The 42,464-nt window shown below is 46.3% G+C and carries 36 protein-coding genes; 20 read left to right on the forward strand and 16 right to left on the reverse strand.

Annotated features, from left to right (window positions below; all coding sequences use genetic code 11):
- Window positions 1–3 precede the first annotated feature (3 nt).
- Window positions 4–687, forward strand: coding sequence for an IS6 family transposase (locus N530_RS0113800; RefSeq protein WP_026481169.1), 684 nt, complete (start codon window positions 4–6; stop codon window positions 685–687).
- Window positions 688–791: 104 nt separating this feature from the next.
- Here N530_RS0113800 and N530_RS0113805 read toward each other — a convergent pair whose 3' ends face one another.
- On the reverse strand, window positions 792–1,262 hold the full coding sequence (locus tag N530_RS0113805; protein ID WP_026481170.1) for a pyridoxamine 5'-phosphate oxidase family protein: 471 nt from the start codon (window positions 1,260–1,262) through the stop codon (window positions 792–794).
- A gap of 388 nt (window positions 1,263–1,650) precedes the next feature.
- Between N530_RS0113805 and N530_RS0113810 the strand changes: the two genes are divergently transcribed.
- The 12 genes from N530_RS0113810 (at window position 1,651) to N530_RS0113865 (ending at window position 16,357) form a co-directional block, all read left to right on the forward strand.
- Complete coding sequence (locus N530_RS0113810) at window positions 1,651–1,845, forward strand: DUF3008 family protein (RefSeq protein WP_026481171.1); 195 nt, start codon at window positions 1,651–1,653, stop codon at window positions 1,843–1,845.
- Window position 1,846: 1 nt separating this feature from the next.
- Window positions 1,847–2,677, forward strand: a complete 831-nt coding sequence (locus tag N530_RS0113815; RefSeq protein ID WP_026481172.1) for an SDR family oxidoreductase — start codon at window positions 1,847–1,849, stop codon at window positions 2,675–2,677.
- A 48-nt stretch (window positions 2,678–2,725) separates the two neighbouring features.
- Complete coding sequence (locus N530_RS18250; protein WP_035267239.1) at window positions 2,726–3,316, forward strand: exopolysaccharide biosynthesis protein; 591 nt, start codon at window positions 2,726–2,728, stop codon at window positions 3,314–3,316.
- Between the two features lie 135 nt (window positions 3,317–3,451).
- On the forward strand, window positions 3,452–3,670 hold the full coding sequence (locus N530_RS0113825) for a hypothetical protein (protein WP_026481173.1): 219 nt from the start codon (window positions 3,452–3,454) through the stop codon (window positions 3,668–3,670).
- A gap of 401 nt (window positions 3,671–4,071) precedes the next feature.
- Entirely contained in the window at window positions 4,072–4,557 is a 486-nt protein-coding gene (locus N530_RS0113830; RefSeq protein ID WP_026481174.1) for an MgtC/SapB family protein, read from the forward strand.
- A 286-nt stretch (window positions 4,558–4,843) separates the two neighbouring features.
- On the forward strand, window positions 4,844–6,502 hold the full coding sequence (locus N530_RS0113835; RefSeq protein ID WP_026481175.1) for a sensor histidine kinase: 1,659 nt from the start codon (window positions 4,844–4,846) through the stop codon (window positions 6,500–6,502).
- Window positions 6,503–6,738: 236 nt separating this feature from the next.
- Window positions 6,739–7,821, forward strand: coding sequence for an endonuclease/exonuclease/phosphatase family protein (locus N530_RS0113840; RefSeq protein WP_026481176.1), 1,083 nt, complete (start codon window positions 6,739–6,741; stop codon window positions 7,819–7,821).
- Window positions 7,822–8,044: 223 nt separating this feature from the next.
- Entirely contained in the window at window positions 8,045–10,309 is a 2,265-nt protein-coding gene (locus N530_RS18255; RefSeq protein ID WP_035267241.1) for an acyl-CoA dehydrogenase, read from the forward strand.
- Window positions 10,306–11,601 (forward strand): acetyl-CoA C-acetyltransferase, encoded by a 1,296-nt coding sequence (locus N530_RS0113850; protein ID WP_026481177.1) that lies wholly within the window; start codon window positions 10,306–10,308, stop codon window positions 11,599–11,601. Before N530_RS18255 ends, N530_RS0113850 begins: the two co-directional genes overlap by 4 nt.
- Window positions 11,601–13,673, forward strand: coding sequence for a 3-hydroxyacyl-CoA dehydrogenase NAD-binding domain-containing protein (locus tag N530_RS0113855; RefSeq protein ID WP_026481178.1), 2,073 nt, complete (start codon window positions 11,601–11,603; stop codon window positions 13,671–13,673). The genes N530_RS0113850 and N530_RS0113855 overlap by 1 nt, the downstream gene beginning before the upstream one ends.
- On the forward strand, window positions 13,666–15,510 hold the full coding sequence (locus N530_RS0113860) for an acetyl-CoA hydrolase/transferase C-terminal domain-containing protein (protein WP_026481179.1): 1,845 nt from the start codon (window positions 13,666–13,668) through the stop codon (window positions 15,508–15,510). Before N530_RS0113855 ends, N530_RS0113860 begins: the two co-directional genes overlap by 8 nt.
- 88 nt (window positions 15,511–15,598) lie before the next feature.
- A complete protein-coding gene (locus N530_RS0113865; RefSeq protein WP_026481180.1) occupies window positions 15,599–16,357 on the forward strand; it encodes a flavodoxin family protein in 759 nt (252 codons plus the stop codon).
- An 87-nt stretch (window positions 16,358–16,444) separates the two neighbouring features.
- Here the strand turns inward: N530_RS0113865 and N530_RS0113870 are convergent, their stop codons facing one another.
- From N530_RS0113870 to coxB, 9 genes are all read right to left on the reverse strand, one after another.
- Window positions 16,445–17,008, reverse strand: a complete 564-nt coding sequence (locus N530_RS0113870; RefSeq protein WP_026481181.1) for a hypothetical protein — start codon at window positions 17,006–17,008, stop codon at window positions 16,445–16,447.
- 160 nt (window positions 17,009–17,168) lie between these two features.
- Window positions 17,169–17,528 (reverse strand): PRC-barrel domain-containing protein, encoded by a 360-nt coding sequence (locus tag N530_RS0113875; RefSeq protein WP_026481182.1) that lies wholly within the window; start codon window positions 17,526–17,528, stop codon window positions 17,169–17,171.
- A 463-nt stretch (window positions 17,529–17,991) separates the two neighbouring features.
- Complete coding sequence (locus tag N530_RS0113880) at window positions 17,992–18,276, reverse strand: BON domain-containing protein (RefSeq protein ID WP_026481183.1); 285 nt, start codon at window positions 18,274–18,276, stop codon at window positions 17,992–17,994.
- 194 nt (window positions 18,277–18,470) lie between these two features.
- Window positions 18,471–18,989, reverse strand: a complete 519-nt coding sequence (locus tag N530_RS0113885; protein WP_026481184.1) for a DUF421 domain-containing protein — start codon at window positions 18,987–18,989, stop codon at window positions 18,471–18,473.
- Window positions 18,990–19,359: 370 nt separating this feature from the next.
- On the reverse strand, window positions 19,360–19,836 hold the full coding sequence (locus tag N530_RS0113890; RefSeq protein ID WP_026481185.1) for a ferritin-like domain-containing protein: 477 nt from the start codon (window positions 19,834–19,836) through the stop codon (window positions 19,360–19,362).
- Window positions 19,837–20,195: 359 nt separating this feature from the next.
- Entirely contained in the window at window positions 20,196–21,689 is a 1,494-nt protein-coding gene (gene nhaC, locus N530_RS0113895) for a Na+/H+ antiporter NhaC (RefSeq protein WP_026481186.1), read from the reverse strand.
- A 472-nt stretch (window positions 21,690–22,161) separates the two neighbouring features.
- Window positions 22,162–22,473, reverse strand: a complete 312-nt coding sequence (locus N530_RS0113900; RefSeq protein WP_026481187.1) for a hypothetical protein — start codon at window positions 22,471–22,473, stop codon at window positions 22,162–22,164.
- Window positions 22,470–24,977, reverse strand: a complete 2,508-nt coding sequence (gene ctaD / locus N530_RS0113905; protein WP_026481188.1) for a cytochrome c oxidase subunit I — start codon at window positions 24,975–24,977, stop codon at window positions 22,470–22,472. The genes N530_RS0113900 and ctaD overlap by 4 nt, the downstream gene beginning before the upstream one ends.
- Window positions 24,974–25,588: a cytochrome c oxidase subunit II gene (gene coxB / locus N530_RS0113910; RefSeq protein ID WP_051540982.1), complete on the reverse strand. Its 615-nt coding sequence runs from the start codon at window positions 25,586–25,588 to the stop codon at window positions 24,974–24,976. The genes ctaD and coxB overlap by 4 nt, the downstream gene beginning before the upstream one ends.
- A 60-nt stretch (window positions 25,589–25,648) precedes the next feature.
- Between coxB and N530_RS0113915 the strand changes: the two genes are divergently transcribed.
- Complete coding sequence (locus N530_RS0113915; RefSeq protein ID WP_081773988.1) at window positions 25,649–26,206, forward strand: DUF2231 domain-containing protein; 558 nt, start codon at window positions 25,649–25,651, stop codon at window positions 26,204–26,206.
- On the opposite strand, the gene N530_RS0113920 is transcribed toward N530_RS0113915, so the two are convergent.
- The 3 genes from N530_RS0113920 to N530_RS0113930 form a co-directional block, all read right to left on the reverse strand.
- On the reverse strand, window positions 26,187–26,696 hold the full coding sequence (locus N530_RS0113920; RefSeq protein WP_081773989.1) for a CopD family protein: 510 nt from the start codon (window positions 26,694–26,696) through the stop codon (window positions 26,187–26,189). The genes N530_RS0113915 and N530_RS0113920 overlap by 20 nt on opposite strands.
- On the reverse strand, window positions 26,696–27,454 hold the full coding sequence (locus N530_RS0113925) for a cytochrome c oxidase assembly protein (protein WP_247869207.1): 759 nt from the start codon (window positions 27,452–27,454) through the stop codon (window positions 26,696–26,698). Before N530_RS0113925 ends, N530_RS0113920 begins: the two co-directional genes overlap by 1 nt.
- Before the next feature lie 89 nt (window positions 27,455–27,543).
- Window positions 27,544–30,099, reverse strand: coding sequence for a membrane-bound PQQ-dependent dehydrogenase, glucose/quinate/shikimate family (locus tag N530_RS0113930; RefSeq protein WP_035267245.1), 2,556 nt, complete (start codon window positions 30,097–30,099; stop codon window positions 27,544–27,546).
- Between the two features lie 769 nt (window positions 30,100–30,868).
- On the opposite strand from N530_RS0113930, the gene N530_RS0113945 reads away from it, so the two are divergent.
- The 4 genes from N530_RS0113945 (at window position 30,869) to N530_RS18260 (ending at window position 37,664) form a co-directional block, all read left to right on the forward strand.
- Entirely contained in the window at window positions 30,869–31,882 is a 1,014-nt protein-coding gene (locus N530_RS0113945) for a hypothetical protein (protein WP_026481194.1), read from the forward strand.
- 497 nt (window positions 31,883–32,379) lie between these two features.
- Entirely contained in the window at window positions 32,380–34,989 is a 2,610-nt protein-coding gene (locus N530_RS0113950; RefSeq protein ID WP_026481195.1) for an AAA family ATPase, read from the forward strand.
- A 514-nt stretch (window positions 34,990–35,503) separates the two neighbouring features.
- Window positions 35,504–36,376: a PRC-barrel domain-containing protein gene (locus N530_RS0113955; protein WP_247869208.1), complete on the forward strand. Its 873-nt coding sequence runs from the start codon at window positions 35,504–35,506 to the stop codon at window positions 36,374–36,376.
- Window positions 36,377–36,515: 139 nt separating this feature from the next.
- Window positions 36,516–37,664, forward strand: coding sequence for an AI-2E family transporter (locus tag N530_RS18260; RefSeq protein WP_051540983.1), 1,149 nt, complete (start codon window positions 36,516–36,518; stop codon window positions 37,662–37,664).
- Window positions 37,665–37,816: 152 nt separating this feature from the next.
- On the opposite strand, the gene N530_RS0113965 is transcribed toward N530_RS18260, so the two are convergent.
- Complete coding sequence (locus tag N530_RS0113965) at window positions 37,817–38,434, reverse strand: hypothetical protein (protein WP_026481197.1); 618 nt, start codon at window positions 38,432–38,434, stop codon at window positions 37,817–37,819.
- A gap of 528 nt (window positions 38,435–38,962) precedes the next feature.
- On the opposite strand from N530_RS0113965, the gene N530_RS0113970 reads away from it, so the two are divergent.
- Complete coding sequence (locus N530_RS0113970; RefSeq protein WP_026481198.1) at window positions 38,963–39,259, forward strand: hypothetical protein; 297 nt, start codon at window positions 38,963–38,965, stop codon at window positions 39,257–39,259.
- 13 nt (window positions 39,260–39,272) lie between these two features.
- On the opposite strand, the gene N530_RS0113975 is transcribed toward N530_RS0113970, so the two are convergent.
- Complete coding sequence (locus N530_RS0113975) at window positions 39,273–40,436, reverse strand: PAS domain-containing sensor histidine kinase (RefSeq protein ID WP_051540984.1); 1,164 nt, start codon at window positions 40,434–40,436, stop codon at window positions 39,273–39,275.
- The gene (locus N530_RS0113980; protein WP_026481200.1) at window positions 40,429–41,214 is read right to left on the reverse strand and encodes an alpha/beta fold hydrolase; all 786 of its coding nucleotides are present in this window, start codon (window positions 41,212–41,214) and stop codon (window positions 40,429–40,431) included. Before N530_RS0113980 ends, N530_RS0113975 begins: the two co-directional genes overlap by 8 nt.
- A gap of 672 nt (window positions 41,215–41,886) precedes the next feature.
- Between N530_RS0113980 and N530_RS18265 the strand changes: the two genes are divergently transcribed.
- Entirely contained in the window at window positions 41,887–42,306 is a 420-nt protein-coding gene (locus N530_RS18265; protein ID WP_051540985.1) for a hypothetical protein, read from the forward strand.
- Window positions 42,307–42,464: the final 158 nt, after the last annotated feature.

The raw sequence follows: 42,464 nt of genomic DNA on the forward strand, positions 1-42,464 counted from the left end.
AATATTTTTAAGTATTTTAAAACTTCGCCTGAAATCATCAAATTAGCCGTGATGTATTATGTCCGTTTTCCACTCAGTTTGCGGCAAGTGGAGGATATTCTGCATGAACGCGGAATCGATATCTGCCACGAAACGGTGCGCTCTTGGTGGAACCGTTTTGGCCCTTTGTTGGCAAATAAAGTTAGGCAGCAACGAGCAGGGCATCACTCAAATTGGCGTTGGCATATTGACGAGGTTTTTGTCAAAATAAATGGTAAAAGATACTACCTCTGGCGTGCCATTGATCATGAAGGCACGGTATTGGAAAGCTATGTTTCGAAGCGTCGAGATCGACGCGCTGCATTGAAAGTACTAAAGAAATTGCTTTCCAAGTACGGTTCCCCCGCTGAAATAGTTACGGATAAACTTGGCTCCTACAACGCTGCTTTACGTGATCTGGGTATGCGCCATCGGCACGAGACAGGGCAATATCAGAATAATCAGGTCGAGAATTCACATCTTCATTTTAGGCGACGAGAACGGGCAATGGGGCGCTTCCGATCTATGGCAAGTTTGCAAAAGTTCTCGTCTATTCATGCCGCCGTTTTCAACCAATTTAACCATCAACGCCATTTCTTGAGCCGACCAAATTTTAAACAATTACGCGATCAGTCGTTAAACGACTGGCGTATTTTGTGCTCGGCATGATTATTGTTTGTGTGGCCTTTCACATCAGCTTAAAGTTCCTCTGACAAGACCCCTGAGGGGCAATAAAGACCCTCAGGACGATTGAGAAGAGATTCTTTCATGATCTAGAAAGTTAACGTGGCGCGGCCACCTAAGTCCGGTTTTTCGTCAGTGATGTTTGCTTTAATGGTTTCAAACAAGAAGATGGCGCCGCTTTCAGGGCTGAGCCAAATTTCACCCTCTTTGGGGGTGAATTGAACCAGCACCAAGTCTGGGTCTTCTTTACCGTCTTCATACCAAGAAGCAGCAACAAAACTCCAGATTTCGTCCAATTTTTCTTTGTTGTTCGAAACAGCGGCTGTGCCTTTCACCGACCCGTGCAAACCTGAACCTGTATCGCAAAACGCGAACCGAATGGTTTTACCTGCTTGTGCGGCCTTTGCCGCATCAGTGCCATGGGCAGTTAAGAACCAGATCACACCGTCGTCTTCATCAGAAACATTTGGGGACATGGGGAACAAGCGGCCATCCACTTCCATCAACCCTGCACGTACATCTTCCAAACGGTCCCAAAACTCTTTTTTATAATCAGCCATGATCTCTTTTCCTATCTGTTTGAAAGATGAACGAGCGGAGATAAGGTTTGTTCCCGGTGAGTGTTTTTCTTTACGTGCAAAATTGCTCTGCTGTCAGTGCCAGTTAGCTAGAAGTTGGGTGTTAAGTTAGCCTCCTTCACCTCGCAAATAATCTTTGCCAACTAAGATTATTGTCCGCGCAATTTGGCCGCAATTCAGATTCCATTCAGCCTGAGCTACGTCGAATAAATTCTACTGGAGCTACGGATTGTGGTTTTCAAAGGGGCCGCTCACCTTTGATTATCGTCATTCTCGATGCATTTTGCGCTCAATTACAGCAACATTTTCTAACTTCGTGCGTTTCTATGATGTTCAACACAAAAGCCTAATCATAACACCGGAGGTTTTTATGCCTGCAAAATCCAAATCGCAACAAAAGGCAGCTGGTGCAGCTCTTTCGGCAAAACGTGGCGAAACCAAAGTCTCTGAGCTGAAAGGCGCATCAAAAGAAATGTATGATTCAATGAAAGAGCAAGAGCTGGAAGACTTAGCGTCGACTGATCATGATGATTTGCCAGAAACTGTAGATAAGGAGGAAAATTGAGATGGAAACGGAGCAAAGACAACCCGGTCTAGAACAGGAAATGTCGCCAGAACCAGAATACATGCCGCGATATGCCGGGTCGGGGCGGCTGAAAGATAAAGTTGCAGTTATAACCGGAGGCGATTCCGGCATTGGTCGCGCGACGGCAATACTTTATGCACGTGAAGGGGCATCTATTGCTATAATTTATCTCGATGAAACGGAAGACGCTGAGAAAACGCGGAAACACGTTGAAGATGAGGGTACGCGCTGTATTTTGATTAAGGGTGATGTTGCGGACAAACAATTTTGTGAAAATGCCGTCCTTGAAGCAGTTGAAAAGCTGGGCAAGTTGGACGTCATCGTTGCCAATGCTGCTGAACAGCATGCCGTAGAAAAATTTGAGGACATCTCCGAAGAGCAACTCGAACAAACATTTCAAACCAATGTTTTTGGAAGTTTTTACATACTTCAGGCGGCAATGCCGCACCTTAATCAAGGAGCATCGATTGTATGTACCACTTCTGTCACCGCTTACAGGGGGCAAGACTTATTGCTGGACTATTCGTCAACAAAAGGTGCAATACTGGCACTAGTGCGCGCACTGGCATCAAAATTGGCTGATAAGAATATCCGTGTAAACGGCGTTGCTCCAGGACCAATTTGGACACCGCTTATTCCAGCATCATTTCCACCTGATAAGGTTGAGCGTTTTGGCAAGGATTCTCCATTAGGACGGCCAGGGCAGCCGAATGAAGTTGCTCCAAGTTTCCTGTTCTTAGCATGCCAAGATTCTAGTTACATAACAGGTCAAGTTCTACATCCCAACGGTGGTGAACCTGTATCGGGATAATTACCGACTGCTAGCAATTAGCCTCCCAGAGTAAGGAGCAATGCACGTATGTGCGATGATAAAGCGAGTGGCAAACTAGGTCGCCTCAGCCGGATAGTGGATGAGGTAAAGTTGGGCTGCGAGGACGCAACCGACGAAATTAAAATAACGGACTTGCTTTCTATTATCGGCGATAAAAGCCTGTTGCCTGCTATGTTGTTGCCCGCACTCATTGTTGCAACCCCGCTTTCGGGCATTCCTGGAGTTTCTGCTGTGGGCGGCCTGATTATAGCGCTATTTTCTTTTGAGCTTATATTTAATTTCCGAGAAATCTATCTCCCAAAAAAGCTGCGATCGCATTCAATTGATCCGGATAAGCTTAGTCGTTCTATTGATAAAATTGCGCCAATAATAAAATGGATCGACAAGCACTCTCGGCCGCGAATACAATTCCTATTTCATCGACCGTTTATCTGGATTCCGCAATTGGTGTGCCTATTTACAGGGCTTTCAATGCCTTTTTTGGAATTTGTTCCTTTCTCTTCCTCAATCGCGGCGATTGGAGTGACTCTGCTTGTTATCTCAATGTTGACCGAGGATGGATTGGTTTTTCTCCTTGCGATCTTGCCTTATGCTTTGGGTATTTATCTCATTGTGTAGAAGAACCAAGCTGAGAAGCGATTAAGTGACAGTATGAGACGATCGCCTTGATATTTGGGTGCCCCAAAAGCAATTATTTTCAGCAACTTTTTTCATGTCTGAGCATTGGTTTAATAACAGCGAAGGGAGATGAAAATGACAAAACCTGAAAGATCTAATACCAATATCAAGGAAGTGGACTTGGCTCAGGACAAAATGGGCGACAATGACCTTCAGGCTAATGACCAACGCAATGTGCGCAACCAGCGCGAAGCGGTGCCAGATGTGAAGAAAGAGGCAGACGGTGTGGTAGAAAGCTTTGAGAAAATGGACAAAGACGTTCGCGCTAAGCGTGATCTCCATAAGAAGGAATAAGCTTAAATTAGCTGCAGCTGATAAGCTGCAGCTTTTTTTTCGAGAAAAAGCGTCTCAGTTAGAGGCCAATTTTTAAGTTGTATTCCAGTAATTTAGCGTTAAATTTCTATTGTCTTCCCTTTCAGAAGTATGACGTTTATCGCGCTAAAAGTTTCCGAAGATACTTTAGCTGTTCAGTTTTGCTTGTATTTTCACATATCGCAGCAGCCTTCCACATAAGAACACAGCATCCCGTCAAGCACATCGCCAACGATAAAATGTAAACCAATTTAGTTCTGCCTTTTGGTTTAATTCGGAACAACGGATCCTAGTATTAGCTCCGATCAAAAATGCGAAGATCCGCTTGGGAACTTTACGCATATTTCGCCGTTTGGTTTTTAAATAAAAACTGGCGAGGTGAAATGTTCGAACAACTGAAAAACGAATTTTCAACAATCAGCGATCCATCAATTCTTATCATCACAGTGCGGTTAATTGGTGCAGCCCTTCTTTGCGGATTGATCGGTTATGAACGCGAAGTGCATAAAAATACCGCTGGTCTTCGCACAAATATGCTCGTTGGAGCCGCTGCCGCTTGTTTCGCAATAATTACCCTTACGATGTTGAATTCGCCCTTAGCTGGTGAAGATGTTCAAGCTGACCCAATAAGGCTTGTGGAAGCTGTTACAAACGGAGTCGCTTTTCTAGCCGCTGGAATCGTTGTCTTCACTCAGGGTAAAGTGAAGGGTCTTACAACTGGTGCCAGCATGTGGATTAGTGCTGCAATTGGATTGGCGGCAGGTCTTGGTTATTGGCCTATTGCGCTGATCACAACACTGCTCGGTGTTATTGTGTTAGCTTTATTAAGACGTGTACAGATTGCCGTTGGCATGAAAGATAAAAGCTAGCAATTTATATTATTTAGCCTCACTGCACTTGATTTAAACATGGAGTAGCAATGTGCAAGCGCTGAAATATTATCAGCAAGAACAAGCCGACACTAATCCATCGATCATAGATGTCTAACAACTATGATTTCCCCAGATAAAATTTATAATTCAAAGCAATTCGATTGATAAGGCTCTGTTTTTAATTATCTTATTGAATACCTCGTCATGCCGTGCATGAAAAGGATACCAACAATGATGGATTTATTTGAGCATGCAATAAATTTGTATCGCTGCGAGGGAATAAATGAAGCGGTTTTCAATATCTGTTTGGCTAACAGCCTTATTGTTTTTGCTGTTTTTGCCACTGTTTTTATTTTTCTTATTTCTGGTTGCGCAGTTAAAAATATCTGAAGATGCAGCACTTGAGCGACGCACATTGAGGACGGCGGTTGCCGTTTCCCAAGGTACTCAACATATTATAGAGAGTATGACGCAAACCTTGAATGTAGTTTCCTCTGCTCAGGAATTGGCAGAAGGAAACCTACAAGATTTTCATGCGAAAACACGATTCGCACTTAAGGATACAGCAAATTTTATCATCGTTGTTCGTGAGGACGGCCAACAGCTATTAAATACGCGCGTCCCTTTTAACACAGAACTAGGTGCTATTTCTGACTTGGGGGGGCTTGCCACTGTACTATCTCGGAATGATATTCACGTTTCCGGCATATTTAAGGGAAGGACGAGCGAACAGTGGGTGTTTAACGTCACTAAAGCCCTGCCACCTCGTCGTGAAACCACGGCAAGAGCGATCATAACAACACGTAACGCCCAAGAATTGGAAAGTGTTTTTCAGACAATATCACTGCCTAAATCTTGGATTGCTTCAATTGTTGACGGATCGGGACGCGTCGTGGTGTCATCAGACAGAACTAAAAAAAGCCCAGGTGATTTAGTTGATCTTCCACCTAATGTCGATTTGGAGAGAATACTATCTGACACACAGCAAAGCGTATACATCAGAGACGAAGGGGATGTTCTAACAGCTGTAAAAGTGCGTGGAGCAGATTGGAAGGTTATCGTTCAAGGGCCCGTGGCTATGGCGCAAGAGTCGGTATATGACGCTTGGAAAATCTTAATTTTTGGAAGTCTATTCTTTGCAATTCTATCGGCCGTAGTTTTCTATCTTTTTTCATTTTACCTGCGAAAATCTATTCGCGGTATTGCTCGTATGGCGAAGCAATTAGGTACTGGGGAAATTGTTTCCCCCCTTGCTTCACGTATTTCTGAAATTGACACAGTGGCTAAAGCGCTTTCCGATGCGTCATTTGACCGTAGTCAACGCGAAGATACGATCACTGTGGTAATGCGCGAACTTGCTCATCGAACCAAAAATCTTATCGCTGTCGTCATTTCGATGGTTAGGCAAAGTTCCCGTCGCGCTAATTCAACTGAAGAAATGACAAAAACCCTGATTGATCGTGTCATGGGTTTGGGTTTTTCCATTGATTTATTGACTGCACGTGAGTGGGGCGGGGTGCCAATAAGTGAATTACTTGAAAAGCAATTATCAAATTTTGGTAATATAGGTCAAAATATCTGCCTTAAGGGGCCTGACATCAATTTGCGTGCAGAAGCCGTACAGCATCTTGGTATGGCAATTCATGAGCTGGCAACGAATGCTGGTAAGCATGGAAGCTTGAGAAATGCTAAAGGTCGTGTTGATGTCTCATGGAAAACATTCGATGTCGATGGTATCCAGAAATTAGAATTTCTTTGGCAAGAGCGAGGTGGACGAAAAGTCAAAATACCAAAAGACAAAGGCTTTGGCTCGCAAATATTAGAACGGTTTGCGGCGATGGCTCTTAATGGTGTAAGTACAATTACTTATGAACCTGCAGGATTGATATGGTCATTAACGGTTCCACTGGAGACGCTAACGGACCACCAGTCAAATACGTAGAAGCGGTATCAACGGATTATAAGCAAAATGTAAACCATTAGGAACATGCTAATTTTTGCGTTCGTGGTTTTGGTCAAAAAGCGAATAGGAATTAGCGAATCTTTGCAACTAAGCAGGCCTCCTAAGAGTTAGTGTGGAGCGGGTCCTGTAGTTCGTCTGCCCGCTTTCAGATATGAAGTACTGTAGCCGAGTTTAGCTGTGCTTACCGCTAGATCGGAAGTAAAGGTGTAAAGTTCGTGATCGGGTTTTTAGGTTCTATTGCAGTGATTTGCTTGCTAACGAGCACTGTACCTTTATTGCCAATTGGACATGGCGCGGTGCGGGCCTTTGATTTCCCGCGGCTACAAATTGCAACACTCTCCGGTGTCACCTTCCTAATTGCTTTAATTGTTTTGCCTTATACGTTTAGTTCTGGGATCGTTTTTTTGTTGCTGGTAGCGGCCTTAGCTTTGCAGCTCACAAAAATTGCAAAATTTAGTCCTTTATGGAGGCGTGTTGTTTGCAATTTTGACGGGAATGAAGCCGAAGTTTCGACAATAAACTTGATGGTTTCTAACGTCAAAATGGGAAACCGTGACTATGGCAGACTTATTCATTTGATCAAGCAACGCAATCCGGATATCGCGTTGTTGATTGAGGTAGATAATGCATGGATGGAAGCTCTTAGCGACATTGTTCAGGAGTATAAATATAATGTTTCCTGCCCAAGCGAAACAAGCTACGGAATGCTTATCGTCTCGAAATACCCGCTCATATCGAGCCAAATAAACTATCTTTTGAAAAGTGAAGTTCCATCATTTGATATTGTGATGGAGCACGATAGTGGCGATCAGTTCCGATTAATTGCATTGCATCCTGAGCCTCCTGTCTTGACTAAAGATACCGTTGGTCGGGATGGTGAAATATCTATAGTTGCAAAAAAAGTGCGGAATTATGACGGTCCTCTCATCGTTGCTGGCGATCTCAATGATGTTGCATGGTCGAGAACCACCCGCCGGTTCATGAGAGTTTCAAGACTTTTAGATCCGCGAGAAGGACGCGGCATGTATAATACTTTTGATGCGCGATACATTTTTATCAGGTGGCCACTGGACCATATTTTTCATTCTGGTCACTTTAAAATAATACACATGGAACGTATGCCAAAAATTGGCTCTGACCATTTTCCCATGTTCTATAAATTGGCGTTGGATGCAAAAGAAACGCAATCACCAGAGATCAGTGATGCCGATAATCAAGATGTCGATGAGACAGATGATGTTATCGAGGAAGCCAAAGATAAAGACGATGATGCCGTGGGTACTGATTGGGAGAAGTGAGCGCGACAAAGGTGGTCATTATCAAGAGATTAAAATGCTAGATTTTTGACATCTCATGAAATGAAACTAGGCCAATTAGTTTTGTGGAGCCGTTTAACGGTATAGAGCCGCACACATTGAAAATGTACAGACATACTATATTCGTCAAATTACTAGGATTTAAGCTGAGGTAGTTGGAACTTTGGTTGCGTAAACCGCGTTAACGACTTGGAGGTTCCTAGTCATGAATAGTTTGCGCGCGAAAATACTTACAAGACCAATTCACAGATGGGCGAAGAAGGCTCTGCCCGCACTGTCACAGACAGAAAGTGAAGCACTCACAGCTGGTGAAGTCTGGTGGGAAGCTGAACTGTTTTCTGGCAATCCGGATTGGTCTAAATTGCTGGATGTGAAGACGCCGCAATTGAGCGTGGAAGAACAATTATTTTTTGATGGTCCATGCCAAGAACTCTGCGGCATGATTGATGATTGGAAAATCAATCAAATCGACGGTGATTTGCCCGCAGAAGTCTGGCAATTCTTACGCGACAATAAGTTCTTTGGCATGATAATTCCCAAATCACATGGCGGGTTAGGATTTTCTGCTTTCGCTCATTCAGAGATAGTGCGTTACATTTCCACCCGTTCCGTTGCCGCTGCGGTTACTGTGATGGTGCCCAATTCGCTCGGCCCCGGTGAATTGCTTCACCAGTTTGGTACTGACGAGCAAAAAGACTACTGGCTTCCACGCTTGGCTGATGGGCGTGAGTTACCTGCATTTGGCTTAACAAGCGCCGAGGCTGGTTCGGATGCGTCGGCAATGGTGGATGAAGGCGTTATCTGTAAAGGCCATTGGGACGGGGAGGAAGTGCTCGGTATTCGCCTCAACTGGGCGAAGCGTTACATCACGCTCTCACCTGTTTGTACCGTTTTGGGGTTGGCTTTTAAGCTCCGCGATCCTGATGCTTTGTTGGGTAATGAGGAAGGATTAGGCATTACGTGCGCATTGGTGCCCACTGGTCTTGACGGTGTTGAAACAGGTCGGCGCCACCTGCCATCATCGACAATGTTCATGAATGGACCCACGACAGGTAAAGATGTTTTCATACCGCTTGATTATATTATCGGAGGTCCTGAATTTGCGGGCAAGGGCTGGATGATGCTAATGAGCGCACTTGCTGCAGGGCGGGGTATTTCACTACCGTCAATGGGGTGTGCGGCGATTGCTTATAGTGCTCATACGACAGGAGCTTATGCGCGTATTCGTGAACAGTTTAACCTTCCCATTGGTAAATTTGGTGGGGTTCAAGCCCGTATGGGACGCCTTGCGGCTGATGCTTATGCAATGGATGCTGCTCGACATTTAACATGCGCAGGTCTTGATGAAGGACGCGCTCTATCCGTTATATCAGCTATCATGAAGGCTCATGCTACGTTCAAGATGCGTGAAGCGATCAATGACGCAATGGATGTTCATTCTGGTAAGGCTGTAATTGACGGCCCTTCAAATTATCTTTTGCCGCTCTATCGCGCTGTACCAATTGGAATTACGGTGGAAGGCGCAAATATCGTTACGCGCAGTTTGATAATTTTTGGGCAGGGGTCAATTCGTGCGCACCCCCATATGCTCGACAATATCTTGGCATTGCAGGAGTTTGATCCACATAAATCACTTGAAATGTTTGATAAATCATTTTGGGCGCATGTCGGCCACACAACCATGACTTTGTTTCGCGCTTGGGGCAGGGCATGGACAGGCGGACGATTTGCGCCTGCGCCTGATGCCGGAAAAGCAACGCCCATTTATCGACAGTTGGCGCGGTGGTCGGCTGCTTATGCGCTAACTGCTGATTTTGCATTTCTAACACTCGGCGGTGAACTCAAACGCAAAGAGATGATTTCTGGCCGTATGGGCGATATCCTATCAGAAATGTATATTCTATCCGCTGCGCTTAAACGGTGGGAAGACGAAGGGCGACAAAATGCAGATCTTCCCGTCTTAGAATATGCTGCAGCGGCAGGTTTGAAACGTGTTCAAGCGGCCTTGGATGAAGTGATAAATAATCTACCGGCCCGTTGGGCTGCTTGGATTTTGAAGTTCTTCACACTGCCTGGTTCAACGGTTGCCGGACCAAGCGATCAACTTGCAGCAATATGTAGTGACCTGATTTTTGAACCTTCTGCCACGCGCAACCGCATTACGGGTCAATTGTTTAAAGGTGCCAATGGTGATGCTTTGCAGGTGCTCAACGATTGCTACCCTAAAGTGATAGATATGGCGCCAGTGATGAAGCGCTTGCGCGATGCGAAGAAGTCACCTGAGGAAGCACTCGAAGCTGGATTGCTCGATGATGCGGAATGGGCAAATCTCAAAGAGATGAAGTCGCTTGTTGATAAGGTTGTTGCTGTCGATGAATATTCGCCGGACGAGTTTGCAGATTTATACCGCAACCCAACAGCAATAGGTAATCAATCTTCGGATGAGCGAGCGATAGAGGCTGCAGAATGAAAAAACATCAAAAGCAACGAGTGTTTCTTGTCGATGGCGCTCGAACACCTTTTTTAAAAGCACGCGGTGCTCCGGGGCCTTTTACCCCCGTTGACCTTGCTGTGCAGTGTGGGCGTCCTTTGCTGGCACGGCAGTATTTTGACCGTAAGGTTTTTGATCTCGTTATCCTTGGCTGTGTCAATGTTATTGCGGATGAAATGAATCCTGCACGTGTGGCCGCGCTGCGTCTTGGACTTGGCGAACAGATGGTTGCGTTCACAATGCAGATCAATTGCGGCTCCGGTATGCAGAGTATTGATACAGCTTACCGCTATATACGTGATGGATCGCACCAAATGATTTTGGCTGGCGGCGCAGAAGCGCTCAGTCATTCTCCGTTGGTACTGCGCAATTCAGCAGTAGAATGGTTTGGCAGAATGAACGCTGCAAAAGGACCGCTGGAACAAGCGCGCGCAATGGCGGGAGTAAGGCCAGAGTTTCTCAAACCAGTAATTGGTCTGGAACGCGGTCTGACAGACCCGATTACAGAGTTAAATATGGGACAGACAGCAGAAGTGCTCGCGCACCATTTTAATATTGATCGTGAAAAGGCTGACACTTATTCCATGCAGAGTCATCACCGCTTAGCTAAAGCGCAAAATGACGGGACTTTGAACGGCGAAGTGATACCTGCCTTTGACCGAGACGGGGCGGTGTATGATCATGATGATGGCGTGCGACCCGATAGTAATATGGCAGGGCTGGCAAAACTCAAACCGGTTTTTGAGAAACCTTATGGCAAGGTAACGGCTGGTAACTCAAGCCAGATCACAGATGGTGCAAGCTGGGTCATTCTGGCATCGCAAAAGGCTGTCGATGAGTATAGCTTGGAGCCGCTCGCAGAGATTACAGACAGCGAATGGGCAGCTTTGGACCCATCAATAATGGGCCTTGGGCCCGTCATGTCTGTGTCGCCGATCGTGCAGAGGCATAAGTTAAAACTTGAAGATATTGATGTATGGGAACTCAACGAGGCTTTCGCAGCACAATTGCTGGCCTGTCTAGCGGCTTGGGAAGATGTTGATTTTTGCCGTGAATTACTGGGCATGGACAATGCCTTTGGGCGCATAGACCGTGATCGGTTGAATGTTGATGGCGGAGCGATTTCATTGGGCCACCCTGTTGGCACCAGCGGCAACAGGATTGTGTTACATTTGGCCAACGCTATGAAAAAGCGCGGTGCCAAACGCGGTATTGCAACCGAATGTATCGGCGGCGGCCTCGGCGGTGCAATGCTATTGGAGGCAGTTTAATGACGGGCGAAGTTCTCACATTTTTAAGCGAAAAAAAATTGGAATTGGGTCCGGCAGGCGCGCGCATTGGTAATTGGCGCACGGGCCGTGACGAAGCCGGTATTTTATGGCTTGTGCTCGACAAGGCGGACACAAATACCAATACGATTTCAGAAGATGTAATCCGTGAATTGGATGCGCATATCAGATCTGCCGAATCTGACCTGCCCAAAGCACTGGTTATCCGTTCGGCCAAAAAAACAGGTTTTGCAGCGGGCGCTGATATTACAAGTTTCGAAGCAATGTCGGGCAGCGGTGCAGCCGAATTGCTCCAGCAGGGCCATGATGTGCTGGACCGGATTGAGGCATTAAGCTGCCCAACGATTTGTATTGTGCATGGTCCAGCGCTTGGCGCAGGCTTTGAATTGGCGCTGGCATGCGATTACCGCATCGCGGTGGATGGTGCGACCTTTGCCTTTCCTGAAGTTCAACTGGGTTTGCACCCAGGGCTCGGTGGTACTTTCCGACTTCCGTCGTTGATTGACCCTACGGAAGCGATGACAATGATGCTGACCGGAAAAAAGGCATACACCAAGCGCGCGAAAACACTGGGTATTGCCGAACTTGTCGTGGAAGAGCGTCATGTCGCCAGTGCAGTTTGCGATGTTGCCGACGGCAATGTTGAAAAAACCAGACAAGGGCTAAAAGCCCGTGCGCTTGAATTTGATCAGGCGCGCAGTCTGGTGGCGCGTACCATGCGCAGAGAAACAGAAAAGAAGGCGCCCAAAGAGCATTACCCTGCGCCCTATGCGTTAATTGATCTTTGGGAAGAGCATGGCACCGATGAGAAGAAAATGCAGGTAGCGGAAATCCGCTCTTTTGCAGATTTACTTAAAACAGACACGTCTAAAAATCTCAGACGCGTATTTTTCCTTCGTCAATCTCTGAAGGATGCTGCGCGCGGCGACGATCATATTGCACATGTGCATGTAATCGGGGCAGGGGCGATGGGCGCGGAAATTGCAACGGTCTGCGCTATCAAGAGTAAACAGGTCACGTTAAGCGATCTGGAAATCAATGCTCTTGGTAATGCCATTAAATTGGCAGCAAAAATCTGTAAAGCAAAGCATTTAAGCGATATCGAGTCCCGTGATGCACTGGACCGTCTTATGCCAGACCCGAACGGCTATGGCATTGCGCAAGCTGATTTGATTATCGAGGCAGCGCCAGAACGCGTGGATATTAAGGAAGAAATTTATGCAGGACTTAAAGGTAAAATGAAGAAGGACGCGATTTTAGCGTCCAATACATCCAGCCTTTCAATTGATTTGCTTGCTACCTATGCACCACTGAATTCCTCTTTTGCTGGTTTGCACTTTTTCAATCCGGTGTCGAAAATTGACGTTGTGGAGGTTATCAAAGGAAAGGCGACAGATTCGCAAACCGCAAAACGCTTGGCTGCTTTTTGTGGTACGATTGGAAAATTACCCGCACAGGTGCGTGATTATCCTGGATTTCTCGTCAACCGCGCGCTCACACCGTACCTTATGGAAGCAATGGTGCTCATGGATGAAGGGGTTTCGAAGGAAGTTATAGATACTGCCGCGCTGCGCTTTGGCATGCCGATGGGGCCTGTAACATTAGCCGATCAAGTAGGCCTTGATATCGGCCTGCATGTGGCCGAGTCGCTTGCGGATAATCTCGACAAACCAATGGCGAAAATATCTGAAACGTTATGCCGTAAAGTTGAAAGCGGCGAAGTTGGCAAAAAATCTGGTAAAGGATTTTATGATTGGTCCGAAGGCACACCGCATCCGACATTCGATGGAGAACTGCCGCCGAATTTGACTGACCGCCTGATTTTGCCGATGATTAATGCGTGTGTTGAAGTGCTACGCAAAGGTATCGCGGAAAGTGAAAATCAAGTGGATGGGACGATGATATTTGCAACCGGATGGGCACCGTTTCGCGGCGGTCCTATGCATTATGCCCATAACCGTGGAATATCAGAAATAATCTCAAGATTAAAAGAGCTGGAAGCCGCGCACGGTCCCCGTTTTGCACCCGATGTCGGTTGGAACACCATTGGTTAATCGGCCAAGTATTTATACTGATGCTGACAGGATGGCGCGCGCGCTGTTTGAACGTTTGGGTGGTCATATTCGCCTCGCTTTGCCTCTGGGTTTAGGAAAGCCTGTAACGCTTGTGAACGCATTGACACGGCTCGCCGTTGCCGATCCTGATCTTAAATTGTCGATATTTACTGCGCTTACGCTGCAACGGCCCAAAGCTGGATCGGACATAGAAAAACGCTTTTTAGAACCGGCGATGGACCGTCTGTTTGGTCGATACCCGTCTTTGCTTTATGCAGATTTAATTGCTGCGGATAAATTGCCAAACAATATCGAGGTTTCAGAGTTTTTCTTTCAAGCCGCAACTTGGCTGGGCAATAGCTACGCTCAACGTCACTATATTTCCGCTAACTACACCCATGCGCGTGATGTGTTGATTGCACAAAACCCCAATTTGCTATCGCAACTGGTACCTCGCGATGGAAATCGCATCAGTCTTTCATGCAATACGGATATTTCTGCTGATCTGTTTGAATTGCGAAAGCAAGGGAAAATGGATTTCATTGCTGTTGGTGAATTGTGTGACGCGCTGCCATTTATGGACGGACCCGCGGCATTGCCTGAAAATGAACTGGAAATGCTGCTGGAGCCGGCCGAGCAAGTTGATTTGTTCTCGGCTGTGCGGCGGCCTGTTTCAAACGCGCAGTATGCCATGGGGCTGCATGTGTCGCGAATGATTGTTGATGGCGGCACATTACAGATCGGTATAGGTGCGATTGGTGATGCTGTTGCCCATGCGCTGATGCTTCGCGATAAAGCGGCTCTGGGTGATGTTTGGAAAACGTCGCCCTTTGTGCTGAGCGGCGGCGAAATAGCACCTTTCAAAACGGGACTTTATGCGGTCAGCGAAATGCTGGTTGGCGGTCTTCTAGCTCTGTTTGAAAGCGGTATCATACGGCGCGAAGTTGATGGCGTTTCAATTCATGCCGGATTTTTCGTCGAAGCGCGCGACATGTATAAACAACTGCGTGCGATGGCCCCCTCTAAACGCGCAAAAATCGCGATGATGCCAGTCAGCTTTACCAATGCGCTTTACGGCGATGAGGAGGCTAAGCGCACTGCGCGTGTAGACGCACGGTTTATCAACAGTTCGATGAAAGTCAGCATTTTAGGCGATGCCATGTCGGATGCGGCCGAAACGGGGGCGGTTGTAAGCGGTATAGGTGGCCAATTTAACTTTTTCGAACAAGCTTTTGCGCTGGATGATGGCCGCGCAATCCTAACAGTGCCAGCAACACGATTCAGTGGTGGCAAAACTACATCCAATATTGTGTGGCAATTGTCCGTTACATCAGTACCGCGCCATATGCGCGACATCGTCATCACAGAATATGGTGCAGCCGACTTGAGAGGGCAAACAGATGAAGAGGTCATCAAGCGCATGATCGCTATCACTGATAGTCGATTTCAGAATGCTCTCGTAAAAAAGGCAAAGAACTGCGGTAAGCTTTCGGAGAACTATCAGCTACCAGAAGAGTTTAGAAACAACACGCCGCAAGCGCTTGAAAACTGGCTAACGCCTTATCGAGATATGCTCTTGCCAGATTTTCCATTGGGTAGCGATTTTGAAGAGATTGAACGGGTTCTCTTGCCTGCTTTATCGCGCTTGTCACAAGCGACCACTAGTAAAGTGGATTTGGTGAGATTGATTTGGTCTTCAGTTTTTGAAAGCGCCCATCCGAGCGAAGAGGATGCAATGGAAAGAATGGGCTTTGATCGTAATAAACTTTTTTTTGAAAGGCCTCAGGCGCGCGCGTTGCGAGGTGCATTGCGTCGAGTTAGCAAAAATAATTTTTGATTGTAGATGGTCATACGACCATCCCGTGAGACAATTAACTGGCAAAATTACATGAGCCCTAAAATCCCACAGTAGGAGTACTTTTATTATGACCTTGAATGAAACCCAATCAAAGTTGTGCGATGATAATCAAACTGACTTTTCGGACCTGAAAGCTGTCATTTTCAACACAAGCTTAAAGCGGGAAGAAGAGAAATCGCACACTAAATTGTTGCTCTCTGTGGCTGGCGAAATCATGTCACGTAACAGGGTTAGCGTGGAACATATTCATGCAGCTTCCCATCAAATCGCTTATGGGGTTTATCCAGATATGACCGACCATGGTTGGGACCGCGATGATTGGCCCGCGCTTTGGGAGAAAGTTGCCGATGCCGACATCTTGATCATAGGGACACCAATTTGGTTGGGCGAGGAGAGTTCCCTCTGCCGTGTTTTGATCGAACGATTATATGGTATGTCGGGGATGTTAAACGATAAAGGGCAAAGTGTTTTCTACGGCAAAACTGGAAGTGCGGTCATCACCGGCAACGAGGACGGGATCAAGCATTGCGCGATGACAATCCTATATGCACTTGGACATCTAGGCTATATGATTCCACCGCAGGCCGATTGTGGTTGGATCGGTGAGGCTGGGCCTGGTCCATCATATGGTGATGACATTGAAGGAGGGCCTGCAGGCTTTAATAATGATTTTACGCAGCGCAATGCAACGATCATGACATGGAACCTTATGCACACGGCGCGGATGCTCAAAGACGCCGGTGGATTGCCCAATCACGGTAACGATCGTAATGCTTGGAAGGCCGGTTGCCGGTTCGATTATGAAAACCCAGAGCATCGAAGATGAACAAATTTATCGGATAAAAAAAGGCCATAAAGACGTGTGGCGAGGATAATTTGACGATAATATGGGCTTATATCAACAGTCACTTGTTTATATAGCGAAGTAATTTATTTTTAGTTGATATCGACCGCACCAACCTCGAATTTGAGTTGCGTAAAGCGTTGTCGGCCTTATCCAATATTCGTTATTATCGCATCTTAAGTCACATTTGCGATATGCCGCAACTATATTGGTACTTGCAGCTGTAATTGCGGCTATCTTAATTTCGATGCCCTCGATATTATTGATATCGTATCCATCGTAAGTGTTATGCTTCACGCGTTGTAGTATGTTTTCCACACTTCCTATGTCGACAAATTCGCCGCTGTTGAGCGGACCTTGAAGAGTGGTTGCACTGGGCGATTTTAATTCTTCAACGGTGACTTCTGTGCGATCAGCAATGGAGGTTTCGTGTGTACCATCCTTTGTATGTACGGTTAAAATAATTTCCAAAATATAGATCGGTTCTAACCCGAGATTGCTGACAAACACCCGAGCATTTAAATTTTGACTGCCACCTAAATGTATGAGAATTTCTGTGCGGCGCTGTCTTCTAAGGCCGGAGACAAGTATCTGTAAGTAAAACAGCCATACAAAAGCTGTGAGGATAGCCATGACAGTTTGAATTGCCGCGCTATTATCAAGCAGCTATTGCCACATGTTAGTCTTCCCAAAATGTTGAGTTATTTATTATGATGTGACTTGAAGTAGTTTCGTTTTAGATAAATGGAACCCGTAATCAAACATTGGATGATTACGGGTTAGATCTAGATATTTAGAATGCGCCCCAATACGGCGTTACAGCATAATATTCGTGCGTTCGTTTTTCCCAGTCAGGATCATCTTGCCAGTTTTCGGTGCGTGAGGGCGAACCTTTTAGCTGCTCTTCAGTAATGTCAGTGATGTAACCTTCCTTCGCGGTATCATAACGAAGTTTTGCCCAAGGTATGGCGTGCGATTCTTCGCCCATGCCGAGAAAACCACCAAAGTGCATTACAGCGTACGCTACATGGCCTGATTTTTTATCTATCATGAGGTGATCGATATGTCCGACGCTGTCTCCGTCGTTACCGTATACTTCGGTACCATTTACGTCTTTTGAGGAAATGGTATTCGATTTTTTGCTTGTAGTCATTATCGTATCCTTATCTTGCCAGCCCACATAATAAATAAAAATAGGGTCAGATGGTTCCTCGTTTTAGAGGTAAAATCTGAATACGATTTAGAACTTTTCGTGAATTGTCGATCTGCCAACTCCGTACTTTCGAAGTGTGTCGACACATAAATTTGAGAAGAAAATCTCGGAAAATGTACAACTCAAGAGAGGGGATTTAAGTCACATACTGAAAGAATGAAAATCTAATGCATCGCTCGCCAAATTTATCTCTTAGGTTTCTAGAAGGAAATTCACGTGAACTTAAGTAGGTTAATATTACTGATCACAGATAGCATGGAACGCCACTGCCGTTTACCTTAGCAAATGCGAAAAAATTTATAACACTGTGATATACCAGTTTGAAGTCATCAGCTCTGTCGCTTCGGATTTTGAAGGTCACTCCTTTCACGATGCGCATCAGCTAATAGGAACGATAGCTTTATTACTCCGACACAATGTTGCTAACACGGATAGAAATATGGCTTTGCACATTCTCTACCCCATTTACAGCGGAGGCAATTTCGAGGCACCTTTGAACTTCCGTGGCTTGTGACAAATATCCACTTAATATTACATGTCCACCAGATGTCACTAAAACCTCTACATCGACGGCATCGACCCTGCCATCGACAGCTAAAGCTTCTGCGATTTGTGCTTCAAGCTTAGCTTCATAGCCTTTTGCAGCGCCGGCTGGTTCGCCGAAAAATTCGGGTTCTTTGTAAACCATTTGTGCTCGCTTTCCATAGTTCGAAGAAATTTCATTTTATATTTCTTATAGAGGGATTTACTCGCCAACTAACGTTGAGGTCTTTTGTTCCAAAAAAAAGAATTTATCAGAGTGGCATGATACGTAAGTTCTGCGCAGAGAAAACTGCATGTACCCAAGTCGGGATTGATCTAAGTCAGCGAAAGGAGATAGAACTAATCGAATTTGCGAACACCTAAAAGCAATTGCGTTTGTAGTTGTTCACCATGAAGAACCGAAATGTCGCCTGTAGTTTCTAAAATAACAGCACGCACTTGTGCGAAGTCGAGTACGTTTGCCTCTCGTAGCTTTGCTACTACATCTTCTTCAGCAACACGTGTGGCCTTCAAAGCATCGTGTAAAATTTCACCATTCCTCATAAGTAAGACTGGTTGATTTTCAACGGTTGACTTAAATATAGCTGATACCTTTCGCAAACGGGCAGCGGAATATTGAATTCCTAAAAGGCTTGAAATAGCGACGCAGGGCTGTAGAAAAGCTTCCCAGTTCGAGGCTTGGCTTGCTCCCGCTAAGAGGGACCCAGTTGCCACAGTTACCACGAAATCGAATGGTGTCATTTTTGAAAAAGAACGTAAGCCAATAATTCGAACCACTAATATGATCCAAACAATTGCCAAGATTGATAAGAGCACTGCTCTTATAATAGTGTCGTAAGGTTCAATCGATAAAAACATGTTCAGCGCCTTTGGGTGTGGGTCGATTATACCTTCAGTGATGGGGGGCTCTGGTTTCCATTTAATCAATGTAATTAGAGGTATCCGACTGCTGGATATTAAATTAATAAATGCTCAGCGGTAACATTATTATTCCGGTCATTAAAATCACAGTGAGCAACCGTAGGCAGCTTCATGAGGGCGGGCGTATTAGAAGCCCTTAGGAAACTGTCAGCTAGTTCGGTGCGATCTATGACTTTTACCTCTGCCTTATGATTGGCAAAATAATACTAGTTATTGCTGCACGCCAATAGAGTTATTGGCGTGCAACAAAGTACGAGGCAACGCGATAATGGTAAATGTCCATTCTCGCCACTATAGAATAAATGCTTTAATCAGCTTGGTTGATGCTCGATACAGCGAGATTTGTAAGTTTACTATTAGCTGCTTTTTCTTGGTCCAATATGCTAGTAAGCAATTCATGAGCTTCCGTATGTCCTAGCACTTTTGCCCATTCGCGTAGTGTTCCATATCGAGCTATTTCGTAGTGCTCGACAGCCTGGCACGCGGCTAAAAGCCCTGCGTTTTTTGCCTCCCCTGTCGCTTCATCCATGAGCCCTTCAGCTTCTTTGATCAGGCCTTCTATAGCGTCACACTTTTCACCAGATGCGCTTTTACCTATGGATTTGAAAACTTTTTCAAGTGTTTTTATTTGACCTTTTGTTTCCTCTAAATGCTCTTCAATTGCTGCCTTAAGTTTTTTGCCATTTGCAGCGTCGTGCACCTTAGGTAGAGCTTTGATCAAGGCATTTTCTGCATAATAAATATCTTGTAAAGTGTGTTCGAAAATATCTGATAGCGTTTTCATTTTGATCCCTTCTGTGTTTCTGCTTGAAGATCTGTAGAACGATGGATCACGATAAAAGTTCCGCACCGATGACGTTTTACGGTGTGAATTACAGCTTAGAGATAAACCTCAACAAAGTAATTATGATGTTGATCTGATGGAGATTACATTATGCAGTAAGTCCTTTTCTCTTGCATGTTATGGGTCTTCACAGCGGTAAGCTTATTCAGAATATACGTGTTTATTTTGCCCTGATCTGGGCGCACAACCCACATCTTTCAGAATGAATTACTCGGGAAACACACCAGATGAACGCTTTAAAGTTTAGAAGCAGATCTGGCCCGTAATGACCAGCGCTATACTGACTCACCCCCATCAACTTAGGTAATTGCAGTCTCATCATAAGCAAGTTCGTGATCACCAAGATCCATGATCTCTTCATTCTGCTTTGCCCATTCTGTTCGGTCCTTTTCGGTTGCCACAGGCGAAAACAAGTTGGTCAACGCATAGAATATACCGATCAGCGGAGCAGTCCAGCAGGCAAAAGCGAGAGGAATATAAAGTAAATTAGTCATGTTGCCATCCATAACGCCCAAACTAAGTGCTGAGATCACGAAAGCGCCGCCTGCGTTCCATGGGATCAGTGGGCTCATCATCGTTCCGCCTTCTTCAACCGCCCGACTAAGGTTTAATGTTGAATACCCCATGCCGCGGTAAAGAGGTGCAAACATCCGACCTGGTAAGGCGATCGAGATATAGGGATCACCTGCAACCATATTAGTCGCAAACGCGGTGCCAATTGCCGACGTTTGCACAGCGGCAAAGCTTTTCACGCGGCTGATGATCGCCATGATAATAGCTTCCAGGCAACCGGTCCGCTCCAGCGCACCGCCAAACCCAAGCGCAATCAGCATCAGAGAGATGGTCCACATCATAGACTGAATACCACCTGCATTGAGGAGAGTATCAATATCCGCGATACCCGTTTCGATGGAATAACCTGATTGTGCGAACGTGAACACATCATGAAGGCCAACACCTTGCCAGAAGATTGCGACAATGGCACCAGCAATCACGCCTGCAAAAAGAGATGGCAGCGGTGGTTTTTTCATGAGTGCCAGCCCCACCACAATTACAGCTGGAATTAGTGGTACAAAACCAAGATTAAACCGCTCCGTTAGTCCAGATGTAATCTGATTGATGCTGGTGACATCGCCAACGGTCTCACTAATCAGCAAAAATCCAGCAGCAATGTAAATCGTCAGTGCAATCAGCATCGCCGGTACTGTTGTTGGTAACATGTTCTTAATATGGTCGAAAACATTTGTGCCAGTGACCGCCGGAGCCAGATTGGTGGTATCGGACAATGGCGACACTTTATCGCCGAAAAAAGCCCCCGAAACAACAGCACCCGCAGTCCAATACGCAGGAATGCCGAAGCCTGCACCGATACCCATCAGAGCCAAGCCAATCGTACCAACTGTACCCCAGCTCGTCCCCAGCGAAAGCGAAACAACAGCACAAAGAAACATAGCAGCAGCCAGAAAAATAGAGGGTGTAAGCAATGTGAGGCCGTAGTATATTAACGTAGGCACAGTACCCGATGCAATCCAGACACCGATAATCATTCCAACAACGATCAATACGGCCAGAGAGGGCATCGAAACATGTATTACGTGGAAAACACCTTCTCGGATATCCATCCAACCTTGTCCGCGCAGCACACCTAGCAAAGAAGTAATGGCTAAGCCTAAAATTAAGGGGATGTGAGGCGTAAAATCACCATAGTAGAACAGCTGAAGTGCAAGTAAACCAAGTGTCAATACAACTGGTAAAAGCGCCAGAGGTAAAGATGGCAGGTTATTTTTATCCATTTTATCTGTTTCCCTAATTACTATTGTTATACAGTGATATGCATACTTATATTTTCTTACTTATTGCAGGAATGAAAAATGGAAAGGCCTGACTTTTCAGTAACAAAGTTTATCCATACTGTTTGCGCGATTTATTCCATATTTAGGGCTCTTTAATCATGCTACCAAATTTGTTCAAAGTGCTCGCTCTGAAGTATAATCATTCATTTTTTAAAACAGACTTGTTGCGCGTCATTAATGAACTATGGAGAGCGGGCAGCTAAATTGTAGCGAAAGCTTGTCTTTAAAATTTTATTGATCTTAATGCCAATTATGGGCGTCGAGATGCGGTGTAGCAAATGTATATGATCCGCGCTGGATGAAATTACCATTGACTTCTTAGCAATTTAAAACTTTTTACAGTTCTTTTGACAAATACGGCAGGATTGCGAATTGATAACGCCTATATGAGTTAAAATATAGGACGTTCAAATTAGATGCATGTACTGGCAAATGTTATTGGAAAGAATATCAATATCGCCGAAGCCAAAGCCGCGCGGTTAGCCCATAGTGCGGAGATTGAAAGGACTTTTTCCTGATGGTTTTTGAATTCGTGTGGGCGTAATGCCAACCATATCAATGGCATCAATATAACAATGTAGGTTCCTATTAAAATGGTGCGTTGCGCGTACCATTCATAGGCGCATCCCAGCGACTGTAAGCCATAAAGCGTAATAAAGCCCAGTGTCCAGACTGTAAAACCAGCAATCAACCTCATAAGATATCGTCTGTTTTCTGTACTCATGCGCGCGCACCTGCCAGCGATAGCAAAGTGACGAGCGCCACCCCTAGGATGCTTGCGCCGGTTGCATAAACGCTCCACAGCCAAGCAATTTCCGGATCAGTTGCGCGGCGCGCAGAGATGAAGCCTTGCAGACCGCGAAAAAAAGCATGCGTCGAAATGAGGGCGGCAATGGCACAGTGAACGGCGCAATAGGCTAATACGGCAAAAGCAATGGATAAGCGCGCATGCGCTGTCGGATCTTCAATTAGAACCATCAGCCATACAAACATTGCGGCAGTGCCAAATTGCAATATTGCGGAACCTGCCAGCAGCGATCCTATCGCATGACCCTTCTGATTTGTGGCACGTGCCGTATAGGAAATTGCAGTAGCGACAATTGTGAGGCAGATTGCCGTTAAACTATCCACGAGAGGGATGTTCAGGCTTGGTAGTGTTGTCCAATTGGGCGCGACAACGAGAAGGAACAGGCCGCCGAATAACATTGAGGCAAATAGTGTGGCATTAGTTACAAGCGCTGTCTTGTTAGCTAGAATTGTCACATTGCCTGTGGATAGCGCATCAAATGGTGCCCTTTGGTCACGACCAATATCAACAGGTCCCACATCTTCTTTCAATCCAAGTTTGTGCGGCCAGATCAGGAAGAGGGCGATAGTGGTAAGTGCTGCAAACGGGGCCAGCCAATATTGACTGAATAGCATCGCTAAGAAAAAGGCGCCGGTCGCCAGCGCGGTCCATAGAGGCAGGAAGCTTCGCTGCGGCAAGATGATGATATGATCGATCTCACCCGTCACCATATCAACCGCCAGCGTTTCCTGTTCGCCCTTGCGCACAAACCCAAGATAGCCGTGTCCGCCCGCCAGATGCGTTCCGATCAATGCAGGCTGCAACTGGTCGGCGCGTGTATCGATATGCGGTAGGGATGCGAAATTATAGCTCGGTGGCGGTGTGGCAGTCGCCCATTCAAGTGTCTGAGCGCGCCAAGGATCACGCCGGAAGGGACGTCCGAAGCGAAATTGTAGCACCATGTCTGCCAGTACTAAAGCAAACCCTATTGTGAGCACGAAGCCGCCAACTGAAGACAAAAGATTAAGCCAATCCCATCCCCAAGTCGAAGGGTAGGTGGAGATACGGCGCGGCATCCCCATTAGTCCGGTTAAATGCATCAGGAAAAAGGTCATGTTGAAACCAACAAAAATCAGCCAGAAGGCAGGGACTGAGAGGCGGTACATGCTCTGCCTGCCGGTGATGTGCGGCAGCCAGTGATAGATTGCCGCCAGCATCGGGAATACAAAACCGCCCACAAGTACATAATGCAAATGCGCTACGACAAAATAGCTGTCATGAGCCTGCGTATTGAAAGGCACCATCGCCAACATCACGCCAGTCAGGCCACCAATGACAAAGACGACAAAGAAGCCAAACACATAGAGCATTGGAACATCCCATCGCGGTTTGCCTGATGCGAGTGTGCCAATCCAAGCAAAAATTTGTACGGCTGTGGGGACTGCGACCAACGCGCTTGCAGCAGAGAAAAATGCCAATGCCAGATGCGGAATCCCGACTGTAAACATATGATGAACCCACAACCCGAAGCTCAAAAAGGCCATGGTAACTATGGCCGCGATAATGGCGTGGTAGCCCAAGATGGGGCGCTGAGCAAAAACCGGAATAATAGTGGAAAGCGCCCCAGCTGCTGGGAGGAAAATGATATAGACCTCAGGATGTCCGAAGAGCCAAAACAAATGCTGCCACAATAAGGGATCACCACCGCGCGTGGGATCGAAAAACGGCAAATTGAATGCACGTTCAAGCTCCAAAAGGATAGACCCTAGGATCAAAGGTGGAAAGCCGATCACCATCATCCCAGCGGTAATCAACATATACCAAGCTAGAAGAGGCATGCGGGATAACGACATACCGGGTGCGCGCATTTTAAGAATGGTGACGAGAATTTCGATAGCGGCAGTCACTGCCGAAATTTCTACAAATGTTATACCTAAAAGCCAGACGTCCGCATTAATTCCAGGCGTATAGGTTCGGGAGGAAAGCGGCGTATACATGAACCAACCGCCATCGGGCGCGGCGCCTGCCAGCATGGCGACAACAAGAATTGTACCGCCAAAAAGATAGCACCAGAAACCGTAAGCAGTGAGCCGCGGGAAAGCCAGATCACGTGCGCCGAGAATTTTGGGCAGCATGTAGATTGCAAAACCCTCAAACATGGGAATGGCAAATAGGAACATCATTACCGTGCCATGCATGGTGAAAATCTGGCTGTATATTTCAGGACCGACAAACGCGCTGTTGGGCGTTGCAAGCTGGGCACGAATGAGCATTGATAAAATGCCACCAATAGCAAAGAAAATCAGAGCTAGCACCATGAAACGCTTGCCCAAGATGGTATGGTTGACGGCAGATAATTGACCAATGCCCTTTGGTGTTCTCCAAACAGCATCCAGTGCTTTGTGCAACTGAATTGGCGTTTGTTTTCCTGGCTTGTTCATTGCGCGCTACCACTCATTATGGCTGTGAATTCTTCAAGCGTATGAGCCTCAACACGGATAAGCATAGTGTCATGGCCTGTGCCGCAATATTCAGCGCAGAGGCCCCAATATATACCCGGTTTGTCAGCCTCAAGGCGAATGACATTGGTGCGGCCAGGTATTGCATCAATCTTGCCACCGAGACGGGGTACCCAAAAAGAATGTATTACATCTTGGCTAGAAACATGAATATCCACAGGTTCACCCACCGGAATATGCAAAGTATCGGAAGTGGGTACGCGACCATCTCGATAGGAAAAGCGCCAAACCCACCGTTCAGCAACCGCATCGAACTGCCGCACATCAGAGCCGCGCGGCAAAAGTTGTTCGCCCAGCACCAGCGCCGTGCTGGTCAGTACGATCAGGATTGGCAAAGGTAAAATCAATCCCCCGCCAACAATCCATTGACTGGGAGTCAAACGTGCTAAAAGTGTTGGACGCAGATAAATTATACCAAGAAGCCCGATGACGATTGCAAACAAAATTAATGCGCCCCAAAGCATTACCCACCAAAGCGTTGCCAGATTTGCTGCGCGCGGCCCGGCGGGGTCAAGCGTAGAAAGTTCACCCATGCAACCAGTCAGAAGAAGCGGCGTTATAATACAAAGCAATTTCGATCCGAGGAACAAGCCATGACAGATGCGTCGCAAGACCAAGAAAAAATAGAACTTGAGCAAGAGGAGACACCGCCGGAGGCACGCGATAATCATCCCAACCCCGCCATACGTGCTGTTGCCGAGAAGGACATCGGCTCCGCCATCGCTGTTGCAGGTCACCCTATCCATGCCATGATGGTACATTTTCCTATCGCGCTTGTTGTTTCTACGCTGGGCGTAGACGTTTTTTATTGGTGGACAGGCGACGCGTTCTGGATGCGGGTTGGCGTGTGGTCGGCTGGCGCTGCGTTTGCATTCGGGGTATTGGCCGCTATCGTTGGCACTATTGAATTGCTTGCTGTTCCGGGCATTCGAGTGCGCGTTGCGAGCTGGAACCATGCCGTTGCTGCTATGGTGCTGGTGGCTATTTCCGGTGCCAATGCCGGGCTTCGGCTCTTTGCGCCCGAACTTATTCTTCCTAATGGTCTCATTATGTCCGCCTTGGCAAGCATGGCAGCCGGGTTCGCGGGATGGCATGGCGGCAAGCTGGTGTTTGATCATGGCGTAGGACTTCTCATTTCGCCGCGCCAATAAGGTCGGTCACAATTTTTGATAAAGCGCCAGGTGCGAAAAATTCCATCACCGCTTCAGGCGTTACAATTTCAGGTTTCGCCAAAACTAAAGCAAGTATCAAAGCAATGACGACCAAAGTAAGTGGCATTACAATTATCAGCCGCCAAGTCGGATAGATTTGGTCAGGTTCAAAAAGCTTGAGTATAATAAGACCGGAGTAAATGTGAATGCCGGTCATAGCTGCCACCATTACCAATTTTATTGAAAACCATGATTCATATGTTGATTGCATGAAAATAAGAACGGTGCCGCTTAGGACGGCAACAAAAGCGGCAGGAGAAATCAACGCTACATAGAAAAACCGAGTGAAGGAGTGAAGTCTGTGTAGCCGTTTGTCTGTCAGGTCCCGGCGCTGGTGATAAAGCATTGGCAATGCAATCAAACCTGCAGACCACATGGCAATTGTAGCGACATGGATAAATTTGAACCAAGGCATTAGCGCATCAATCATCAGCGCGTTGCCATGGCAGTTTGCTGAGCGCTGAGCACTAAAGTGAGCCTCCACAACACGGCGGCCAGAAGCGGCAGGTTCGCCGGAACCCACATTATAAGACCAGCCAATTGTTGATCGTCTAATGGAGAAAATCCAAAAGCCAAGGTGGTCGCCATGTGAGGAAGGTAAAGTGGCTGTGGTGCAAAAACCAATAGTGCACCGAGAAAGCCCATTTGCGTGGCGCTGCCCAAAGCCACTATAGCAGCCGCGCCGGCAGAACGGGCGCGTAAAAGACCTAGCCAAAGCCAGATATAAGAGGACAGCAATGTTAGCTGCATCGTCCAGTAGGTTGTGGGATGGCGGAAAGCAGACGCGTATAAATCCGGCAAATGCCAAAACCATAATAAGACAGTTGATAATAAAAGAGCTGGAAGTAGCTTCATGTTCTGTCCCCACTTGGTAGGCAGAGCCGCTGCTAGCAGTGGTGCAACGATCATTGTCAGAAGGACATGGTGACTTACGCGTGCAGAGAACAAAGAAACTGTCAGCGCGCAAATCGGGGAAACGAACAGTACAACCGTTAATACCCAAGCGCTCCAGAAGGCAACTTGGCGAGACTTTTCGGCATGGCGCAATGCGTAAGAAGTCACAGCAAAGAGAACAACCAATGCGATGAGTAAAATGGGGTCAAAATTCCACCGGCTCCAAAGTCCCTCGGGTGCAGGAGGCAGACCACAATAGCTCATGTCAAAGGAAAAGCCTGTCGCTTGGTCCATAATGATTTCCGTCGTTAATTAGCTTATCTCCTCGCCATCCTGATCCTGTTGACGAGGAGCAATATATTACTTTCACAACTTGCCGAGTGTTAGTCTCCTGCCGGACTACTCGTGTTTTTTGGCAGCGCGTAAGCAATGAAATAATCACCGATTTTAGTTTCCATAAAGTCGTGGCCACCTGCATTAATCACCACAATTTGTCTGCCTTCAGCTTCATAGGTCATCGGCGTTGCTTGACCTCCTGCTGGTAAAACAGTCTGCCAAATTTCTTCCCCTGTTCTGATATCAATCGCTCGCAATATATCGTCTGTGGCTGCAGCGATAAAGAACAGGCCGGAACCGGTCATGACACCGCCCCCATTGTTTGGTGTACCAATATCAATTGGTAGCATTGATGGAATGCCGAACGGACCATTATTGCGTGCTGTACCAAACGGGCGGTCCCATAATGTTTCGCGGGTGTTTAAATCAATAGCGGCAATTCCGCCGTACGGAGGTTCTTTGCAAAGTAGGCCCGTATAGGGGACACGCCAGCCCGCATTGACCCGGATACCATAAGGTGATTGAGCTTGCGGACTGATGCTGCCGTGAGACCCTCCGCCAATATCGGGATCATAATTTGGGTCTGTTATAGGTAGGACGCCAAGTTTATCGACCTCTTTGCGCGGGATAAGCTGGTTGAAGTTGGGCATATTGTTGTAATTAGCAATCATGATGCCCTCAGGACTGATGGAGATACCACCCCAGTCCGTTCCGCCATTGTAGCCGGGATATTGAATCCAAGGTTGATCTACAGTCGGCGGCGTATATGCGCCATCATAGGAAGCTTGGTTGAACTGGATGCGGCACCACAATTGGTCGAGCGGTGTTGCGCCCCACATGTCCGCTTCAGTCAGTTCCGGTTTTAAAAGATTCGGAAAGTCGGTTACAAACGGCTGTGTCGGAGATAATCTGTCCGGCTCGACACCGCCCTGAGGTGCCTTACGTTCCTCAATGTTGACAAGCGGTTCGCCTGTTTCACGGTTTAAGATATAGAACTGTGCCTGTTTGGACGGCATGACAATGGCAGGTACCGGACCGTCATCGGTCGGAAAATCAACCAACGTTCCCTGAGCACCAAGGTCATAATCCCAAACATCATAATGAACTGTCTGATATGACCATGCGACTTTACCTGTCTCGACATCGAGAGCTACGATTGATGTTGAATAGGTATTTTCTTCTTCAGACCGGTCGCCGCCCCAATAATCTACAGCTGAATTGCCCATCGGCATATAGACTAACCCTAATTCGTCATCTCCGGACGCGATAGTCCACATGTTCGGTGTACCGGGAGTATAGATTTCGCCTTCTGGTGGAAGGCCTGTTTCACCAGGACGCCCCATATCCCATGCCCACTCCAACTCACCCGTGATAACATTGTAGCCGCGTATTACACCGGATGGCGCTTCACGTGTCTGCCCATCACTGACCTGACTGCCAACCACAAGTACATCACGCACCAGCGTCGGAGGGGAGGTCGGGGCATAAAAACCGGGAGCGGTATCGCCTATTCCTTCGAGCAAGTTGACAATGCCATTGTTGCCGAAATCTTCACAAGGCTGTCCGGTTTCTGTGTCAAGAGATATCATGCGCGCATCATGCGTTAAATTAATTACGCGTGCGGCACAAAGATCGGTGCTTTTTACAGTCGGGTCTTCAAAATAGACAAGCCCTCGGCATGATGCGTTGTAGCCGATGGCATCCATGGGCGTTTTAGGATCAAATGTCCAATACTCGCTGCCTGTTGCTGCGTTCAAAGCACTGATTTTGTTTAGAGCCGAACAAACATAAAGACGATTACCAACTTTTACAGGGGTGTTCTGATTACCAAAGGGTTCATCATCTTCGGGCAGATCGCCGGTTCTAAATTCCCAGATTTTCTGCAGGTTTTCTACATTCTCGGGTGTAATTTCTGTTAATGGTGAATAACGGGTGGCCATGTGCGTACCGCCATAGGCTGGCCAGTCTTCACCAGATTTAAGAGCGACAAAATTAGTCTCGGCAGGGGCCGCAGGTTCCTCAACGATTTCTTCTGACTTACCTCTACTTTTCGAGGTGGAAGGACTGTTGCCATCCACAGCTGGCATTTCAGATACGGGTGTCTGTTCAACAGGTGCGACGGTCGCCGAAGACTCTTCCTGTGCAATCGCAGTTTTCGTAAAGAAACGGTCATTGTTCATGACGCCAATGACGGCAATCACAGCAATCGCTGCAACGGCCACCCCACTGCGAGAGCGCCACATCGCGCTTCGGAAAGCGGGCAATGTTAGTAATATCAGCAAAAGTATAACGGTCGGTGCAACGAGCCTGGGCACCTGAGCCCATGCATCAAACCCACGTTCCCATAAGGCCCAGATGACCGTGCCAATATAGGTTATGAGATAAATCCAGACAGCGTTTTTGCTGTGCTTGAAAAGAAAGTAGGACGTCAGCAACAGTCCCAGACCCGCAGGCAGATAATACCATGAACCGCCAAGCGAAATTAAATACGCACCGCCAACCGCAATAGGAATACCAAATACTGCGATAATTAACGCGAGGACGATGGCCCATCCGGAACCAGATTCTTTGTTGCGAGAGGTTGGAATCGTGCGTTCGCCCATACTTATCTCCATATCTGTACATTAACCGAACGCCTTCGTGTCGCAATGGTTCCAACACCAATATGATAAATTTTGATGTTGCATAGAAACGATGAATTCACTGACAGTAAGTCTACAAATTCAATTCAGATGGTGCTGTCAGGGGTACTTGTTGTTTCTCAAGAACTGCGATAATTTTCAGTCATGGCAATGAAAAAAGTTTCAAGTGTTCGTCATCAACTTCTAATGGACAGGCTGGCCTAGTCGCCTAAGGAATATTTGCCGGGACATCACTTCGGCCATCAACAAACTGTTAACCGTGTCGGCCGATCGCGCTTGCACTATTATTTTAGTGGGAGATACTGATTGATGCTGCAATTGTGCAGTTAAGTCGGCTTCAGCCGAGTGCTAGTAACACTCAACCGAAGCCTGACCTCACAACCTTCTTGCAAAAGGATAGAGGCTATGAACAGCTCTACTCAATTTGGGACCATTCGTGAATCCCTAAATCATAAAAATATGCGTTCTGGAATTTTGGATCATACTGCGTCCTGTTGCCGTGCTTTGCCCGCAAACGGACCTGCATCCATTTCATCCAACTTCTCAATCTAATCGCGGCCATTCTTTTGATCATGGCTGCTGGCGCTTTTGCGCTGGTCGGTGCGCGCTATCGGTTTTTCCCACAATGCTTGGCCGTTGATTTGGCGCGGCTTGTGTCGGGGAAGGCGGCTACAGCTCGCATGCGCGATGATTGAATGAAACTGGCTGCCTTTTTTAAAAGGCGCATATCATGCTTACAGAAACTCATAATGTGATCGATACTTTGTTCGATGCACAGGAATATAACTCATCAGCTGGATTTACTGGCGATGCCAGTGTTGCTGCTGTTGAAACTGCAGCAAACACAGCCACTCAGGCGACAGGGGCATTTACAAAAGCCGAGGTTGAGCTGCATGAAAAGCTGCGCGCTATGGCGCAAAAAGCTGTCACAAAAACAAAAGTAACCGGCTTATCGCTCGATCCAGTCCTTGGCTCAGATAATACGCTCATATCGCTTGGTGCTAAACTACAGCGCCAACATGGAATGGCATTGCCAGTCGCACTGACTGCCGTTCTAACGTTCCATGGACTAAAAGTTATTCGTGAAGCACCCATACCTTTGATGCTGACCGCCTGTCGTATGGCGTCATGCAATGACATCGATGCACTACGAAAAGTAAATATGCCTGAAACAGACACGATCAAAGAGATCTACCGTGCTGATCTCGTCGTGATTGATCCTGTCTCAGGCTATATCGGCGCGTTTGATTGTAAGCGTGGGACCGGTAATTCAGATTCATCATCAAAAGCGCATCTTGAAAAGAAACTCAAAGCATCATTAAGTTCATTACACAGTTGGGCAATGAGCGCGCATAAGTTTGGTAGCCTAACTGAAGACGTTCGTGTGATCGATCTATATGCGCAATCAGGCTATGCTGATAGTTTGAAAATCAATGGCTGTGATCTGGATCATTACTTTGGCTATGAGATCATTCGCCATATGGCCGTATTCAACAAAGAGTTTAGCGCTTGCTCAATGGCCGTGCGTAAAGCGTCTGGCTCTCGCTCAACGGGCGCAAATGCAGAACTGAGCAAGCATGATGCGGATGATTTTGGTTTTCCTATGCCAGAAGAAGCCATTCAAGCTGACCTGATGGATTATGACTCTGATATCAATATCAACGAGCCAGCTCTGCGGATTGCTAATTTTCAATTCAGCCCAGCGGTAGCCCGCCAGAAGTTTATCGCTGCGAAGGCTCATTAACTGAGCCTGCGCATAAGCGCAGGCCTACCAATCCCAATCATAAATAAGCACTGCCTGTCGCTTAAGCGCAGGCAGATGGAGAAGAACTATGTCTATTCACCAGAATGAAACAGCAGCAGTAAGCGCCGATGGAAACTTATCATACCGCGCGCTCATAATCGGTCTGGCCATCAACCATGGCAAAAGCACTCACCCGTACCGAGTGCCAGAATGTGTCATATATAGCCTCTGGCAATCAGTGGCTGACGGATGTCCGGTAAGTCCTATGGTGTTGGGTTGGCTGTATCGGCGACAATCGGAGGCAAGAGACACACAATCCTGTTCCTTGGCATACGCAGATGCTGAGTGCAGTCCTCCCTTGAATTTATCGCGATCTCAACTGCTCATCACACAGGAGCAGAGCCATATCACTTACAGCAATGCTGATGTGCTTACACCAACATCTTCTGTACTCTTATTGAATGCAAGCAGCAGTCCGTATCAGCGGGGTTTGCGCTATGAGTGATCAGAATAAAAGTGACAGTGTTGACAGCAGATCGAAAGAGGTGAGTGTTGACAGCACTCTGCGTGAAGAGGGCGCTCAAAAAGCCATTGAACAGCCTGATAGTGCCATATCGAGCGAAGTATCTACTGTTGACAGCAATTTGGCCATCAATGTTGACAGCGCATCGCAAAACATCACGGCAATTAGTACCCATGAAAATGGCGCAGATTTGCCGTCTGAAGCGACCAATGTTGACAGGGAAGCGACCGCATCAGGCGATACGCTTTCAGATAAAATTCTTTCTGAAGACGCGTCTAAATTAATGCTGTCGCAGCCACGCAAACGCTTTAAGCATTTTAACGTACCATCAAGCGGCGCACCTTTTCATGAGCTGTCGAATGGAAGAACAATAGATTTTAGAACCTATCGTTTGGTTGATTGGCTAAGCGAGCAAAGCAATTGGGCTGCCGGTTCAGATGCCAGTTTAAGGACTGGAGTTCAGCCCCAGACGCTTGCTGCGATGGATGGGCGAACTGCGTGGAATGCCACTGACTTAAATATCAAGCTCGATGCCGGTGATCCCCTCGCCATGGTCTCAGATCTGGTCGTCATGCTGTGCAACGCAGATGAGGTTCATCCGACCATTAGCAATGCAGATTGGAATATGGCTGCAATGCTTCTCAACGGCATGCCGGAAGCTGATACAAAACGGTGGGGGAGTGACAGCGCTCTTGCTGCATCGGGTATCAGGCATCTTTGGTGCAAAGCTGCTTCACGCGGTGAACGTTGGATATTGGATCTGGCAGATCGCCTGCTTGTTCCCATGATTTATGAAACGCGTGCAAAGGAATTGATTTTGATGGCGATCGACCGTGTGCGTGCGGATGACCAGACAGCAGCAACTTATCTTCAAGAACTATCTGACACCGATACTGATGGGCGCTACGGCGACGTTATTGGCAGCAAGGCTCCCCACCATGCCAATAAAATAGCCATGGCACGATTATTATTACATCTGCTGGATAGTGAGGTTGCAAACATATTTGATGGTTTTGAGCGCGAAGCTTGGGTTACCTTTGGTCTATATAGACCGCAACGAGCCCGCAGCTCACTGGTGGATGTTGCAGGCAGCTGTCTGTTTGATGATATTGCAGATGCAGTACGCACGCAGCTGATCAACGAAGGCTATGATCTTAACAGGCTCTTTAATGAAGGTGCCTCCGTAGAGGTTCAATATCCCAATGTCAGATCGATGCATGACGCGCATCCAAGAGAGCATGACCTTCATCCAGACGCTGATACAAATGCAGACGAAGAATACGCCATTTTCGACCATTACAGTGATGAAGAAAATGGGCAGGGCGATGCCCGTATTGAGGATATCAATCGCCTAGATACCAAGAGCAGCAGCGGCGAAGAAACTGACATCTTATTGAACCTGCCCGTGGATCCACGTCGCTATGAAACACTGGCTGACCTTCTTTATGAGCAGGTCGAGATTGCATCCATGTCAAACAATATGCCGCTACTATCACGCAGCTCTAATGCCAGAAACATATTGTCTCAGATCGCTGTCAAAGCGGGGAGGCAAGAAGAGGCAGCAGCAGCTAAACAAGACGCTTCAAACAAAAGTAGCCGTATCGATAGTTTCCAAGTGGAAACTGACAGTAGTCCAATCGCAGGAATAGACACCACACAGTCCTTTAGGCTGTCTGATGGCCATGAGGTAGCGATCATTATGCCCAACGCACCGGCATCTATAGGAGGCAGCGATGCTCAAAGCACATTCGAACAAATCAAACCGCTGATTGGTGCGTGGTTACCGCTTACCAAAAAGCCAGACCTAGTAATCGTACGCAGCCATTTGATGGCTGAGTTTCCGCATTTTGAAAATGTCATTGATGCGATACTTAACACCATGAGGGCACAGAACAGTGTTCGCATGCCGCCGATACTTTTAACAGGTAAGCCTGGCAGCGGCAAAAGCACCTTTGCACGCCGATTAGCACATGAGCTGCAAACACATCATGTCTGCGGCGATATCGGTGGTTCAGTTGATGCCATGTTGCTAGGTTCATCACGGAAATGGCACAGCGCTGCACCAGGCCTTCACTTCCAAGCCATAATAGACGGCAGTATCGCAAACCCGATGATCATTCTTGATGAGCTCGATAAAGCCGGTGGCTCAACCCGTAACGGGGATATTCGTGCAAACTTATTATCAATGCTGGAGCCATCCACCGCATCAAGCACTATCGATAAGTATTTTGAGGTGCCCATTAATTATGGCTGCATCAATTGGATATTTACAGCCAATGATTTGGCTTCAATTACAGCGCCATTGCTCAATCGCTTGAAAGTTCTCAAATGCCATGAACCATCAGCAGAGCATATGCCGATTATTGCAAACAATATTCTGAAAGCTGAATACGAAAGCCGAGGTTATGATAGCCGTTGGGCAACACCGCTCAGCATTGAAGAGCTGGATATCATCCAAGCACATTGGCTCAGCACAAACGCAGGCAAAACAACCATGCGCAAGACGAAAGGATCTATCCGCAATATGAAGCGCTATGTCGAACGCCTCATTGATATTCGCGAACAAGAAATGCGCCAAGCTTGATGTAAATTTCACATAAGCATTGCCAACATTACGATTTATTGTGGTTCTTAGCGGGTGTTTTTAACCGCAAAATTAGCGGTGAGGGCGTTGCGCCTAAAAGCGGTTGCCTTGATTGAAAAATCGAGAAGCTGAATCTGGGGCTAATTAACTTCACACATGTTTTTATGATTTCACCAAACTGTGTGAAGTGTCTTTAAACATGTGTGAAGTTCGCAAATGGTCCGAAGATTGCTGCTCCTAATCTCCATTGTCTAGTGCCTTAAATATGCGATTTGACCAACGCCACCACAGTGATTGCTCACCACATTGTTTTCATGAAGCGAATAATAATTTTTTTAACAAACTGCTTTGCGGCTACAGAAATGTAAAATGGGACGAGGTCTTATTAAGGCTTGAATTGGATAAATTCTTCAAAGGTTCGTGTTAAATTTCGCGGAACTAAAACGCATTTAGTTCGTTTATCTCCTGAACTTATGCGCCATCCAAGGCGCCGTTTTAGACGCATTATTTTATAATGAAAAAGGGAGATTTTAGAATGAAAAAGATTATTGCAACAACCGCTATGAGTCTTATGCTTTCAACGGCAGCATTAGCGGACGCCCATATGGGAAATTTCACAACTTACGAAGCTGAGCAGGCAGGAGACCTTTACGCTTCTACATTCATCGGTATGCGTGTGTATTCAGCAGAAAAAGACTTTGATTCATTTAATGATGAGTCTCGCATTGAAGCCGGAGCTGAAGCTGAATGGGATGATATTGGCGAGGTAAATGACGTAATCCTTGGCCGTGATGGTCAGGTTAAAGCTGTAATTTTAGGTATTGGTGGGTTTATCGGCATTGGTGAAAAAGACGTGGCTGTTAATATGGACAGCATCAAAATTGTCGCTGAAAAAGATGATGAGGATGACTTCTTTCTCGTTGTTAACACTAACAAAGAGCAGCTAACGGAAGCACCTAAATACTCTCGTTTATCTGAAGCTGAAATGGCTGAATCAGAAATGAAATCTGATGAGAAAGTAGCTGTGGAAAAAACAGCTGTTGCAGAAACTGGTAATACTACGGCTCTCGTAGCTCCGGCTGTTGAGCGCGAAGGTTATGCGACTGCAAAGGTCGATGAACTCACAACTGAAGATCTAACTGGTGCGCGCATCTATGGCGTTAATGATGAGGATATTGGTGAAATCGATAAACTTATCATGGGAGATGGCAATGAGCTAAAACAGGCTGTTTTGGATGTTGGCGGCTTCTTGGGAATAGGAGAGCACCGCGTTGCGGTTTCCATGGATGAAATTCAAGTCATCCGTAATGCAGACGGTGGTGACGTTAGAGTTTATATCGAGGCATCACAGGAAGAACTTGAGGCATTGCCTGAATATAACGGATAAGCTTTACGCAAATAATATCTGATAATTAGATGAGTATTGCGAAGTGCGCGGCCCTTTATTGGGTCGCGCATTTTTTTTGAAAGAAATTTTCGAGATGATGTACATTACATTTATGAGTTATCCTGAATGAGGACGCGATATGACGAAAGGATCAAGCGATATCGATCCATTGGATTCAGAAACTCCGATTTCCAATGTGAGAGTTTACGGCAGCGCAGCTTTTGCAATTAAAACGCTGGCAGTGATCAGTGTTTGTATTGTGCTCTATTATGGGCAAAGTTTTTTTCTGCCCGTTGTTTTAGCCGTTATCATTGCGCTTACGTTAAGCCCCATTATAAATTTTGGTAATAAGTTGAAAATTCCGGCTGCACTTACTGCGGCAATGCTGATTGCGATGTCGGGCGTAATTTTAGCGACGGCAGTACTGACGTTAGCTGAACCTTTGTCCAAGCTCGTTGCGGAGGCCCCGTCAATAGGCGAAGAACTTGAAACGAAGCTTCGGGCTATACGCGAGCCAATGGATACACTCAATGAAGCAGGTGCACAGGTTGAAAAAATGGCAAGCGGAGATGATAAAGGGCGCACTTCAGAAGTAATTATAAAACAACCTGGCTTGATTGCGCGGGCAGCTGACGATGTCGTCGCGATTTTGGCATCGACAATTCTTACATTTGTGTTGAGCTTTTTTCTCCTGACTTCGAGAGATATGTTTTTCCGCAAGATCGTAAGAGTTTTACCAACTTTGAGTGATCAGAAAAAAGCGCTTTATGTTATCCATGATATTGAGCGCGATGTATCTCGATATCTCCTAACCGTCGCATTGATTAACACGCTTTTAGGTGCTGTCATTGGCGCTCTATTTTGGCTCGTTGGAATGCCCAACCCTATATTATGGGGAGTAATTGCAGGCTTGCTAAACTTTCTTCCTTATATCGGATCGCTTGTTGGCATATTAGTCACTGCAGCAGTTGCCACGATTACCTTCGATACATTTGGGCAAATGCTAATCGTTCCTGGGATTTATTTGTCTGCAACGGTTATGGAGGGACAGTTCATTACACCAATGATTATGGGGCGACGTTTCTCATTGAACACAGTCGTCATTTTACTTTCAATCGCTTTTTGGGGATTTTTATGGGGAGCAATTGGTGTTCTTATAGCCGTGCCTATGCTCATTATTATGAAAGCTATTTGTGATCGTGTGGATGGGTTATCATCGATTGGGGAATTCTTATCTGGAGATGAAACGTTGAACGATGCCTCTATAAATGCGGAGAGTTCAAACTGAATTGCCAATCTTACTAAATAGGCGGTCCGCCAGTGAATTATTCTCCAATACTGTATTAGACATTTTGCTGGCGTGAACCGCAGTGAATGTAAAAAAGTGCAGGCCCAGAAAAATCCAGACCTGCACGGTGGAATATACCATTGTATTGCGTTTTATCGTTTGCGGAACATTTTTGGTACAATCACATTATGGGAAGTTGCATCATCACGATGTTTACCACCTGATACTGATGCAAACCATGCTGCTGCCGCACCCAGAGCTGATCCCGCTGCTGTGGCAAATGCGACTATGAGAGCTTGATTAGCTGCCCATGCCTGAAGATTAGCGGGGAGTTCAGGTGTTTCAGTAACTGTTGCAGCTGCGACTGCAGATGCAATTGATCCTGAGATCGATGCAACGAGTGCAACTGCCACGGTCGAGAGTGCCCATGCGGTAATACCGTGTATGCCATCGCGAAACTCAACTTCGTCTGCAGTAGCATCGTTCATGGTCATACGCATACGTCCAGAGATGTATCCAGCTGCGCTAGATGCTGCGACAGAAACGAGTAAAAGCCAAAGCCCTGCAATGATGAAATTATAAGAAACTGTATTGTCAGGTCGAATGGGATCTCCCATTGCTAATCCAGTGGATGCACCAAATTGCACTAAAACGGTAGAAATGGCGATAGCCACTAAAGCACCTGCCCAAACAGGTCCCCATTCCAAATAAGAGGAGTTAGCTGAAGCGTCACTGTGACGTGTTGCTATAGGGTGATGAATATCTGCCATGTTAGCGCAACCCAAGTAATGACAAAATGAACATCACTACGACAACTAAACCAACTAAATAGATAATCCCGTGCATAATACTTTCCCTTCAAATGAATAAGCTGCGCTTGTTGCGCAATTCTGTTTCATGTAGGTGACGTTCATTATTCCGCATTATCATGTTAGATTGAATGCTGCGAAGTGACTACGCGTCCATGCGCCACGTTTTTCTTAAGTAAGAAGTGGCTATATTCTATTTCTCTCGCGTGCTTTTCGACCGGACATTAAATCAACAGATACGTTGCCTCTATAAAAACCCCCTACATAGTTCAGTAACGCAGAAGGTGAATTTAAGTTCCCTGCCATGAGGTTAGAGCCGACAGCAACCTTTAGTAAGCTCGTATATGTAATGGATTATGACGATAAGTTTTAGCACGGGGCTTGTCGAAACGTATGCTTTTAAATCCCTCCATGTGAGTTAGATGACGCAAAGGGAACTATGCGAAGCGATAGGCGTTACGTGTTGCAGTATGAAAAGGAGAGAGAGGCATGCCAATAAATTCAATTGCTATCCTTGTTGTAGTCTGCACGCCAGATGCACTGTTATGTCGCCCTATTTACAATGAAATTAAGAATTACGACAACTTGCAGGCTTGCCATCAAGAATTAAGCGATGCTCTGAGTGATGCACCGACAGGACAGGTTTACAAAGGTGCTTGTATTGAACTTGGTGAACAGGCAGAAATGGTTATGCAATGGGGAATTGGTCCGACGTCAAATTTGATAACGTCATTCAATCAATGGAACGCAGAGGCAGAGCAAATACAAGTATCCATGAGCAATTGATATAAACTCATTTTCATTGTGGCGTTAATCGGTCCTTATGTACTGGCATGCTAAACGTTAGAGTTGTTTTACCTGATTGCGAATCCGCAACTAATTTCCCATTATGAGCTTGGGCTATATGAGTTGAAATATAGAGACCAAGTCCTAGACCACCTTTTTTTGAACTGCTTTCACTGCAATGGAAAGGCTCAAAGAGTTTTGACAACTCTGCAGGCGGAATAGGATCTCCATCATTTGTGATTGCGAGTACAAAGTCATTGTCAGCAATTTTTGCGCTAACTTGAATAGGGCTGTCGGCACGGCCATGCGACACTGCATTTCCCAATAAATTAGAGAACATTTGCGCGATACGTGAGTGATCTGCATCGACTATCAGTTCTGAGTGATACTCTGTTTCGATTATACGGTCCGGATAGGTTGTTCGTATTTCTGAGACAACTTGGTCCAGCATGAGCGTAAGGCTTTTGCCATATTCGATATTTATGCTCATTCCGCCACCTAAACGACCGCGTGCAAAATCAAGAACATTTTCAATAATTCCTGCCATGCGAAGTGAACTCGTCTGTATTAAGTGCAGAAATGATAGTTTTTCTTCGTCTTTTTCACGGCGCATCAACATGCGAGCACCTGAATTAATGGCTGCTAGTGGATTTCGTAAGTCGTGCCCAAGTACAGCGATGAATTTTTCACGCAATTCTGCTGTTTGTCGTTCATGATCTAGCCCGTTCTCAAGTTCCAATTTGAGTGCCTCTGCGTTTTCGCGTGCATCGACAAGTTGACGTTCATACCTTCGGCGTTCAGTTGCCCTAAACAACGTTACACGGGTGTATTCTAAGTTCCCATCACTGTCGCGACGCTCAGAAGCATTCGCAAGAACGGCTAGGCGGGACTCATCCGGCGTAATTAAATCAAGCGCAACTTCATCGAAGTAACCCTGCATGCGAAGGAGCGGCGCAAAATGAGTTTCATAAAAAATTCTGCCGACTACATTAAGTAAGTCACGGAGCTTTTTGCCAAGCACATCGTCCTTCTCATAGCCTGACCAAGTGCAGAAGGTATGATTGACATTCACGATCAATCCATTTGGGGCAAGCGTGAGGTAGCCACAAGGTGCATGTTCAAAAAGGTCATGAAGATCAATAAAATCTTCTTTGTTATGTGGACTGAACTTAGACAAAGTCTTGTATCGCCGAAATGACTTCACTGGGCGCACTCAAATGGGGACAATGTCCAGTTGCTCCCAAATATACAATTTGACTGCCTGCAATATTTTCATGGACATATTCGCCCACATTGGTGGGGGCGATAACGTCATCGCTGCATTGAAGTATCAAAGTTCTGGTCGTGATATTTGTTAAATCGTTTCGATTGTCGGATAAAAAAGTGGTTCTTGCGAATGACTTAGCGATATCAGGGTCCGTCCGGCAAAAACTGTTAGTTAGTTCTTCTGCTAGCTCTGGTCTTTCCGGATTACCCATAATAGCGGGTGCCATTGCCGCAGACCATCCCAAGTGATTGTCAGCTAAAAATACGAGGAGTTCCTCTATATCCCCAGCAGAAAAGCCCCCCCTGTAATTGTCGTCGTCTATGTATCTTGGTGAGGGGCCAATCATAATTAGATCACTGAACATACTGGGGGATTTTATGGTGGCCAGAGCGCCAATCATAGCGCTAACGGAGTGACCTACGAAAATTGCATCGCGCAAATTAAGTTCTGAGCCGATTTCGAGAATGTCCTCCGCGTAACGATCCAACGATGAATATTGCTCAAAATCATAAGCGGAGAGGTCAGAACCGCCCGCACCAACGTGATCAAACAAAACTGTTGTGAAATTTTCTTCAAAAGTAGGAGCAACGAAGCGCCACATGTTTTGGTCACAACCATAGCCGTGCGCAAACATCATTGCTCGGCCCGAACCACGTTGAACAACATTATTACGCTTAATGGCGTTCATCTTTCATCCCCCAGCAATAGGTTTTAATTGTTAACTTAATTGCATTTTATACAAACGTAAATCTTCTTAAGTTCTTGGTTTGATGTGAATACCCAGCATAATGAAAAAGCTGAATTGCAGAATATAGCGTCTGCTAACTTCACACATGTTTTTATGATTTCACCACACATTTACCACTCAAAGAGTGTGAAGTTACATTTAAATTACCAATATTTCCATTTTACGACGTAATAACAATGGTTTATGGCTATATCAGAAATTCGATAAAGTAGCGAAATAGCCCCCAAATACGCGTAAATACGCTCAATTTTGGTCATTTCACGCGTATTTATGCCGTTTTTTTGATTTCACCACACTTTTGGCATCCAAACTGTGTGAAGTTACAAAAATACCGTGTGAAGTTAAACCTATCGAACGCTCAAAGATCTTCTCTGTCAGGAAAAATTATTTAATAATTACGGTCGGTTAGCAGGTTGTCTTGGTTCGATAAATGTAGCTGGAAATACTCGCAAAAAAAAATTGCAAAAATTATTTCACCACAACTTCCACTCCATTTGTGTGTGAAGTGTCTTTAAACATGTGTGAAGTTCGCAATTTGTCCGTCTGATATGAGTTTGGCGGCCATAGATTTAGTCTGGACCCAATGACTGACCGCACGTATTTATCATCTTTATGAAAACACCGATTCTAAGCGCCGTAATCCTATGCGGCCTAATTCTATCCACTTCGGCCGCTGCAATTGAACTTTGCAAAGGTGGTAATCGTGCAGCACGAAAAGTCACCTGTTTAGTGGATGGCGATACAGGTTGGGAAAAGGGCGTTAAATGGCGCGCCAAAGGATGGGACACGCCAGAATATGCAGGCCATGCCGAATGTGCGAGGGAACCAGCAATTGCTGCAAGAGCAACAGCTCGTCTCAAGCAGCTCATGTCAGGTGGTTATACGATCATATGGCATGGCGAAAAAGGCGGCATGAAGCGCGACCTTGTGAGCATCAAGCTACGAAACGGTCGGATGGCCGGCGATATACTGTTGGCCGAGCGTCTGGCTGTTAAATGGCCTCACAAACCGCGTGTGTGGTGTAACAATTAGCTGCTGCCATTCTTAAACACCAGCATACATCATCGCCAGGGTCGCTGATGCAATTATTGCCAGTATTAATAGTGCGGACCCCCACCATGTCGGGGTAGGGCCACCATAGTCTTTTTGCTTATCGTATCCGGACATGGCTATCTCCTGCGATAAAGGAC

This window comes from Ahrensia sp. 13_GOM-1096m (assembly GCF_000620605.1).
Taxonomy (GTDB): Bacteria; Pseudomonadota; Alphaproteobacteria; order Rhizobiales; family Rhizobiaceae; genus Ahrensia; species Ahrensia kielensis.

Excerpts from the sequence above, each read along its gene's own strand:
- N530_RS0113855 (WP_026481178.1), top strand. The coding sequence starts at position 11,601 with ATGACGGGCGAAGTTCTCACATTTTTAAGCGAAAAAAAATTGGAATTG.
- N530_RS0113880 (WP_026481183.1), bottom strand. The coding sequence starts at position 18,276 with ATGGTTTACAAAGAACCCGAATTTTTCGGCGAACCAGCCGGCGCTGCA.
- nhaC (WP_026481186.1), bottom strand. The coding sequence starts at position 21,689 with ATGGATAAAAATAACCTGCCATCTTTACCTCTGGCGCTTTTACCAGTT.
- N530_RS18260 (WP_051540983.1), top strand. The coding sequence starts at position 36,516 with ATGACGAAAGGATCAAGCGATATCGATCCATTGGATTCAGAAACTCCG.
- N530_RS0113805 (WP_026481170.1), bottom strand. The coding sequence starts at position 1,262 with ATGGCTGATTATAAAAAAGAGTTTTGGGACCGTTTGGAAGATGTACGT.
- N530_RS0113925 (WP_247869207.1), bottom strand. The coding sequence starts at position 27,454 with ATGGACCAAGCGACAGGCTTTTCCTTTGACATGAGCTATTGTGGTCTG.
- N530_RS0113865 (WP_026481180.1), top strand. The coding sequence starts at position 15,599 with ATGACCTTGAATGAAACCCAATCAAAGTTGTGCGATGATAATCAAACT.
- N530_RS0113870 (WP_026481181.1), bottom strand. The coding sequence starts at position 17,008 with ATGGCTATCCTCACAGCTTTTGTATGGCTGTTTTACTTACAGATACTT.
- N530_RS0113830 (WP_026481174.1), top strand. The coding sequence starts at position 4,072 with ATGTTCGAACAACTGAAAAACGAATTTTCAACAATCAGCGATCCATCA.
- N530_RS0113970 (WP_026481198.1), top strand. The coding sequence starts at position 38,963 with ATGCCAATAAATTCAATTGCTATCCTTGTTGTAGTCTGCACGCCAGAT.
- N530_RS0113815 (WP_026481172.1), top strand. The coding sequence starts at position 1,847 with ATGGAAACGGAGCAAAGACAACCCGGTCTAGAACAGGAAATGTCGCCA.
- N530_RS0113890 (WP_026481185.1), bottom strand. The coding sequence starts at position 19,836 with ATGAAAACGCTATCAGATATTTTCGAACACACTTTACAAGATATTTAT.
- N530_RS0113980 (WP_026481200.1), bottom strand. The coding sequence starts at position 41,214 with ATGAACGCCATTAAGCGTAATAATGTTGTTCAACGTGGTTCGGGCCGA.
- N530_RS18255 (WP_035267241.1), top strand. The coding sequence starts at position 8,045 with ATGAATAGTTTGCGCGCGAAAATACTTACAAGACCAATTCACAGATGG.
- N530_RS0113915 (WP_081773988.1), top strand. The coding sequence starts at position 25,649 with ATGACAGATGCGTCGCAAGACCAAGAAAAAATAGAACTTGAGCAAGAG.
- N530_RS0113885 (WP_026481184.1), bottom strand. The coding sequence starts at position 18,989 with ATGTTTTTATCGATTGAACCTTACGACACTATTATAAGAGCAGTGCTC.
- N530_RS0113835 (WP_026481175.1), top strand. The coding sequence starts at position 4,844 with ATGAAGCGGTTTTCAATATCTGTTTGGCTAACAGCCTTATTGTTTTTG.
- N530_RS0113955 (WP_247869208.1), top strand. The coding sequence starts at position 35,504 with ATGAAAAAGGGAGATTTTAGAATGAAAAAGATTATTGCAACAACCGCT.
- N530_RS0113825 (WP_026481173.1), top strand. The coding sequence starts at position 3,452 with ATGACAAAACCTGAAAGATCTAATACCAATATCAAGGAAGTGGACTTG.
- N530_RS0113965 (WP_026481197.1), bottom strand. The coding sequence starts at position 38,434 with ATGGCAGATATTCATCACCCTATAGCAACACGTCACAGTGACGCTTCA.
- N530_RS0113850 (WP_026481177.1), top strand. The coding sequence starts at position 10,306 with ATGAAAAAACATCAAAAGCAACGAGTGTTTCTTGTCGATGGCGCTCGA.
- N530_RS0113945 (WP_026481194.1), top strand. The coding sequence starts at position 30,869 with ATGCTTACAGAAACTCATAATGTGATCGATACTTTGTTCGATGCACAG.
- N530_RS0113810 (WP_026481171.1), top strand. The coding sequence starts at position 1,651 with ATGCCTGCAAAATCCAAATCGCAACAAAAGGCAGCTGGTGCAGCTCTT.
- N530_RS0113875 (WP_026481182.1), bottom strand. The coding sequence starts at position 17,528 with ATGACTACAAGCAAAAAATCGAATACCATTTCCTCAAAAGACGTAAAT.
- N530_RS18265 (WP_051540985.1), top strand. The coding sequence starts at position 41,887 with ATGAAAACACCGATTCTAAGCGCCGTAATCCTATGCGGCCTAATTCTA.
- coxB (WP_051540982.1), bottom strand. The coding sequence starts at position 25,588 with ATGGGTGAACTTTCTACGCTTGACCCCGCCGGGCCGCGCGCAGCAAAT.
- N530_RS0113900 (WP_026481187.1), bottom strand. The coding sequence starts at position 22,473 with ATGAGTACAGAAAACAGACGATATCTTATGAGGTTGATTGCTGGTTTT.
- N530_RS18250 (WP_035267239.1), top strand. The coding sequence starts at position 2,726 with ATGTGCGATGATAAAGCGAGTGGCAAACTAGGTCGCCTCAGCCGGATA.
- N530_RS0113930 (WP_035267245.1), bottom strand. The coding sequence starts at position 30,099 with ATGGGCGAACGCACGATTCCAACCTCTCGCAACAAAGAATCTGGTTCC.
- N530_RS0113950 (WP_026481195.1), top strand. The coding sequence starts at position 32,380 with ATGAGTGATCAGAATAAAAGTGACAGTGTTGACAGCAGATCGAAAGAG.
- N530_RS0113920 (WP_081773989.1), bottom strand. The coding sequence starts at position 26,696 with ATGATTGATGCGCTAATGCCTTGGTTCAAATTTATCCATGTCGCTACA.
- ctaD (WP_026481188.1), bottom strand. The coding sequence starts at position 24,977 with ATGAACAAGCCAGGAAAACAAACGCCAATTCAGTTGCACAAAGCACTG.